The 55761-nt window shown below is 71.5% G+C and carries 52 protein-coding genes, 1 tRNA gene and 1 riboswitch (2 of these 54 running past the window's edge); of the genes, 33 read left to right on the top strand and 20 right to left on the bottom strand.

The genetic code is table 11. The features are described 5' to 3' along the window. From ACGFW6_RS25020 to ACGFW6_RS24970, 11 genes are all read left to right on the top strand, one after another. Positions 1-572: the 3' portion of a hypothetical protein gene (locus tag ACGFW6_RS25020; RefSeq protein WP_393513893.1), read on the top strand. 67 nt of this gene lie to the left of the window's left edge; only the last 572 of its 639 coding nucleotides appear in the window; the start codon falls outside the window, past its left edge; its stop codon occupies positions 570-572. A gap of 38 nt (positions 573-610) precedes the next feature. Continuing rightward, positions 611-2104 carry a protein kinase gene (locus ACGFW6_RS25015; RefSeq protein WP_393514199.1) on the top strand — a complete coding sequence of 498 codons (1494 nt, stop codon included), beginning with the start codon at positions 611-613 and terminating at the stop codon, positions 2102-2104. A 172-nt stretch (positions 2105-2276) separates the two neighbouring features. After that, positions 2277-2921, top strand: coding sequence for a SurA N-terminal domain-containing protein (locus ACGFW6_RS25010; protein WP_393513890.1), 645 nt, complete (start codon positions 2277-2279; stop codon positions 2919-2921). 535 nt (positions 2922-3456) lie between these two features. Continuing rightward, positions 3457-4437 carry a nucleoside triphosphate pyrophosphohydrolase gene (locus ACGFW6_RS25005; protein WP_393513888.1) on the top strand — a complete coding sequence of 327 codons (981 nt, stop codon included), beginning with the start codon at positions 3457-3459 and terminating at the stop codon, positions 4435-4437. 100 nt (positions 4438-4537) lie between these two features. Then, positions 4538-5818 (top strand): cytochrome P450, encoded by a 1281-nt coding sequence (locus tag ACGFW6_RS25000; protein ID WP_393513885.1) that lies wholly within the window; start codon positions 4538-4540, stop codon positions 5816-5818. A 165-nt stretch (positions 5819-5983) separates the two neighbouring features. Further along, the gene (locus tag ACGFW6_RS24995; RefSeq protein WP_393513882.1) at positions 5984-7042 is read left to right on the top strand and encodes a transglycosylase family protein; all 1059 of its coding nucleotides are present in this window, start codon (positions 5984-5986) and stop codon (positions 7040-7042) included. Positions 7043-7250: 208 nt separating this feature from the next. Continuing rightward, positions 7251-7450: riboswitch (cyclic di-AMP (ydaO/yuaA leader) on the top strand. A 4-nt stretch (positions 7451-7454) separates the two neighbouring features. Further along, a complete protein-coding gene (locus ACGFW6_RS24990; protein WP_393513879.1) occupies positions 7455-8141 on the top strand; it encodes a transglycosylase family protein in 687 nt (228 codons plus the stop codon). A gap of 320 nt (positions 8142-8461) precedes the next feature. Continuing rightward, positions 8462-9748 carry a phosphopyruvate hydratase gene (eno, locus tag ACGFW6_RS24985; protein WP_147999705.1) on the top strand — a complete coding sequence of 429 codons (1287 nt, stop codon included), beginning with the start codon at positions 8462-8464 and terminating at the stop codon, positions 9746-9748. A 110-nt stretch (positions 9749-9858) separates the two neighbouring features. Beyond that, complete coding sequence (locus ACGFW6_RS24980; RefSeq protein ID WP_393513876.1) at positions 9859-10332, top strand: septum formation initiator family protein; 474 nt, start codon at positions 9859-9861, stop codon at positions 10330-10332. A gap of 25 nt (positions 10333-10357) precedes the next feature. Continuing rightward, a complete protein-coding gene (locus ACGFW6_RS24975) occupies positions 10358-10876 on the top strand; it encodes a DUF501 domain-containing protein (protein ID WP_393513873.1) in 519 nt (172 codons plus the stop codon). A 135-nt stretch (positions 10877-11011) separates the two neighbouring features. After that, positions 11012-11977, top strand: coding sequence for an exopolyphosphatase (locus tag ACGFW6_RS24970; protein ID WP_393513870.1), 966 nt, complete (start codon positions 11012-11014; stop codon positions 11975-11977). Between the two features lie 83 nt (positions 11978-12060). On the opposite strand, the gene ACGFW6_RS24965 is transcribed toward ACGFW6_RS24970, so the two are convergent. Next, positions 12061-12279 (bottom strand): hypothetical protein, encoded by a 219-nt coding sequence (locus ACGFW6_RS24965; RefSeq protein WP_393513867.1) that lies wholly within the window; start codon positions 12277-12279, stop codon positions 12061-12063. A 547-nt stretch (positions 12280-12826) separates the two neighbouring features. Between ACGFW6_RS24965 and ACGFW6_RS24960 the strand changes: the two genes are divergently transcribed. Further along, positions 12827-14215 carry an NAD(P)/FAD-dependent oxidoreductase gene (locus ACGFW6_RS24960; protein WP_126902011.1) on the top strand — a complete coding sequence of 463 codons (1389 nt, stop codon included), beginning with the start codon at positions 12827-12829 and terminating at the stop codon, positions 14213-14215. Between the two features lie 231 nt (positions 14216-14446). Then, entirely contained in the window at positions 14447-15751 is a 1305-nt protein-coding gene (locus ACGFW6_RS24955) for a class I SAM-dependent methyltransferase (protein ID WP_393513864.1), read from the top strand. A 69-nt stretch (positions 15752-15820) separates the two neighbouring features. Here ACGFW6_RS24955 and ACGFW6_RS24950 read toward each other — a convergent pair whose 3' ends face one another. Then, positions 15821-18352 (bottom strand): ABC transporter permease, encoded by a 2532-nt coding sequence (locus ACGFW6_RS24950; RefSeq protein WP_393513861.1) that lies wholly within the window; start codon positions 18350-18352, stop codon positions 15821-15823. Further along, positions 18352-19122, bottom strand: a complete 771-nt coding sequence (locus ACGFW6_RS24945; RefSeq protein WP_030950468.1) for an ABC transporter ATP-binding protein — start codon at positions 19120-19122, stop codon at positions 18352-18354. The genes ACGFW6_RS24950 and ACGFW6_RS24945 overlap by 1 nt, the downstream gene beginning before the upstream one ends. A gap of 393 nt (positions 19123-19515) precedes the next feature. Between ACGFW6_RS24945 and ACGFW6_RS24940 the strand changes: the two genes are divergently transcribed. From ACGFW6_RS24940 to ACGFW6_RS24930, 3 genes are all read left to right on the top strand, one after another. Beyond that, a tRNA-Leu gene (locus tag ACGFW6_RS24940) sits at positions 19516-19599 on the top strand. A gap of 155 nt (positions 19600-19754) precedes the next feature. Further along, on the top strand, positions 19755-20930 hold the full coding sequence (locus tag ACGFW6_RS24935) for a 4-hydroxybenzoate 3-monooxygenase (protein ID WP_393513857.1): 1176 nt from the start codon (positions 19755-19757) through the stop codon (positions 20928-20930). Positions 20931-21144: 214 nt separating this feature from the next. Further along, entirely contained in the window at positions 21145-22041 is an 897-nt protein-coding gene (locus tag ACGFW6_RS24930; protein ID WP_393513854.1) for a Bax inhibitor-1/YccA family protein, read from the top strand. Between the two features lie 72 nt (positions 22042-22113). Here ACGFW6_RS24930 and ACGFW6_RS24925 read toward each other — a convergent pair whose 3' ends face one another. Next, on the bottom strand, positions 22114-22344 hold the full coding sequence (locus tag ACGFW6_RS24925; RefSeq protein ID WP_380858968.1) for a DUF4287 domain-containing protein: 231 nt from the start codon (positions 22342-22344) through the stop codon (positions 22114-22116). 92 nt (positions 22345-22436) lie between these two features. Between ACGFW6_RS24925 and ACGFW6_RS24920 the strand changes: the two genes are divergently transcribed. Then, entirely contained in the window at positions 22437-22748 is a 312-nt protein-coding gene (locus tag ACGFW6_RS24920) for a hypothetical protein (protein ID WP_393513851.1), read from the top strand. 4 nt (positions 22749-22752) lie between these two features. On the opposite strand, the gene ACGFW6_RS24915 is transcribed toward ACGFW6_RS24920, so the two are convergent. From ACGFW6_RS24915 to ACGFW6_RS24905, 3 genes are all read right to left on the bottom strand, one after another. Beyond that, the gene (locus ACGFW6_RS24915) at positions 22753-23535 is read right to left on the bottom strand and encodes a hypothetical protein (protein WP_393513848.1); all 783 of its coding nucleotides are present in this window, start codon (positions 23533-23535) and stop codon (positions 22753-22755) included. Between the two features lie 295 nt (positions 23536-23830). Further along, positions 23831-25051 carry an acetyl-CoA C-acetyltransferase gene (locus ACGFW6_RS24910; protein ID WP_393513845.1) on the bottom strand — a complete coding sequence of 407 codons (1221 nt, stop codon included), beginning with the start codon at positions 25049-25051 and terminating at the stop codon, positions 23831-23833. Between the two features lie 512 nt (positions 25052-25563). Beyond that, positions 25564-26589, bottom strand: a complete 1026-nt coding sequence (locus tag ACGFW6_RS24905) for an SGNH/GDSL hydrolase family protein (protein ID WP_393513842.1) — start codon at positions 26587-26589, stop codon at positions 25564-25566. 166 nt (positions 26590-26755) lie between these two features. Between ACGFW6_RS24905 and ACGFW6_RS24900 the strand changes: the two genes are divergently transcribed. Continuing rightward, positions 26756-28144 (top strand): cystathionine beta-synthase, encoded by a 1389-nt coding sequence (locus ACGFW6_RS24900; RefSeq protein WP_393513839.1) that lies wholly within the window; start codon positions 26756-26758, stop codon positions 28142-28144. Positions 28145-28492: 348 nt separating this feature from the next. Here the strand turns inward: ACGFW6_RS24900 and ACGFW6_RS24895 are convergent, their stop codons facing one another. Then, positions 28493-29320, bottom strand: a complete 828-nt coding sequence (locus ACGFW6_RS24895; RefSeq protein WP_393513836.1) for a helix-turn-helix transcriptional regulator — start codon at positions 29318-29320, stop codon at positions 28493-28495. 157 nt (positions 29321-29477) lie between these two features. Here ACGFW6_RS24895 and ACGFW6_RS24890 point away from each other — a divergent pair, with 157 nt between their 5' ends. Continuing rightward, the gene (locus ACGFW6_RS24890) at positions 29478-30239 is read left to right on the top strand and encodes an SDR family oxidoreductase (protein WP_393513833.1); all 762 of its coding nucleotides are present in this window, start codon (positions 29478-29480) and stop codon (positions 30237-30239) included. A 22-nt stretch (positions 30240-30261) separates the two neighbouring features. Here ACGFW6_RS24890 and ACGFW6_RS24885 read toward each other — a convergent pair whose 3' ends face one another. From ACGFW6_RS24885 to ACGFW6_RS24865, 5 genes are all read right to left on the bottom strand, one after another. Then, on the bottom strand, positions 30262-30702 hold the full coding sequence (locus ACGFW6_RS24885; RefSeq protein ID WP_393513830.1) for a hypothetical protein: 441 nt from the start codon (positions 30700-30702) through the stop codon (positions 30262-30264). Between the two features lie 81 nt (positions 30703-30783). After that, entirely contained in the window at positions 30784-31716 is a 933-nt protein-coding gene (locus ACGFW6_RS24880; RefSeq protein WP_393513827.1) for an ABC transporter substrate-binding protein, read from the bottom strand. A gap of 22 nt (positions 31717-31738) precedes the next feature. After that, on the bottom strand, positions 31739-32401 hold the full coding sequence (locus tag ACGFW6_RS24875; RefSeq protein ID WP_393513824.1) for an ABC transporter permease: 663 nt from the start codon (positions 32399-32401) through the stop codon (positions 31739-31741). 1 nt (position 32402) lies between these two features. Further along, on the bottom strand, positions 32403-33044 hold the full coding sequence (locus ACGFW6_RS24870; protein ID WP_393513821.1) for an ABC transporter permease: 642 nt from the start codon (positions 33042-33044) through the stop codon (positions 32403-32405). Continuing rightward, a complete protein-coding gene (locus tag ACGFW6_RS24865) occupies positions 33041-34075 on the bottom strand; it encodes an ABC transporter ATP-binding protein (RefSeq protein WP_393513818.1) in 1035 nt (344 codons plus the stop codon). The genes ACGFW6_RS24870 and ACGFW6_RS24865 overlap by 4 nt, the downstream gene beginning before the upstream one ends. Positions 34076-34216: 141 nt before the next feature. Between ACGFW6_RS24865 and ACGFW6_RS24860 the strand changes: the two genes are divergently transcribed. The 3 genes from ACGFW6_RS24860 to ACGFW6_RS24850 all read left to right on the top strand — a co-directional run bounded on the left by ACGFW6_RS24860 (position 34217) and on the right by ACGFW6_RS24850 (position 37267). Beyond that, positions 34217-35734, top strand: a complete 1518-nt coding sequence (locus ACGFW6_RS24860; protein ID WP_393513815.1) for an aromatic amino acid ammonia-lyase — start codon at positions 34217-34219, stop codon at positions 35732-35734. Further along, entirely contained in the window at positions 35731-36591 is an 861-nt protein-coding gene (locus tag ACGFW6_RS24855; protein ID WP_393513812.1) for a MurR/RpiR family transcriptional regulator, read from the top strand. The genes ACGFW6_RS24860 and ACGFW6_RS24855 overlap by 4 nt, the downstream gene beginning before the upstream one ends. Positions 36592-36679: 88 nt before the next feature. Continuing rightward, positions 36680-37267, top strand: a complete 588-nt coding sequence (locus ACGFW6_RS24850; protein ID WP_393513809.1) for a hypothetical protein — start codon at positions 36680-36682, stop codon at positions 37265-37267. 1 nt (position 37268) lies between these two features. Here the strand turns inward: ACGFW6_RS24850 and ACGFW6_RS24845 are convergent, their stop codons facing one another. The 5 genes from ACGFW6_RS24845 to ACGFW6_RS24825 form a co-directional block, all read right to left on the bottom strand. Further along, a complete protein-coding gene (locus ACGFW6_RS24845) occupies positions 37269-37643 on the bottom strand; it encodes a hypothetical protein (RefSeq protein ID WP_393513806.1) in 375 nt (124 codons plus the stop codon). 14 nt (positions 37644-37657) lie between these two features. Beyond that, positions 37658-38155 carry a roadblock/LC7 domain-containing protein gene (locus ACGFW6_RS24840; protein ID WP_393513803.1) on the bottom strand — a complete coding sequence of 166 codons (498 nt, stop codon included), beginning with the start codon at positions 38153-38155 and terminating at the stop codon, positions 37658-37660. A 79-nt stretch (positions 38156-38234) separates the two neighbouring features. Next, positions 38235-39029, bottom strand: a complete 795-nt coding sequence (locus tag ACGFW6_RS24835; protein ID WP_393513800.1) for a transcriptional regulator — start codon at positions 39027-39029, stop codon at positions 38235-38237. Further along, on the bottom strand, positions 39026-39418 hold the full coding sequence (locus ACGFW6_RS24830) for a hypothetical protein (protein WP_393513797.1): 393 nt from the start codon (positions 39416-39418) through the stop codon (positions 39026-39028). The genes ACGFW6_RS24835 and ACGFW6_RS24830 overlap by 4 nt, the downstream gene beginning before the upstream one ends. A 182-nt stretch (positions 39419-39600) precedes the next feature. Further along, positions 39601-40995 (bottom strand): diaminopimelate decarboxylase, encoded by a 1395-nt coding sequence (locus tag ACGFW6_RS24825; RefSeq protein ID WP_393514196.1) that lies wholly within the window; start codon positions 40993-40995, stop codon positions 39601-39603. A gap of 146 nt (positions 40996-41141) precedes the next feature. Here ACGFW6_RS24825 and hutU point away from each other — a divergent pair, with 146 nt between their 5' ends. From hutU to hutI, 4 genes are all read left to right on the top strand, one after another. Beyond that, entirely contained in the window at positions 41142-42806 is a 1665-nt protein-coding gene (hutU, locus tag ACGFW6_RS24820; RefSeq protein ID WP_393513794.1) for a urocanate hydratase, read from the top strand. A gap of 74 nt (positions 42807-42880) precedes the next feature. Further along, a complete protein-coding gene (locus ACGFW6_RS24815; protein WP_393514193.1) occupies positions 42881-44083 on the top strand; it encodes an allantoate amidohydrolase in 1203 nt (400 codons plus the stop codon). Then, the gene (locus tag ACGFW6_RS24810) at positions 44080-45441 is read left to right on the top strand and encodes a formimidoylglutamate deiminase (protein ID WP_393513791.1); all 1362 of its coding nucleotides are present in this window, start codon (positions 44080-44082) and stop codon (positions 45439-45441) included. The genes ACGFW6_RS24815 and ACGFW6_RS24810 overlap by 4 nt, the downstream gene beginning before the upstream one ends. Beyond that, on the top strand, positions 45438-46730 hold the full coding sequence (gene hutI / locus ACGFW6_RS24805; RefSeq protein WP_393514190.1) for an imidazolonepropionase: 1293 nt from the start codon (positions 45438-45440) through the stop codon (positions 46728-46730). The genes ACGFW6_RS24810 and hutI overlap by 4 nt, the downstream gene beginning before the upstream one ends. A 27-nt stretch (positions 46731-46757) precedes the next feature. On the opposite strand, the gene ACGFW6_RS24800 is transcribed toward hutI, so the two are convergent. Both ACGFW6_RS24800 and ACGFW6_RS24795 read right to left on the bottom strand, forming a co-directional pair. After that, positions 46758-48356, bottom strand: a complete 1599-nt coding sequence (locus ACGFW6_RS24800) for a ricin-type beta-trefoil lectin domain protein (RefSeq protein ID WP_393513788.1) — start codon at positions 48354-48356, stop codon at positions 46758-46760. Positions 48357-48599: 243 nt separating this feature from the next. Continuing rightward, positions 48600-49550, bottom strand: coding sequence for an RNA polymerase sigma factor SigF (locus ACGFW6_RS24795; protein WP_393513785.1), 951 nt, complete (start codon positions 49548-49550; stop codon positions 48600-48602). A 238-nt stretch (positions 49551-49788) separates the two neighbouring features. On the opposite strand from ACGFW6_RS24795, the gene ACGFW6_RS24790 reads away from it, so the two are divergent. The 7 genes from ACGFW6_RS24790 to ACGFW6_RS24760 form a co-directional block, all read left to right on the top strand. Further along, positions 49789-50175, top strand: coding sequence for an STAS domain-containing protein (locus ACGFW6_RS24790; protein ID WP_393513782.1), 387 nt, complete (start codon positions 49789-49791; stop codon positions 50173-50175). 236 nt (positions 50176-50411) lie between these two features. After that, on the top strand, positions 50412-51014 hold the full coding sequence (locus ACGFW6_RS24785; RefSeq protein WP_393513779.1) for an ATP-binding protein: 603 nt from the start codon (positions 50412-50414) through the stop codon (positions 51012-51014). A 174-nt stretch (positions 51015-51188) separates the two neighbouring features. Then, a complete protein-coding gene (serS, locus tag ACGFW6_RS24780; protein ID WP_393513776.1) occupies positions 51189-52613 on the top strand; it encodes a serine--tRNA ligase in 1425 nt (474 codons plus the stop codon). A gap of 134 nt (positions 52614-52747) precedes the next feature. Continuing rightward, on the top strand, positions 52748-53434 hold the full coding sequence (locus tag ACGFW6_RS24775; protein WP_393513773.1) for an LPXTG cell wall anchor domain-containing protein: 687 nt from the start codon (positions 52748-52750) through the stop codon (positions 53432-53434). 31 nt (positions 53435-53465) lie between these two features. Next, on the top strand, positions 53466-54323 hold the full coding sequence (locus tag ACGFW6_RS24770) for a hypothetical protein (RefSeq protein WP_393513770.1): 858 nt from the start codon (positions 53466-53468) through the stop codon (positions 54321-54323). Continuing rightward, positions 54320-55405 (top strand): hypothetical protein, encoded by a 1086-nt coding sequence (locus ACGFW6_RS24765; RefSeq protein WP_393513767.1) that lies wholly within the window; start codon positions 54320-54322, stop codon positions 55403-55405. Before ACGFW6_RS24770 ends, ACGFW6_RS24765 begins: the two co-directional genes overlap by 4 nt. A gap of 62 nt (positions 55406-55467) precedes the next feature. Continuing rightward, on the top strand, positions 55468-55761 hold the 5' portion of the coding sequence (locus tag ACGFW6_RS24760) for a hypothetical protein (protein ID WP_393514187.1). Its footprint extends 1011 nt past the window's final position; only the first 294 of its 1305 coding nucleotides appear in the window; the start codon lies at positions 55468-55470; its stop codon lies beyond the right edge, outside the window.

Raw genomic sequence — 55761 nt, 5'->3', positions numbered from 1 at the left:
GCGTGGTGTTCGTCGTGATGTCGGTGCTGAGCTTCGGCCTGCTGATGTGGGTGATGATGCTGCGCCTGGCCATCGTGACCCGCCGCGCGCTCGACTGGTGCCTGTTCACGGCGTCGATCGTGGTGGAGTTCCTCGGCCTGTACCTGATGGGCTCCGAGCCGGGCGACGAGATCCACAGCGTCGGCGGCTGGACCGGCCTCGTCCTCGTCCTGGGCGGCATGGTGGCCGCGATCGCGTACTACCTCGCCGCGGACATACGTCACTTCCACCAGCTCCGCTTCAGCGGCTACAGCGGACAGCGGCCGACGTCCCCGGCCTACGGCTACCCGCAGGCCCAGTCGCCGTACACCGCCACGACGGTGCCGCAGTCGCCGCCGATACCCCAGACGCCCGTGCCCCGCACGCCGATGCCCAACACGCCGATGTCCAACACGCCCGCGCCGCCTCCCACGCCCCCGCAGCGCCCCGCGCCCGCGCGCATCGACCAGGTGCGAGCCGAGCTCGACGAGCTCAGTGACTACCTGCGCAAGCACGACACCCGCCAGGACGGCGACCACGAGAGCGGAAGGTGACCGTGACGACAGGACGTGTCGTCGCCGGCCGCTACGCCCTGTCGGCGCTCATCGGACAGGGCGGCATGGGCCAGGTCTGGACGGCGTACGACCAACGGCTCGACCGGCGCGTGGCGGTGAAGCTCCTGCGCCCCGACAAGGTGGCCGGGCAGGAGGCGGACGAACTGCGCCGCCGGTTCGTGCGTGAGTGCCGGGTGACCGCACAGGTCGACCACCCCGGGCTGGTCACGGTGCACGACGCGGGCAGCGAGGGCGAGGAGCTGTTCCTCGTCATGCAGTACGTCGACGGCGTCGACCTCTCCGCACATCTCGCCGCGCGCGACCCGTACCCCTGGCAGTGGGCTGTGGCGGTCGCCGCGCAGCTGTGCGCCGTGCTGAGCGCCGTGCACGCGGTGCCGATCGTCCACCGCGACCTCAAGCCCCGCAACCTGATGGTGAAGCAGGACGGCACCGTCACCGTCCTCGACCTCGGTGTCGCCTCCGTCATGGACGCCGACACCACCCGCCTCACCCACACCGGCACGCCCATCGGCTCGCCCGCCTACATGGCCCCCGAGCAGGCGATGGGCGGCGCGGTCGGCCCGTACACCGACCTGTACGCGCTGGGTGTGCTGATGCACGAACTCCTCAGCGGAGACGTGCCGTTCTCCGGCTCGACCGCGCTCGGCGTGCTGCACCGGCATCTGTACGAGCCGCCGGTGCCCGTGCGCCGCGTCCGCCCCGAGGTCCCCGAGGCGCTCGAAGCGCTGGTCCTGCGCCTGCTCGCGAAGGACCCGCAGCACCGGCCCGCCTCCGCCCAGCAGGTGTACGAGGACCTGGAGTCGCTGCTGCCCGCGCGCGGCACCCATCTGGGAGCGCCGCTGGACCCCACCCGCCCCTTCCTGCGCCCGCACGCCCCCTGGCCCGACCGGGCGCGCACCCCCGCGCCCCAGCCGGCGCCCGCCACCCCGGTCACGCCCGCCGACGAGAAGGCCGATGTCGCGCGGGCCGTCGACGAGGTCAAGCGGCTGCTCGGCGAGGGCCGTATCACCCAGGCCGTCGACATCCTCGGCGCGATCCTGCCCACGGCGGCAGAACAGCACGGCGAGCACTCCCCGGTGGTGCGCTCCCTGCGCAAGCAGTACGCGGCCACGCTCATGGACGACGGCCAGTACCGGCGCGCGCTGCCCGAACTGCGCCGCCTCGCCGACGAACGCGCCTCCGAGGCCGGCCAGGCCGACCCGCAGGCCCTGCGCTTCCGCTACGACGTCGCCCAGTGCCTGGAACAGCTCGGCCAGCCGGCCGCCGCGCTCACCGAGTACCGGGCACTGCTGCCGTACTACGAGAACCAGTACGTCTCCGGCGACCCCGAGCTCGCCCACGACGTCCGCCGCCGCATCGGACACCTCCTGCTCGCCGTGGGCGACCGCCCCGCGGCCCATGACACCCTGGCCCGCCTGCTGATGGACGTCGAGCGCCTGCACGGCCCCGGCCACCCGGTCGCGACGGAGGTCCGGCGCACCCTGCAGTGGCTGGGGCAGGTGCGCGGCTAGGCCGACGGACCGGTGCCCCTCATGGGCCGGCCCCCGCTCGGCGCGGTGCGGCGGTGCCTGAAGTCCTGGTGAATCGTTGGTCCAATGGGTTGGCCAGAGCTTGCCCACTGCCTACCATCGATCACCGCAAGACTTTGTGCACCGTCGCACAAGCTCTCCTCGGGAGGTCTCCTTGCACCGCCGCCGTCGCACCGCGCTTCTCCTCTCCGCCGCGATCGTCGCGGCACCTCTGCTCACCGCCTGCGGAAACGACGCGCACCCCGGCGCGGCGGCCGTCGTCGGCGACGAGCGGATCACCGTGTCGCAGCTGGAGAACAGGGTGAGCGAGGTCCGCACGGCCCAGCGCGACGCCGTACCGGACGAGGCCGCGTACGCGCAGGTCATCGCGAAGTCGGGCACGCTCCCGCGCGACGTCCTGCACAACATGGTCCTGGACGAGGTGCTGCACAAGGCCGCCAAGGACGCCGGGGTGAGCGTCACCCGCAAGGAGATCCAGCAGATGCGCGCCGACCTGGAGGGCCAGGTCGGCGGCGCCAAGGCCCTGGAGACCGCCTGGCTCCAGCAGTACGGCATCCCGCCGCAGCGACTCGACGAGAACCTCCGCCTCCAGCTGGAGGCCCAGAAGCTCGCCACCGTCCTCGGCACCGACACCGGCAAGCCGGCCTTCTGGAACGCCCTGGCCGCCGCCTCCAAGCAGCTCGACATCGACGTCAACCCGCGCTACGGCACCTGGGACGTCCAGAAGAGCAGCCGCGCCGACGCGAAGACGCCGTGGGTGCGCGAGGTGACGGCGGCGGGGGCACAGCCCGCGATGTGACGGCAGCCCCGGGCGGGCGGGCGCGTGCTGTGCGGCAGCCCCATGGCGGGCGCGCGACGTGCGGCAGCCCCGTGGCGGGCGCGCGATGTGACGGCAGCCGTCCCGGGCGCACCGTGTGACGGCAGCCGTCCCGAGCGCACCGTGTGACGGCAGCCGTCCCGAGCGCACCGTGTGACGGCAGCCCGCGGAGGCCCGTCTGTGACGGCAGCCGCGGGGCCCTGTCTGTGACGGCAGCCCGCGGAGGCCCTGCCTGTGACGGCACCCCGCGGAGGCCCTGCGTGTGACGGCAGCCGCAGAGGCCCTGCGTGTGACGGCAGCCGCAGGGCCCCTGCCTGTGACGGCAGCTGCGTAAGCCGTGTCATGTGAAGGCAGCCGAGGTGGCCACCCGACCGACCGACCGACCGGCCGGGCGGCGCGGCCCCGCCCGCCGCGGGAAGGGGCAGCCCGGCTCCACGGTCTGTGGACAACGCCGCAGCGGCCGCCCGGCCTGTGGATAACTCGGGGACTTGTGGGTCGCTTGGGTTACGTTCGGATCGTGAACGCAACCAGTCCCGAAGCCACTGCCCCCGGCCGCATCGTCCTGCTCACCACCAGCCACCGCGTCGCCCCCGGCCTGCTGTCCTGGCCCGCGTGGCAGGCGCTGCGCTCCGCCGACCGCGTGCTGTGCGCGGACGGCGCCCACCCGCAGCTGCCGTATCTGCGCGAGGCCGGGATACCGGTCGACGAGGCCGCTCCGACCGCCGAGGAACTGATCGACGCGTGCGCCGGCGGCCGCACGGCCGTGGTCGTGGCGACCGGCGAGGGCGAGCCCGCGCTCACCGACGGCCTCGCCCGCCTGGCCGGCACGGGCCGCGTCGCGATGCCGGAACTGGAACTGCTCCCCGCCTCCTACGACCTCCCCGGCGCCCGCCTCCTCGACCTCGTCCAGGTCATGGACCGCATCCGCGTCGAGTGCCCGTGGTCCTCCCAGCAGACCCACAAGGGCCTGGCGAAGTACGGCATCGAGGAGGCCTACGAGCTCGTCGAGGCGATCGAGGACGGCGACCGCGACGAACTGCGCGAGGAACTGGGCGACGTCCTGCTCCAGGTGGTCTTCCACTCCCGCATCGCCGAGGAGGACCCGGAGTCCCCCTTCTCCATCGACGACGTGGCCGGCGGCATCGTCACCAAGCTCATCCACCGCCACCCCCATGTCTTCGGCGACGAGACGGCGACGACCCCGGAAGAGGTCAAGGAGCACTGGCTGCGCACGAAGGCGCAGGAGAAGCGCCGGGAGTCGGTGACGGAGGGCATCCCCCTGGGCCAGCCGGGCCTGGCCCTCGCGGCGAAGCTGGCGTCCCGGGTCCGCACGGCGGACCTGGACGTTCCGCTGCCGACCGGTGAGGGCATCGGGTACGAGTTGCTCGCGATGGCGGTCCGCGCGGAGGCGGCCGGGGTGGACCCGGAGGCGGCTCTGCGGGTCGCGGCCAGGGCGTACCGGGACGCGGTACGGGTGGCGGAAGGGGTGTCCTCGTAGCGCCGGCAGCCACATGAAGGCAGCCACATGAAGGCCGGAGCCGTGCCTCCATCCGGAGACCGTCTCCGCACCCCTCTCCCCCTCCGGATACCGTCAAGGAGTGACCAACCAGCCCCACCCCCCGACCCCCCTCACCGAGGCCCCGGAACTCTTCACCTGGGAGTTCGCGACGGATCCCTACCCCGCCTACGCCTGGCTCCGTGAACACGCCCCCGTTCACCGGACCCGGCTGCCCAGCGGGGTGGAGGCCTGGCTGGTCACCCGGTACGCCGACGCCAAGCAGACGCTCGCCGACAACCGGCTCTCCAAGAACCCCGCTCACCACGACGAGCCCGCGCACGCCAAGGGCAAGACGGGTATCCCGGGGGAGCGCAAGGCCGAGTTGATGACGCATCTGCTCAACATCGACCCGCCGGACCACACGAGGCTTCGCCGGCTCGTCTCCAAGGCCTTCACGCCCCGCAGGGTCGCCGAGTTCACGCCACGGGTGCAGGAGCTCACCGATCAGCTCATCGACCGTTTCGCGGCGGAGGGGAGCGCCGACCTCATCCATGAGTTCGCCTTCCCCCTGCCCATCTACGCGATCTGCGACCTGCTCGGCGTTCCGCGCGAGGACCAGGACGACTTCCGGGACTGGGCGGGCATGATGATCCGGCACCAGGGCGGCCCCAGAGGCGGCGTCGCACGGTCCGTGAAGAAGATGCGCGGTTATCTGGCCGACCTCATCCACCGCAAGCGAGAGGCACTTCCGGCCACCCCCGACCCGGGCGAGGACCTCATCTCCGGTCTCATCCGCGCCTCCGACCACGGTGAGCACCTCACCGAGAACGAGGCCGCGGCCATGGCCTTCATCCTGCTGTTCGCCGGCTTCGAGACGACCGTGAACCTCATCGGCAACGGCACCCTCGCCCTGCTCACCCACCCCGAACAGCGCGCCCGCCTCCAGACCTCCCTGGCCGCCCACGACACCGCTCTCCTGGAGACCGGCGTCGAGGAACTCCTGCGCTACGACGGCCCGGTCGAACTCGCCACCTGGCGTTTCGCCACCGAGCCGCTCACCGTCGGCGGGCAGGACATCGCGGCCGGCGACCCCGTCCTGGTCGTCCTGGCCGCCGCCGACCGTGACCCGGAGCGGTTCGCCGACCCCGACGTCCTCGACCTCGGCCGTCGCGACAACCAGCACCTCGGCTACGGCCACGGCATCCACTACTGCCTCGGCGCCCCGCTCGCCCGTCTGGAGGGCCAGACCGCCCTCGCCACCCTTCTCACCCGCCTCCCGGATCTCCGACTCGCTGTGGAGCCGCAGGAGTTGAGGTGGCGCGGCGGGCTCATCATGCGCGGACTGCGCACGCTTCCGGTGGAGTTCACCCCTGTTGGGTGAGTACGTCCGCCTCCGTAAACGTGACACGCGCTCATGTCTGTGATCTTCACGTGATCTACGCGGCATTAACTTGTGACAAGTGATCGTCTGCCTATACGTTCACGGATCAACAAGGCGCAGAGGTTTACGCGCCGTGTTCAGTGCTGCCTCGCGAAAGGTCCCCGCATGCTCTCCGGGAACGGTCGTCACCGTCGCCCCCGTCAGGCTCCGGCTCTCCTCGTCGCGGCCGGAGTCACCGGGTCCGCGATCGCCATCCCGCTCCTCGGCGCCACCGGCGCGAGCGCCGCCGACGGCACCGTGTGGGACAAGGTCGCCGAATGCGAGAGCGGAGGCTCGTGGAGCGCCGACAACGGCGACGGGCACTACGGCGGCCTCCAGTTGACCCAGGACGACTGGGAGCGGTACGGCGGTCTCGACTACGCCTCCAGCCCCGACCTGGCCAGCCGCTCGCAGCAGATAGCCGTGGCCCAGGAGATCCTCGCGGACCAGGGGACCAGGCCCTGGGGTACCTGCGCGGTGCTCAACGGCCTCACCAAGAAGTCCGGATCGGTCGACCTCGACACCGGGGTGGAGGACGACTCGCCCTCCGCAGTGTCCGGATCCTCCGGATTGCTCGATTCGTCCAACTCGTCGAATTCATCGGATTCGTCGTCGGAGTCCGACTCTTCCGACTCCAGTGGCGCCTCCGAGTCGTCGACGCCCTCCGGTGATCCTTCGGAGTCGGCGAGCGGCACCCCGGATGCTTCGTCCGAATCGCCCGGGAAGTCCTCTTCCTCGCCCTCTTCGTCCGGTAAGTCCGAGAAGCCCTCGACGTCCGATGCGTCCCCCGAAGCGAGCGCCTCGCAGTCACCGGAGAGCTCGCCGACCGAGGCGGCCAATGCGGACAATGAGGACAACTGGTCCCAGGATGCGGGCTTCTGGAGCCTCGTCGACACCGGTTCGGTCGACGGCGCGGCCGAGGGTGCGGTCGAGGAGGCGACGGCCGGCACCGGCCGGCACCGCGGCCCCAGCGCCGAGGAGAGTGACAGCGCCGAGGTGACCACCAAGTCCACCGGGCGCCACGCCTCGTACAAGGTCCGCGAGGGCGACACGCTCGCCTCCATCGCCGACTCCCTTGACCTCGACGGCGGATGGCGCGCGCTGTACCAGGCGAACAAGAAGGCCATCGGCACCGACGCGGACCACATCTCCCCCGGTCAGACCCTGGACGTCCCCGTCGCATAGTGGTCGAACAGGGCGAAAAACTGGGCCAGTTCGCGTCACGTTTCGCGGCTAATGTCCGATTGATCAGCAGTGAGAGATAGATCTCAGAAGCCCTGATCGTCTTTGTAAATCCGCGAATCGCGTGTCTACGGTCGTGACCGCTCGCCTCCAGTGCGAGCCCCGACAGCCGTCACGCCGAATCCTGCCGGCGGCCGTACGGGAACAGTCGTCGCGTCAAGCGCCGTAGGCAGGAGCGGGGGACCCAAGGTTTGCGCCGGGTCCGGCAGTTGAGGCCTTTCGAGGCCGCACCGCCGGAGCCGGCTCGGGGTGAAGCCGCGCAGCGGGAGCCGAGAGGCGAACGTGCGCGGCCGGGCAACTCAACCGGCCCGAACCCGACAGCTCACCTCGTAGGCGTCGGTGAGGGGATCCAACCATGCTGTTTTCCAGCAAGGGCAAGCACCGTCGTCCGTCCAAGGCCGCCCGTGCCATCGCCGTCGTCGGCGTCACCGGTGCCGCCGCCGTCGCCGCCCCGCTGATGGCCGCCGGCAACGCCTCGGCCGCCACCGCCTCCGAGTGGGACGCTGTCGCCCAGTGCGAGGCCGGCGGCAACTGGTCGATCAACACCGGCAACGGCTACTACGGCGGTCTGCAGTTCTCCGCCTCCACCTGGGCCGCGTACGGCGGCACGGCGTACGCCTCCACCGCCGACCAGGCCACCAAGGCCCAGCAGATCGAGATAGGCGAGAAGGTCCTCGCGGGCCAGGGCAAGGGTGCCTGGCCGAACTGCGGCACCGGCCTGTCGAGCGCCGCGTACAACGGCTCCTCCGCCGGCTCCTCGCAGAGCACCGAGTCCACCACCCGCTCCTCCGAGCAGCAGTCGGCCTCCCGCTCCGCCGACCGCCCGGCCGCCAAGAAGAGCACCAAGACCGTCACCACCCCGACCGGCAAGAAGGTCAAGAAGGGCGACGGCGAGTACAAGGTCGCCAAGGGTGACACCCTCAGCTCGATCGCGGCCGAGCACGACGTCAAGGGCGGCTGGGAGAAGCTCTTCAAGCTGAACAAGGACATCGTCGAGGACGCCAACCTGATCTACCCGGGTCAGCAGCTGCACCTCAAGTAAGAGGGCGCGGCCACGGCGAACACGCGGCCGACAGCTGAACCACAGCGCCCTCACATCCGTGGACCTCATAGTGAGGGCGTCGTGCGGACCACCCCCGTCCCCACGAACACCCCGCCTCGGTGCGTTTTCCCCCGTACGCACCGGGGCGGGGCTCTTTCTTGTGTGCGGTTGTGTGCGGACGTTTTTGTTCCGTTCGGAAACAATTTACTCTCGGTTCTGTCCACGGGGCGGTCGACCGCTGGTCTGACGCCCGGAGCCGGTTAGGCTCGTCTCGCAGTCCCACCGCGGACCGCGTACCCGCGTCACATCCCAAGAAGGAGATGCTCGTGCCGTCCATCGACGTCGTCGTAGCCCGGGAAATCCTGGACTCCCGAGGCAATCCCACGGTCGAGGTCGAGGTCGGCCTCGACGACGGCAGCACGGGTCGTGCCGCCGTCCCGTCCGGCGCCTCCACGGGCGCCTTCGAGGCCATCGAGCTCCGCGACGGTGACCCGAACCGCTACCAGGGCAAGGGTGTCGAGAAGGCCGTCCTCGCCGTCATCGAGCAGATCGGCCCGGAGCTCGTCGGCTACGACGCCACCGAGCAGCGCCTGATCGACCAGGCCATGTTCGACCTGGACGCCACCGACAACAAGGGCTCCCTCGGCGCCAACGCCATCCTCGGCGTCTCCCTCGCCGTCGCGCACGCCGCCTCCGAGGCGTCGGACCTGCCGCTGTTCCGCTACCTCGGTGGCCCGAACGCGCACCTGCTGCCCGTCCCGATGATGAACATCCTCAACGGCGGATCCCACGCGGACTCCAACGTCGACATCCAGGAGTTCATGATCGCCCCGATCGGCGCGGAGTCCTTCTCCGAGGCGCTGCGCTGGGGCACCGAGGTCTACCACACCCTCAAGAAGGTGCTGAAGGGCCGCGGCCTGTCCACCGGCCTCGGCGACGAGGGCGGCTTCGCCCCGAACCTCGGCTCCAACCGTGAGGCCCTCGACCTCATCCTCGAAGCGATCAAGGAAGCCGGCTACGCGCCCGGCGAGCAGATCGCCCTCGCGCTCGACGTCGCCGCCTCCGAGTTCTACAAGGACGGCAAGTACCTCTTCGAGGGCAAGGAGCGCTCCGCCGCCGAGATGACGGAGTACTACGAGGAGCTCGTGGCGGCCTACCCGCTCGTCTCCATCGAGGACCCGCTGTTCGAGGACGACTGGGCCGGCTGGAAGGTCCTCACCGACAAGCTGGGCGACAAGGTCCAGATCGTCGGCGACGACCTCTTCGTCACCAACCCCGAGCGCCTGGCCCGCGGCATCGACGACGGCGCCGCCAACGCGCTCCTCGTCAAGGTCAACCAGATCGGCTCGCTCACCGAGACCCTCGACGCCGTCGAGCTCGCCCAGCGCAGCGGCTTCAAGTGCATGATGTCCCACCGCTCCGGCGAGACCGAGGACGTCACCATCGCCGACCTGGCCGTCGCCACCAACTGCGGCCAGATCAAGACCGGCGCCCCGGCCCGCTCCGAGCGCGTCGCCAAGTACAACCAGCTGCTGCGCATCGAGGAGATCCTCGACGACGCCGCGGTGTACGCCGGCCGCAGCGCCTTCCCGCGCTTCAAGGGCTGACCTCACCTGACCCCACCTGGGTAAGGCTTAGCCAGTCGTACGTACGTCCCCGTACTCGGTCCCGTACCGTGTGCGGGGACGTATGCACGTGAAAGGGGAGGCGAGAGCCGATGGCCGTCAAGGACCGGGACCGTTTCTCCACCGCGACCAGGATCCGGTTGCTCGGCGAGCAGACGGCGGCCCGCGTCTACCGCTCCCAGACCAAGCGGCAGGCCCGGCGCTCCCGGCTCACCGGACGCGCCGCGCTGCTCGCCCTGGTGGTCTGCTCCCTCGTCGTGGCGCTGGCCTACCCCATAAGGCAGTACGTCTCCCAGCGCGCCGAGATCGCCGACCTCCAGCGGGAGAAGGAGGAGGCCGCCCAGCGCGTCGAGGACCTGCGTGACATCAAGGCACGCTGGCAGGACGACGCGTACGCCGAGCAGCAGATCCGGCAGCGGCTGCACTATGTGATGCCGGGGGAGACCGGCTACATCGTGGTCGACCCGGACGCGGCGAAGAAGTCGCGGACCGACCGGAGCGCGGCCGACCGCCCCTGGTACGCGAACATCTGGGACGGGGTCGACAAGGCCGACGCCGCCCAGTGAGAACCGAACCGATAGAAAGACAGGCATGGAAACGCCCCCGCCGCCCACCCCGCGCACCGAGCCCACCGACGCGGATGTCGAGGCCTTCAAGCAGCAGCTCGGCCGTCCGCCGCGCGGGCTGCGCGCGATCGCGCACCGGTGCCCCTGCGGGCAGCCGGACGTGGTCGAGACGGCCCCTCGCCTGCCCGACGGCACGCCCTTCCCGACGCTGTACTACCTGACGTGCCCGAGGGCCTCCTCGGCGATCGGCACGCTGGAGGCGAACGGCGTGATGAAGGAGATGTCGGCGCGGCTGGAGAGTGATCCGGAGCTGGCCGCGGCGTATCGCTCCGCGCATGAGGACTACATCCGGCGGCGGGACGAGATCGAGGAGCTGACCGGGTTTCCGAGCGCGGGCGGGATGCCGGACCGGGTGAAGTGTCTGCACGTCCTGGTCGCGCACTCGTTGGCGGCCGGGCCGGGGGTGAATCCGCTGGGGGACGAGGCGATCGCGATGCTGCCGGAGTGGTGGATGAAGGGGCCGTGCGTGGTCGCGGCGGAGTGATCCCGCCCCGCCCCCGCCGCCCCTGCCCGTCCCGTCCCGGGGGCCGCGCCCCCGGATCCCCGCATCGGCCTGAACGGCCTCGTCCTCAAACGCCGGACAGGCCGAAAGAGCCTCCGTACCTCTGAAAGGTCCCCTATGACCCGCGTCGCCGCCATCGACTGCGGTACGAACTCCATCCGGCTTCTCGTCGCCGATGTCGACCCGGACACCGGTGAACTCGTCGACCTGGACCGTCGGATGACCATCGTGCGCCTCGGCCAGGGGGTCGACCGCACGGGGCGGCTGGCGCCGGAGGCGCTGGAGCGTACCTTCGCCGCGTGCCGTGACTACGCGGCCATCATCAAGGAGCACGGCGCCGAGCGGCTGCGCTTCGTCGCCACGTCCGCCTCGCGGGACGCCGAGAACCGCGACGAGTTCGTGCGCGGTGTCGTGGACATCCTGGGCGTCGAGCCCGAGGTCGTCACCGGGGACCAGGAGGCGGAGTTCTCCTTCACGGGCGCGACCAAGGAGCTGACGGGGCGTGCGGATCTGCACCGGCCCTACCTCGTCGTGGACATCGGCGGCGGCTCGACCGAGTTCGTCGTCGGCGAGGAGCACGTCCGCGCGGCGCGCTCCGTGGACGTCGGCTGTGTGCGGATGACCGAGCGCCACCTCGTGCGCGACGGCGCGGTCTCGGACCCGCCCTCCGCCGAGCAGATCGCGGCGATACGGGCCGACATCGAGGCGGCCCTCGACCTCGCCGAGGAGACGGTGCCGCTGCGCGAGGCGAAGACGCTGGTGGGGCTGGCCGGTTCGGTCACCACGGTGTCGGCGATCGCGCAGGACCTGCCCGAGTACGACTCCGTGCGCATCCACCACTCCCGGGTCACCCTCGACCGGGTCCGCGAGATCACCGACTGGCTGGTGCACTCCACCCACGCCGAGCGCGCGGCCGTGCCCTCCATGCACCCGGGCCGGGTCGACGTGATCGCCGCCGGGGCGCTGGTGCTGCTGGCGATCATGGAGCGGACCGGCGCCGAGGAGGTCGTCGTCAGCGAGCACGACATCCTCGACGGCATCGCCTTCAAGGTCGCGGAAGACGCTGCCCGCGACGACCGTTGATCCGCGTCGCGACACCGAACGGCCCCGGTGCCCTCCCTCGGGAGGGCACCGGGGCCGTTGTGCGAGCCCGAGCGGGCCGGCCGTCAGTTGCAGAGGAGAACGATGAGGCCGCTGCACCCGTCGTCATCGCCGCCGTAGCTCGGACTCGCCTGGGAGACCGTGGCCTTGGAGAGGTGAACGGGTGTCATGGCCGAGGCGGACGCCGCCGTGAACGCGCCCGTCGCCAGGGCGATGCCGAGGGCAACGCCGACCGAGACTATTCGCTTGCCGGCCCGCTTGGGGGCCTTCCGTGAAGTGATCATGGCTGCACGCTATGTGCCCGTCTGATCATTTTCGCGCGGAGAGTGGCTGACTGGGTGACGGTGACTCAGATCGCTGGTGCGGGGTGGTTCCTGTCTCGTTTTCCTACCAGCCGGTAGCCATCGAGTGAGCGGTCGGGCTAGCGTGTGAGCGCTTTCGCGGGGCCTTCCGGGCCCCTCGGCGCCCCCTCGGAGCGACCCGCTCAAGAATGTTCGTGAAGTTCTTCACAAGGAAATCGGCCCTGTCGGAGCACGGATAGGTGCCGGTTGACCCTTCCGAGGGGTGAACAGGCCCTTGAACATGTTCAGATGGCTCGTGTAAGGGAGCTTCCGGGGCCTTCGGCGGGGGGCTCTCCAGTGCCGCTCACAGAGGGTCTGTCACGGCAGAGAGGCAGCTCACGCGGCATTGACAACGGGTCGTACCGCCCACCGGTTCCAGGACGTGACCATGACCTGTGTCACGCGGGCCGGGGATGGTAGCACAGGGTATGGAAGAGCTTGTGAAGGGGCGCACGAGCGACCCCCCTGAGGCGGGTGGATACTCGATGGCATGAGCACCACGGAGCGTCCCAGGATCCTCGTAGTAGGCGGTGGGTACGTAGGCCTGTACGCAGCTCGGCGCATTCTCAAGAAGATGCGCTACGGAGAGGCGACCGTCACGGTCGTCGACCCCCGGTCGTACATGACCTACCAGCCCTTCCTCCCCGAAACCGCCGCCGGCAGCATCTCCCCGCGCCACGTCGTCGTCCCGCTGCGACGCGTGCTGCCCAAGGCGGAGGTCCTCACCGGCCGGGTCACCACCATCGATCAGGACCGCAAGGTCGCGACGATCGCCCCGCTGGTCGGCGAGGCGTACGAGCTGCCCTTCGACTACCTGGTCATCGCGATGGGCGCGGTCTCCCGCACCTTCCCGATCCCCGGCCTCGCCGAGCAGGGCATCGGCATGAAGGGCATCGAGGAGGCCATCGGCCTGCGCAACCACGTCCTCGAGCAGCTGGACAAGGCCGACTCCACCACCGACGAGGAGATCCGCCGCAAGGCGCTCACCTTCGTCTTCATCGGCGGCGGCTTCGCCGGTGCCGAGACCATCGGTGAGGTCGAGGACATGGCCCGCGACGCGGCCAAGTACTACACCAGCGTCTCCCGCGAGGACATGCGGTTCGTCCTCGTCGACGCCGCCGACAAGATCCTTCCCGAGGTCGGCCCCAAGCTCGGCCAGTACGGCAAGGAGCACCTGGAGGCCCGTGGCGTCGAGGTCTACCTCTCGACCTCCATGGACTCCTGCGTCGACGGCCACGTCGTGCTGAAGAACGGCCTCGAGGTCGACTCCAACACGATCGTGTGGACGGCCGGCGTCAAGCCGAACCCGGCGCTCTCCCGCTTCGGTCTGCCCCTCGGCCCGCGCGGTCACGTCGACTGCGAGCCGACCCTCCAGGTCGCGGGCACCGACTACATCTGGGCCGCCGGCGACAACGCCCAGGTCCCGGACCTCGTCGGCCGCAAGGCCGGCAACCCCAACGCCTGGTGCCCGCCGAACGCCCAGCACGCGCTGCGTCAGGCCAAGGTCCTCGGCGACAACGTGATCTCCGGTATGCGGGGCTTCCCGCAGAAGGACTACTCGCACGCCAACAAGGGCGCGGTGGCCGGCCTCGGCCTCCACAAGGGCGTGGCGATGATCGTCATGGGCAAGATGAAGATCAAGCTCAAGGGCCGTCTCGCCTGGTACATGCACCGTGGCTACCACGGCATGGCGATGCCGACCTTCAACCGCAAGATCCGCGTCTTCGCCGACTGGACCCTCGGCATGTTCCTCAAGCGCGAGGTCGTCGCCCTCGGCGCCCTGGAGACTCCCCGCGAGGAGTTCTACGAGGCCGCCAAGCCGGCGCCGGTTCCCGCCGCGAGCGCTGCCGACAAGGGCGAGAAGGCCAAGGCCTCCTGACCCCTTCCGGCTGACCTCCCGAGGTAGCTGAACCGACCGAAGGACCTCCCGCCATCCGTGGTGCGGGAGGTCCTTCGGCGTTCCCGGACACGGCCGCCGCGCGGGCCGACCGGGTGGCTCCTGCACCTGTTTTGCCCAGCCGTAACGCGCGTGGGGGACTGCCAACGGGGCCCGCAGGTGTTTACGTGGTGTCGGATATTTCCGGGATCCGTTATCACGGAGGTGTGTGCCATGGCAGACGCCGCGGTGCGGCTTGAGGGGTTTCTCGAACAGTTGCTGGGGGTTCCGCTCCCGGTGCGCATCCGCGCCTGGGACGGTTCGCAGGCGGGTCCGCCGGGCGCGCCGACCCTCGTCGTACGCAACCGCCGTGCTGTGCGGCGGCTGTTGTTCAAGCCCGGTGAGCTGGGCCTGGCCCGGGCCTGGGTCGCCGGGGACCTGGACATCGAGGGGGATCTCTACTCCGCCCTCGATCGGCTCGCGGGACTCGTGTGGGAGCGGGGCGAGGACGCCCGGAGCCTGGCTCAGGTGCTTCGGGACCCCGAGGCGCGGGCCGCCGTCCGCGGGCTCGTCAAGCTGGGCGGGCTGCCGCTGCCGCCCGCGCCGCCGCCGGAGGAGGTGCGCCGACCGGGCCACCTGCACACCAAGCGCACCGACCGGCGTGCCATCAGCCACCACTACGACGTCGGCAACGACTTCTACGAGATCGTCCTCGGCCCGTCCATGGTGTACTCCTGCGCCTACTGGCCCGCCCCGGACAGCACCCTGGAGACCGCCCAGAGCGACAAGCTCGACCTGATCTGCCGCAAGCTCGGACTGCGGCCCGGCCTGCGGTTGCTCGACGTCGGCTGCGGCTGGGGCTCGATGGCCGTGCACGCCGCCCGCGAGTACGGCGTGACCGTCGTCGGCATCACCCTCTCCCAGGAGCAGGCCGCCTACGCCCGCAAGCGCGTCGCCGACGAGGGGCTCACCGACAAGGTGGAGATCCGCGTCCAGGACTACCGGGACGTCGGCGACGGACCGTACGACGCCATCTCCTCGATCGGCATGGCCGAGCACGTCGGCGCCGACCGGTACCTGGAGTACGCCGATGTGCTGCACCGGCTGCTGAAGCCCGGCGGACGGCTGCTGAACCACCAGATCGCCCGGCGGCCGCAACGCGACGAATCGTCCTACGAGGTCGACGAGTTCATCGACGCCTACGTGTTCCCCGACGGTGAGCTCCAGCCCGTCGGCAGCACCGTCGCCCAGCTCGAACGCGCCGGTTTCGAGGTGCGCGACGTCGAGTCGATCCGGGAGCACTACGCCCTGACGCTGCGCCGCTGGGTCGCCAATCTGGAGGCCGACTGGGCGCGGGCGGTCACGCTCACCAGCATCGGGCGGGCCCGCGTGTGGCGGCTGTACATGGCCGCCTCCGCGCTGGCCTTCGAGCGCAACCGCATCGGCGTCAATCAGGTACTGGCGGTGCGTACCCCCGAACCCGGTGACTCCGGGATGCCGCTGCGCGCCCGCGAGTGGAGTGAGTCGCACAGCCGTTGAGCCGACGCGAGCCGAAGGGCCGGGCCCCCGTGGTGGGGGAACCCGGCCCTTCGGTGCGTCGAGGCGTGGTCACTCGGCCTTGATCGCGTTCAGCATGTTCAGCTTCGCGGCGTTGCGCGCCGGCCACATCGCGGCCAGGACGCCCACCAGACCGGCCAGCACCAGGAAGATCCCGATCCGGTCCCAGGGCAGGACCAGCTGGTAGCCCGGGATCTGGTCCGCGAAGGTCTCACCGATCGCCCAGCCGAGGAACGAGCCGAGGCCGATGCCGACCACCGCGCCGAACACCGAGATGACGACGGCCTCCAGCCGGACCATCCGCTTCACCCGGCGCCGGTCGAGACCGATCGCCCGCAGCATGCCGATCTCCTGCTGCCGCTCGAAGACCGACATCGCCAGGGTGTTGACGACGCCCAGCACCGCGATGATCAGGGCCATCGCCAGCAGGCCGTACATGATGTTCAGCAGGGTGTTGATGGCGCCGCCGAACTCGTTGCGGATGTCCTGCCGGTCCATGACCGTGATCGCGGGGTTGTCGCCCAGCGCGTCGATGAGGACCTTCTCGTTCCCCGCGGACTGGCCGCCGTCGACCTTCACGAAGATCTGCCGGATGTAGGGCTTCGCCTCGTGCTCGTCGACGACCTTCCGGTCGACGAGGACGGGGGAGAGGAACTCGCTGTCCTTGTAGACGGCGCCGACGGTCAGCGTCTCCTTCTTCTCGTCCGCGAAGGTGAACGGGACGCTGTCGCCGGGCTTCCAGCCCTTGCTCTTCGCCGTCTTCTCGGCGACCGCGATCTGGCCCTTCGCCAGTGAGTCGACGTTGCCGCTGACGACGTCGACGTTCAGCACCCGCTGGATGTCGCCCGGGGTGACCGCGGAGGCGGACACGTAGTCGTCGCCGGCCTGGAGGTAGGCGTCCTGCTGCGGGGAGACCGCGGAGACGCCCTTGGCCTTCTCCAGCGCGGTCAGCGCGGACTGGTCGAGGTCGCCGCCGTTGGCCATCGAGACCATGTAGTCGGCCTTGATGTTGTCCGTGGTCATCTTGTCGATGGCGGTGCCGACGGTGATGCCGAGCACCGACAGGCCGGTCACCAGCGTCAGTCCGATCGCCAGCGCCGAGGCGGTGGCGCCGGTACGGCGCGGGTTGCGGACCGCGTTCTGGCCGGCCAGCTTGCCGGCCACGCCGAAGGGGCCGACGAGCAGCGGGCGGACGAGCGCGATCACGGGCCGGGACAGCAGCGGGATCAGGATGATCACGCCGATCAGCGCGAGGAAGGCGCCCGCCCCGATGTACATCCGGCCGTCGTCGCCGCCGGTCGAGGCGCCCAGCACGATGCCGGCCGCGCCGAGGCCGGTGACGGCCGTACCGATGGAGTTGCGCAGCACCAGCGACTTGGTGGTGGCCACCGCGTGCAGGCTGTTCATGGCCGCCACCGGCGGGATCTTCGCGGCCCGGCGGCCGGGCAGCCAGGCGGCGAACATCGTGATCAGCACACCGACCGCGACCGCGGCGATCACCGGCGTGGCGGACAGGACCAGCGGGCCGTCCGGGATCTTCATCTCGAACGCGGCCATGCCGGACCGCAGACCGACCGCGAGGCCGATGCCGAGGACGAAGCCGATCACCGAGGCGACCAGGCCCACCACCGCGGCCTCGGCGAGCACCGAGCGGGTGATCTGCTTGCGCGACGCCCCGACGGCGCGCATCAGGGCGATCTCCTTCGTGCGCTGGGCGACCAGCATCGTGAAGGTGTTGGAGATCAGGAAGATGCCGACGAACAGCGCGATGCCCGCGAAGCCGAGCAGGACCTGCTTGAGGTTGCCCAGGCCCTGTTCGATCTGCTCGGCCTGCTCGTCCGCGAGCGCCTTGCCGGTCTGGGCGTCGGCGGTGTCCGGCAGCAGCGGCTTGACCGCGGCCAGGATCTTCGCGTCGTCGGCGCCGGGGGCGGCGGTGACGGTGACGCTCTCGAAGTAGCCCGGCTTGAGGTACTGCTTCTGGGCGACGGCGGTGTCGAAGAGGACCAGGCTGCCGCCGGCGTTCACGGCGCCGTCCTCGGTGGTGAACACCCCGCTGAGGGTGTACTCCTTCACCGGGCCGTTGGTCGCGACGCGCACCCGGTCGCCGACCTGGTACTCGCCCTTGGTCGCGGACTCCTTGTCCAGGGCGATCTGATCGTCCTTCACCGGGCCGGAGCCGTCGGTGAACGTGTAGGCGCTGTCCTTGCCGTCCTTGCCGGGGGCGAAGTTGGAGCCCTTGTTGGACCAGCCGACGCCGATGAGCTTGCCGTCGGGGTCGGCGACCCCGGCGAAGCCCTCGACGCGGCCGTACACGCCGGCGACGCCGTCCACGGCGGTGATCTTGTCGAGGGTCTGCCGGGAGAGGCCGGGCTCTTCCTTGGGGTTGTCCGGGTCGGCGTGCGAGGTGACGGAGACGGCGACGTCGTCGTAGCTCTTCGCGGACTGGTTGCGGAAGGCGTTGGAGAGGGTGTCGGCGAAGACCAGGGTGCCGGAGACGAACGCGACGCCGAGCATGACGGCGAGCACGGTCATCAGCAGCCGGGCCTTGTGCGCGAGAACGTTGCGCAGGGCGGTGCGGAACATCAGCTGGTGCGGCCCTTCGCGTCGAACTGCTTCATGAAGTCGAGCACGTTGTCCGCGGTCGGCCGGTACATCTCGTCGACGATCCGGCCGTCGGCCAGGAAGACCACGCGGTCCGCGTAGGCCGCGGCCACCGGGTCGTGGGTCACCATCACGACCGTCTGACCCAACTCCCGTACAGAGTTGCGAAGGAAGCCCAGCACCTCGGCGCCGGAGCGCGAGTCGAGGTTTCCGGTCGGCTCGTCGCCGAAGATGATCTCGGGCCGGGAGGCGAGCGCGCGGGCCACGGCGACGCGCTGCTGCTGGCCGCCGGAGAGCTGGGCCGGGCGGTGCTTGAGCCGGTCGGAGAGACCGATCATCCGGATCACCGAGTCCACCCACTGCTGGTCGGGCTTGCGGCCCGCGATGTCCATCGGGAGGGTGATGTTCTCCAGCGCGGTCAGGGTCGGCAGCAGGTTGAACGCCTGGAAGATGAAGCCGATCTTGTCCCGGCGCAACTTCGTGAGCTGCTTGTCCTTCAACGTGCCGAGCTCGGTGTCGCCGATGCGCACGGAACCGGAGGAGAAGGTGTCCAGGCCGGCCACACAGTGCATCAGCGTGGACTTGCCGGAGCCGGAGGGGCCCATGATCGCGGTGAACTCGGCCTGCCGGAAGTCGACGGAGACCCGGTCCAGGGCGACCACCTGGGTCTCGCCCTGTCCGTAGATCTTCGACAGATCCGTGGCCCGCGCGGCCACGGTCGTGGCCCGGTCGGCGATGGGTGCGGTGGTCACGAGAAGAACGCTCCTGAGGGGACGGCGGTGTGTTCGAAGGACGTGTCCATCGTCCCGGCCGTGCGGCGCCGTGTAGTCCGTCCCTGTTCCGGTTCCGAAGGCAGACTGCGGATGGACCGGAGGCGGCTGCGTCATACCTGAGGATGACGGCGACCCCTGACACCTGTTCGCATCGGGAACAGGTGGAGCGTCCTTGTTCGGGCGGTGAAATTCCGTCATTCCGTATGCGCCGCCGGCGGCCGCACGGAAGGCTATTGGCAAGTGCGGATGGCGTGTTCCGTGGGCTGATGCACCCTCAGACGTCAATAAAATAAGACAACATCGGTCCGCCCGTCCGCTGTTCGGGGGATGTATCCCGATAGGCTCGGGACCTCGATGCGGAGCCCATGGCCTGCCCAGATGGTGGAATGCAGACACGGCGAGCTTAAACCTCGCTGCCCCTTCGCGGGCGTGCCGGTTCAAGTCCGGCTCTGGGCACTTCCGACGTTTCTCCCTTCCTTCAAGAGTTGACCCCGGTTCAGGAGTTCCCGCACAACCGTTGACAGCGGGCGGGCGCGGCCGGAGACTCGCGTCAGGGGAAGGTGAATAAAACTTCACCACGCGAACGCAAGCTATGGGAAGGGAAGCGACCGATGCGCACCACCGTCGGCATCATCGGAGCGGGCCCCGCCGGCCTCCTCCTCGCGCGGCTGCTCCACAACGCCGGCATCGACTCGGTCGTCCTGGAGAGCCACGACCGGGCCTACGTCGAGCACCGCCAGCGCGCCGGGATCCTGGAACAGGGCACGGTGGACGTGCTGCGCGCGGCCGGCGCCGGGGAGCGGATGGACCGCGAGGGGCTGCCGCACGACGGGATCGAGCTGCGGTACGACCGCAGACGCCACCGCGTCGACTTCCCCGCCCTCACCGGCGGCCGGGCGGTCATGGTCTACGCCCAGACCGAGGTCTGCAAGGACCTCATCGCCCTCCAGCTCAAGGAGGGCGGTCCGCTGCTGTTCGAGGCGGAGGCGCTGGCCGTTGAGGGCGCGGACACCGGCAGCCCGCGCGTGCGCTTCCGGCAGGGCGGCGCCGAGGACGTCCTCGAATGCGACTACGTCGTCGGCTGCGACGGCTTCTGGGGCGTGGCACGCAGGGCGATCCCCGAGGAACTGGTGCAGGTCTTCGAGCGGACGTACCCCTTCGGCTGGCTCGGCATCCTCGCCGACGTCGCCCCCTCCCACGACGAGCTGGTCTACGCCCGCCACGACCGGGGCTTCGCCCTGCTGTCCATGCGCTCCCCGTCCGTCTCCCGCCTCTACCTCCAGGTGCCCGAGGGCACGGACCCCGAGGAGTGGACCGACGGCGAGATCTGGGCGGAGCTGGAGCGCCGCTTCGAGACCGCCGACGACTGGCGCCTGGAGCGCGGCCCGATCACCCAGAAGTCGGTCACGCCCATGCGCTCCTACGTCCACGAACCCATGCGGCACGGCCGTCTCTTCCTGGCCGGTGACGCGGCCCACATCGTGCCGCCCACCGGGGCGAAGGGACTGAATCTCGCCATCGGTGACGTCGTCACCTTCGCGCGGGCGCTGACGCACGAGCGGCGCACCGGCTCGGCCGAGCTCCTCGACGCCTACTCCGAGACCTGCCTGCGCCGTGTCTGGCAGGCCGAGCGGTTCTCCTACGACATGACGACCCTGCTGCACCGGGCGCCCGAGGCCACGCCGTTCGAGGACCGGCTCCAGCTGGCCCGGCTGGAGCGGATCGCGGCGTCGAGGGCGGCCGAGACGGATCTCGCCGAGGCGTACACCGGGTTTCCGTTCGGGTGACGGCGGGCCGAGGCCGGGGGAGTGATCTCCGACTGGTTCCGGCCATGTCGCAGGTTGGTCATGAATGGGCCCCTTCGTGGCTGGGAATCACCCGGCCGCGTAGCGTGTTGGCCAGCACGACAAGGGAAAGATCCTCCCCAAGCACTAGGGTCAATCCTTTGCCTACCTATTACTCTTGAGCCAAGGCCGCGCACGGCGGCCATGGAGGAGTGAAATGAGGAGCAGCAACCCGGTCTTCTCGCGACGGGGGTTCAGCCGCGACAACGGCTACGCGGGCTTCAACACCGCGCCGCAGGCCGGGGGCGCCGCTGTCGGCACGCAGGGCAACCCTTACGCCCAGCCGCAGGCCGGCAACCCGTACGCGCAGAACCCTTACGCCCAGCAGGACCTGCAGTACGGCGCGCCGCCGCAGGCTCCGGCCACCACCGGCCGCATGACGTTGGACGACGTCCTCATGCGCACCGGCACCACGCTCGGCGTCCTGATCGTCACGGCCGCGCTCGCCTGGGCGCTGCTGCCGGTCGACGACGCCAACATCAGCCGGTCCTACGGCATCGCGATCGGCGCCGGTCTGATCGGCATGGTCCTGGCACTCGTCCAGTCCTTCAAGCGCAAGGCGTCTCCGGCGCTGATCCTGTCGTACGCCGCCCTCGAGGGCGTGTTCCTCGGCGTGGTCTCCAGCGTCGTCGACAACCGCATCGCCAGCGGCGCGGCCATGCAGGCCGTGCTCGGCACGCTCGCCGTGTTCGGCGCGGTGCTGGTGGCGTACAAGGCCGGCTGGATCCGCGTCAACCGCCGCTTCGTCGGCTTCGTGATGGCGGCCGCGCTCGGCTTCATCGTCCTGATGGCGATCAACCTGCTGTTCGCGGTCTTCGGCGGCGGTGACGGCCTCGGCTTCCGCAGCGGCCCGCTCGGCATCCTCTTCGGTGTCATCGGCATCCTGCTCGGCGCCTGCTTCCTCGCCCTGGACTTCAAGCAGGTCGAGGACGGCATCGCCTACGGCGCGCCGCGCGAGGAGGCCTGGCTGGCGGCCTTCGGCCTCACCCTGACGCTGGTGTGGATCTACATGGAGTTCCTGAGGCTCATCTCGATCCTCAACAGCAGCGACTGATCCACCGCACCGTCGTACGCGAAGGGCCCCGGGCTGCGACCCGGGGCCCTTCGGCGTTGTCCCGGTGCGCGCCTAGAGCAGTTTGCGCGCGGCCCTCCTCAGGTCGTACTCGTGAATGATCGCCTTCGCGTGGCCGTACGCGAGGTTGTGTTCGTGCCGGAGCCAGCTGACCTTCTCCTCGAAGTTGAAGAGAGCCGGGCCTTCTTCGACAGCGCGCAACCAGTCGGAGACTTCACGACCGGTGCAATGGGGGATGCGGGCGAGCAGATTGCGATGGGTCTCCTGGGAGAAGACTTGGGACATCGGCGCCTCCGGACGCATGGGATGTAAGCCGGTCCTTCAGGTCACCGTGCCTGAGCGTTCGCCCGTTGGCAACAGTCGCGTACGCTCACGGCGTGGTTGATACGACGCGTCTGACCCGAGCCGTAGATCACTTCGCCGACCGGTTGCGGGCGGCGCCGCAGAGCCGGTTGCAGAGAAGCGCCGCAGCGGAGGCGCTGGCGCTGGCCAGGGAGTTCGCCCGCCGGGCGCAGGTACTGGAGGATCCGCAGGCACCGCCCCGGGAGATGCCCGACGCCGGGATGTTCGCGGCCGCCGACCAAGTCACCGTCGCCGTCCATGACTTGGCCCTCGTACTCACGAACGAGGGGGAGGTCGAGGAAGCGGTGAGGCTGGTGGAGGAAGCGCAGAAGCGGGCCGGCGTGTGAGCCCCTACAGGGACGCTATGACCCGGTCGGCCAGGATGTAGACGTTCTCCTCGCCGCACGCGAACGTCAGCGTGTACGCGCCGGAGATGCCCGAACCGCCCAGCAGCACCGGCGTCTCGCCCGAGCGCAGCGCCACCGCCAGGCGCTCCGCCGTCTCGCGGTGGCCCGGGGTCATGCACAGGGTGGTGCCGTCGGCGAAGACGTAGACGTCGAGGGTGCCCAGGGGGCCGGGGCGGACGTCGGTCAGTTCGGTGGCGGAGGCGGCCAGGTCCTCGAGGGTGGCCACCGTGCGCTCATGGTCGTTCACCACCGGCGACGAGGCCGGGACGAAGTCCGGGTGGGACGGGTGACGGCGGCGGGCCGCGGCCAGCTCGGGGGACTCCCCGGCGAACTCGTCGGGCTCGGCGGTCGGCTCGGTCACCGGCTCCAGGTGCTCCAGGCCCGCGAAGTCGGCCTGGCGCGGCAGGAAGAGCTCACTGTCCGACAGGCCCAGCAGCGTGGGCGCGTCGGAGGCGTCACGGGCCTCCTGGGCGGCCCAGAAGGCACGCGCCTCGGCCAGTTCCCGCTCGCGCTCCTCGGCGAGCGCCTCGGCCACCGCCGCGCGTATCTCATCGGTGTCGGCGGAGACACGCGCCTGCGGGACGAGGCCGTGGGCCGTGGTGGCGTTGCTCTGTGCCAGCTCGGTGTGCAGGGCCGCGACCTGTCGGCGCAGTCCCATGAGGGTGCGCAGGACGGCGACGCCCACGGCGCCGGTGGCGGCCGTGGTGAGCAGCAAAGCGATCGGCATGGCGCTCACTGACGTACTCCCGGTTCAAAGTCGACCCCCGACTTCCTACATCAGCTTGAAGGGCGGACTATCCAGCTGTCAGTGCGTAAGGTCACGAAACGGACAGGGATTTGGGTCTGGGGTTTGGTGCTGAAACTGTTCTGACCTGCGTAAATCCCTCCGCGAAGGGAGATAGGTCACATCCTGGGGGAGATTGGATCACAAAACGGCCCAGAACCTTGGAGTTTCCCGGGTTCTGGGCCGAAGGCTCACGCTGGGTCGTGCGGTGACTACCCAGCGGTGGTGCCTCGTTGGTTCAGCTGAGGCGCTCGATGACCATCGCCATGCCCTGGCCGCCGCCGACGCACATCGTCTCCAGACCGAACTGCTTGTCGTGGAACTGCAGGGAGTTGATGAGCGTGCCGGTGATGCGGGCGCCGGTCATGCCGAAGGGGTGGCCGACGGCGATGGCGCCGCCGTTGACGTTCAGCCTGTCGATGTCGATGCCCAGGTCGCGGTAAGAGGGGATCACCTGGGCGGCGAAGGCCTCGTTGATCTCGACCAGGTCGATGTCGCCGATGGTGAGGCCGGCGCGCTGCAGGGCCTGCTTGCTGGCCTCCACCGGGCCGAGGCCCATGATCTCGGGGGACAGGCCGGAGACGCCGGTGGACACGATGCGGGCGAGCGGGGTGAGGCCGAGCTCGCGGGCCTTGGTGTCGGACATGATCACGACCGCGGCGGCGCCGTCGTTGAGCGGGCAGCAGTTGCCGGCGGTGACGAGGCCGTCGGGGCGGAAGACGGGCTTGAGGCCGCCGACGCCCTCCAGGGTGACGCCGGCGCGGGGGCCGTCGTCCTTGCTCACGACGGTGCCGTCGGGGAGCGTCACCGGGGTGATCTCGCGCTCCCAGAAGCCGTTCTTGATGGCTTCCTCGGCGAGGTTCTGGGAGCGGACGCCGAACTCGTCCATGTCCTGGCGGGTGACGCCCTTGGAGCGGGCGAGGTTCTCGGCGGTCTGGCCCATGGCGATGTAGGCGTCCGGCACGAGGCCGTCCTCGCGCGGGTCGTGCCAGGTCGTGCCCTCCTGCTGGGCGACCTCGGCGGTGCGGGCCTCGGCCTCGGCGAAGAACGGGTTGTGCGTGTCCGGGAGGCTGTCGGAGTTGCCCTTGGTGAAGCGGGAGACCATCTCGACGCCGGCCGAGATGAAGACGTCGCCCTCGCCGGCCTTGATGGCGTGCAGGGCCATGCGGGAGGTCTGGAGGGAGGAGCTGCAGTACCGGGTGACGGTGCAGCCCGGGAGGTGGTCCATGCCCATCTGTACGGCGACGATGCGGCCGAGGTTGTTGCCCTGCTCGCCGCCGGGGAGGCCGCAGCCGAGCATCAGGTCGTCGATGTCGCGCGGGTCCAGCTCGGGGACCTTGGCGAGGGCGGCCTGGATGATCGTGGCGGTGATGTCGTCCGGGCGCAGGTCCTTGAGGGAACCCTTGAAGGCGCGGCCGATGGGAGAGCGGGCGGTCGAGACGATCACGGCTTCGGGCATCACGGCTCCATGGCATACCGGGGGGTCGGGCAGGGCTGTGAGGGAAGTTACCCGCACGTATGGGCGAGGTCACGGGCGTGGGTGTGTGACCCTCGCCGCAGTTTTCTAAGCGCTTGCTTTTCTCGCCCCCTCCGCCCCTACCCGTCCCATCCCCGGGGGCTGCCGCCCCCGAACCCCCGCATCGGCCTGAACGGCCTCGTCCTCAAACGCCGGACGGGCTGAATTTGGGTGCCGACCGGCCGTCGTCGTCAGCCCCGTCCACAAGCGCCGGACGGGCCGAATTTGGGTGCCGACCGGCCGTCGTCGTCAGCCTCGTCCACAAGCTCCGCACGGGCCGAAAGGGGTGCGGACCGGTCGTTGTCGTCGGCCTCGTCCTCGAAACGCCGGGTGGGCCGAAAGAGTGCGGACCGGTCGTCGTCGGCCTCGTCCTCGAACGCTGGGTGGGCTGGAAGGCGTGCGGATCGGGCCGACGTGCCGAAGGGTGCACGCGGTGTTCTGAGCGCGTTCTGTTGTTACGGCGACGGTGCGGCCGGGGCGTGGTCCGGTTCTGGGACGCGGCGTCGGCGGCGGCGCTTGAGGAGGGCCCAGGGGCCCTTGGGGCCCGTCGGCATGGCGGCGGTGACCTCCGTGCCGGCCTCCGAGGCCGCCTCGGCCGCTGCCCGGGCCACCGGCAGGAAGCCCTCGCGGCGGGTGACGTCGGGGCGCTCCTCGTCCGCCGGCCACAGGCCGAGGGTGGCGCAGACGGTCGGCAGGACCGCCATCGCCGCGGTGGCGTAGCCCTCCGCCGAGGGGTGGTAGTTGTCGGGGCCGAAGAGCTCACGCGGGTTCGCCTCGAACTCCGGGCCCAGCAGGTCGCCCAGCGACACCGTCCGCCCGCCCTGTTCGACGGCGCCGATGGTCTGGGCCGCCGCCAGCTGGCGGGAGGCGCGCCGGGCCAGCCAGCGCAGGGGCTGCTGCACCGGCTCGATCGTGCCCAGGTCCGGGCAGGTGCCGACCACCACCTCCGCGCCGGCCGTGCGCAGCCGCCGTACGGCCGAGGAGAGGTGGCGCACCGAGCGGGTCGCGGGCATCCGGTTGGTGACGTCGTTCGCGCCGATCATGATCACGCAGACGTCCGGCGTCAGGGCCGGGTCGGCGAGGATCAGGGCCACCTGGCGGTCCAGGTCGTCCGAGCGCGCGCCCGGCAGGGCCACGTTGCGCAGGACCACCGGCCGCTCCGCCACCGCCGCCAGCCCCGACGCCAGCAGCGCGCCCGGCGTCTGGCCCGCCCGGTGCACACCCTGGCCGGCGGCCGTCGAGTCGCCCAGCATCGTCAGCCGCAGCGGCTGCTCGCCGGGCGTCGCGTAGAGGTGGCCGTACCGGCCGTCGGCGTTGGGTACGTGGTTGGTCGTGCCGTTGCCGACGTGACGCCTGGCCATCCGTACCTCGGCGAGCAGCAGACCCACGGCCGCCGCGCCCGCCAGACCGATGCCGCCTCCGCCGTACGCGGCGCCCGCCGCGATCCGCCGGGCCACCCTCGCTCGGGACATGCTCGTCATGCGTCGCCGCCACCTCCTCATAGCCGTACATCAACTGCTTGCCCCGCACGGACCGTCGCCCAATCCCAACGGCGAGTGAACGACCTTCACCCGACCCGCGCCGTCCGCAGGGCCTAGGCTGGCGTAACAACTACGACCACCCTTTTTGCAGCATCCGGAGACAACGGTGCATTTCCACGACTCGATGATCAGTCTCGTCGGCAACACCCCGCTGGTGAGGCTCAACAACGTGACCAAGGGCATCCAGGCCACCGTCCTGGCCAAGGTCGAGTACTTCAACCCGGGCGGCTCCGTGAAGGACCGCATCGCCCTGCGGATGATCGAGGCCGCGGAGGAGAGCGGCGCCCTCAAGCCCGGCGGCACCATCGTCGAGCCGACCAGCGGCAACACCGGCGTCGGCCTCGCGATCGTCGCCCAGCAGAAGGGGTACAAGTGCATCTTCGTGTGCCCCGACAAGGTCAGCACCGACAAGATCAATGTGCTGCGGGCCTACGGGGCCGAGGTGGTCGTGTGCCCGACCGCCGTGGATCCCGAGCACCCGGACTCCTACTACAACGTCTCCGACCGGCTCGTGCGGGAGACGCCGGGTGCCTGGAAGCCGGACCAGTACTCCAACCCCAACAACCCGCTCTCCCACTACCACTCCACCGGCCCCGAGCTGTGGGAGCAGACGGAGGGGAAGATCACCCATTTCGTGGCGGGCGTGGGCACCGGCGGCACCATCTCCGGCACCGGCCGCTATCTGAAGGACGTCAGCGACGGCAAGGTCAAGGTCATCGGCGCCGACCCCGAGGGGTCCGTGTACTCGGGCGGCTCCGGGCGGCCGTACCTCGTCGAGGGCGTCGGTGAGGACTTCTGGCCGACCGCCTACGACCGGACCGTCGCCGACGAGATCGTGCCCGTGTCAGACAAGGACTCTTTCCAGATGACCCGTCGGCTGGCCAAGGAGGAGGGCCTGCTGGTGGGCGGGTCGTGCGGCATGGCCGTCGTCGGCGCGCTGCGGGTCGCCGAGCGGCTCGGGCCCGACGACGTCGTGGTCGTGCTGCTGCCCGACAGCGGCCGCGGCTACCTCTCCAAGATCTTCAACGACGAGTGGATGGCCGACTACGGCTTCCTGGAGGACGAGGGCCCCAGCGCGCGCGTCGCCGACGTCCTCAACGACAAGGAGCACGGCGCCATCCCCTCCCTCGTCCACATGCACCCGGACGAGACGGTCGGTCAGGCCATCGAGGTGCTGCGCGAGTACGGCGTCTCGCAGATGCCGATCGTGAAGCCGGGCGCCGGTCACCCGGACGTCATGGCCGCCGAGGTCGTCGGGTCGGTCGTCGAACGGGAGCTGCTGGACGCCCTGTTCACCCAGCGGGCCTCCCTCGACGACCCGCTGGAGAAGCACATGTCGGCCCCGCTGCCGCAGGTCGGCTCCGGCGAGCCGGTCGGCGACCTGATGTCGGTGCTGGGCGCGGCCGACGCGGCGATCGTGCTGGTCGAGGGCAAGCCGACCGGTGTGATCAGCCGGCAGGACCTGCTGGCCTTCCTGGCCAAGGGCGGGAAGTAGCGGCCAACCTGCGGTGAACGGGGCGTGGCCGCGGCGAACTTGCGGTGACCGGGGCCGCTCGGAGCGTCGCGGAACTGGTACGAGCGCGTCACGTCCACGCAGCACCCGCTTAACACGGGTCCGGCACATTAGTGGGTGTCGGCAGGGCGGGAGCGGCTCCCCGCCCGAGCCGGCGCCGAACGTCCAAGGACCTCCGGAGCGGCTCCCGGACCTCCATGGACGCCACGGACGCGCAAGCCCGGCCCTGACCCGGCTCGCGTCCTTCGCGGGGACCGCCGTCGTCCCGCCCCCCGGAAACGGGGGTGCGGCGGTCCCCGCGCACCTCTTCTTTCGGCAGCCTCGGTCGCCTCAGCGCGCTGTCGCGGCCCAACTCCCCAGCATGGCCAAGCGTTCCGCCGTCTCCGAGCCCCGCTCCGGTGTGTACACCACCACCGTCTGCTCCGGGTCCGTCGGGACGGTCAGGGTTTCGAAGGGGAGGGACAGCGGGCCCGCCACCGGGTGGTCGATGCGTTTGGTGCCGGCCATGCAGGCCTGGACGTCGTGGACCGTCCACAGCCGGCGGAAGTCCGCGCTCCGGCCGCACAGTTCGCCGACGAGGGCGTCCAGTTCGGGGTCGTCGGGGCGGTGGCCGGCGTTCAGCCGCAGATGGGCGACCGCCTGGGCGGCGATGCCGGGCCAGTCCGGGTAGAGGTCACGGGCGGCCGGGTCCAGGAAGACGTGCCGGGGGATGTTGCGCTCCTCGGGGGCGGTGTCGCCGTAGCCGTTCAGCGCGTCGGCCAGGGAGTTCCAGGCGAGGACGTCCATGCGCGGGCCGATGACGAAGGCCGGCGTGCGGTCCATGCCGTCCAGCAGCGTCTGGACGCCGGGGCGCACCCGCGTGGCCTCCGGGCGGCGTGGGCCGCGGCGGCCGGGCCGGGCCACCGTGCGCAGATAGGCGTGCTCCGTCGCGTCCAGCCGCAGGACCCGCGCGACGGCGTCCAGGACGGCGTCCGAGACGCTGCGCCCCCGGCCCTGTTCGAGACGGACGTAGTAGTCGGCGCTCACCCCGGCCAGCTGCGCCACCTCCTCGCGGCGCAGACCCGGAACGCGGCGCCGCCCGTACGAGGGCAGCCCCACCTCCTCCGGCTGGATCCGGCCGCGGCGCGAGCGCAGGAAGTCTCCCAGGTCCCCGTCCATGCCTTCGAGCGTAGCCGCGCGCCGGGCCGTGAGCCTGGTACTGCCAGACACAGGAACAACGCATCCCTGGGTAGGGCGGGCGCGGCGGCCGAGGGTGAGGGGTGTTCGCCGGCCGCCGGGGAGACACCCCGGCGGCCCCCTCACCAGGAGGAGTCCCATGTCGTACGAGAACCTGACCGGCCGTACCGCCGTCGTGACCGGAGCGGCGAGCGGGATCGGCGAGGCCGTCGCCGTACTGCTCGCCGAGCGGGGCGCGCGTGTCGCGCTGCTGGCCCGGCGCGAGCAGCGGCTGGAGGAGGTCGCCGCGAAGATCACCGCGGGCGGCGGCAGCGCGCTGGCCGTCGTCGCGGACGTCACCGACGACGCGTCCGTGGCCGCCGCCGTGGAACGGATCCACGAGGCGTACGGGGCCGTCGACCTCGTCGTCAACAACGCCGGCGTCATGCTGGGCAACCCCGTGGAGGCGGGGCGGCTCGACGAGTGGCAGCGGATGATCGACACCAATGTGACCGGGGTGCTGCGGGTCGTGCGGGCGTTCACCGGCGATCTGGTGGCGGCGGCCGGCGAGGGCCGCACGGCCGACCTGGTGAACATCTCGTCCGTCGGCGCCCATCTCGCCTTCCCCAACTACGCGGTCTACGGGGCGACGAAGGCCGCGGTCACGCACCTCTCGCAGTGCCTGCGCACCGAGTTCGGGCCGCGTGACGTGCGGGTGACCAACGTGGAGCCGGGGTTCGTGGAGAGCGAGCTGCGGCTGCACACCGACAACGCGGAGGTGTCTGGGCAGGTCGACGGCATGCTTCAGGCCGTGGGAACGCTGGCGGCCGAGGAACTCGCCGATGTGGTGGCGTACGCGGTGAGCCGGCCCCGGCATGTGAACCTGCGGCAGATCATGGCGATGCCCACCCGGCAGGCGTGAGGCCGCCGGCCCGCCGGGAGGCTCAGTCCTCCCAGCGGTCCTCGTCCTTGGACGACCTGTGGCGCCAGCCCCGGAAGAATCCGGGGTTGGTGCGCACCGCCTGGACGACGTTCACGCCGACGATGCCCACCCAGGTGACCAGCAGACCGGAGAGCCCGGCCACACCGCCGCCGATCCCGGACAGCGGGATCGCCACGACCAGCGTGACGATGCCGAAGCCGAAACGCTCGCCGAAGGAGTCCGTCGGCTTCGGCGACCGCGCGCCCCGGGCCGCGACCATCTGCTGCTCGGCCAGCTGCCGCCGCAGCCGGCGCTCGACAGCCCCGTCGATGCGCTGGTCGACCTTCTCCATGAACGAGTCGACCAGCGCGGACTCGTAGTCGTCGCCCAGCTCCCTGCGTGCCTGCAGGGTGGCGTTCAGTTCCTTCTTGAGCTCGGTGTCCCGCGCGTCCATTCCGGTCATCCCCCCAAGGTAGGCAGCGGGGGATACGACCGCACTGGGGTTAGCCCCCCTGTTCGGCTGGGGGTCTGCGGCACCGCGGGCTCACTTCACCAGCCCGTGTTCCTCGGCGTAGGCGTTCGCCACGTCCTCCGGGTCCTTCTTGTCCTTGTCGACCAGCCGGTTCAGCTCGGTGAGCTGCTCGGTGGTCAGGGTGTTGCCGAGCTCGGCGAGGGCCTTGCGGACCGTGGAGTCGGCCTTGCGGTCGGCGATCAGGGGGACGATGTGCTGGCCGGGGATGAGGTTCTTGGGGTCGGTCAGCACCACCCAGTCGTTGGCCTGGATGTCGGTGTCGGTGGTGAACAGGTTCGCCACGTCCACGTCGCCCTTCTTCAGGGCGCCCTTGACCAGCGGGCCGGAGGAGTCCAGCGACTTGAACTCCTTGAACTCCACCCCGTAGACGTCCTTCAGGCCGACCGCGCCGACCTCCCGCTTCTTCACCTCGGGCGCCGCGCCGATGACCAGCTTGCCGTTCTGCTTCCTCAGGTCGGCCAGCGAGGTCAGGCCGTACTTCTCGGCCGTCTCACGGGTGACGACGAAGGCGTCGGAGTCCTCGGCCATGCCGTACGGCAGCACCTGGAGGCCGCTGGGGAGGGCCATGGTGAGGGCGTTCTGCATCTCGCCCTCCTCGGTCGCGGTCGCTTTGGGCGCGACGTAGTGCAGCAGGGCGCCCTGGTACTCGGGGAGCAGGTCGATGTCGCCGCCCTTGAGGGCGGGTATGAGGATCTCGCGGGTGCCGAGGTTGGGGCGGACGCTCACCTTGACGCCGGCCGCCTCCAGGACGGCGGCGTACAGGTATCCGAGCACCTGGTTCTCGGTGAAGTTGGCGGTGCCGATGGTGATGCCGCCCTTGCTGGAGCCGCCGCCGGAGCCGGCGGAGCCCTGGCCGTCGAGGGAGGTGATGCCGCTGGAGCAGGCGGCGAGGGCGGGGACGGAGGCGGCTGCGAAGAGGCCGCCGAGGAGCGTGCGTCGGTTCATCGGGAGGTTCATCGAGAGGTCCCTAGGCGGTGCGGTGGCGGAAGAGGAAGCGCTGGAGGCCGGAGAGGGCGAGGTCCAGGACGACGGCGATCACGGCGACCAGCACCGCGCCGCCGAGCACCTGGACGAGGTCGCGCTGGGCGAGGCCGTCGAAGACGTAGCGGCCGAGGCCCCCGAAGGAGACGTACGCGGCGATGGTGGCCGTGGCCACGACCTGGATCAGTGCCAGGCGCAGGCCCGTCATGATCAGGGGGAGGGCCAGCGGGAGTTCCACCTGGAAGAGGACCTGGTGGGCGCGCATGCCCTGGCCGCGTGCCGCGTCCTTCACGTCCGGGTCGACGGCCGTCATGCCCGCGTAGGTGTTGGTGACGATCGCCGGGACCGCGAGGGCGACCAGTGCGACGTAGACCGGGAGCATGGACAGCCCGCCGGCCAGGAAGACCAGCACGACCAGGCCGACGGTCGGCAGGGCGCGCCCGAAGGACGCGAGGTTGATCGCGAGGAAGGCGCCCTTGCCGGTGTGGCCGATCAGCAGGCCGAGGGGGAGGCCGATCGCCGCCGCGATGAGCGTGGCGAGCAGGGAGTACTGGAGGTGTTCGGCCAGGCGGTGCGCGATGCCGTCGGAGCCGGACCACTGCTCGCCGTCGACCAGCCAGGCGCCGAGGTTCTTGAAGAGTTCGTACATGTCAGGCTCGCCGCCTCCGCCACGGGGTCAGGACGTACTGAAGGCCCACCAGCAGCGCGTCGGCGACCACCGCGAGGAGCAGGGTGAGGACCACTCCGACGATCACCGGGGTGGGGAAGTTGCGCTGGAAGCCGTCGGTGAAGAGCTGGCCGAGGCCGCCGTCGCCGATGTAGGTCGCGACCGAGACCAGTGAGATGGACATGACGGTCGCGATCCGGACGCCCGCCATGATCACGGGCAGCGCGAGCGGGAACTCGACGGTGAGGAGGGTGCGCAGGGGGCGCGTGCCCATCGCCCTTGCGGCCTCCTTCACCTTCACCGGGACGGAGTCCAGGCCCTCGACGGTGTTCCGCAGCAGGACGACCAGGGTGTAGACCGTCAGGCCGATCACGGTCGTGGTGCGGGTCAGGCCGGACACCGGAAGCAGCAGGACGAAGATCGCGATCGACGGGATCGTGAACAGGACGTTCGACAGGCCCAGCAGGAAGCCGCGCAGGGGGCGGATCCGGTGGGCGATCACCGCGAGCGGCAGCGAGATCAGGACGCCGAGGAAGACGGCGCCGAGCGCGGCCTGCAGGTGGGAGATGGTCAGGGTGGTGAGGTCGTCGGTGTGGTCGCCTATCCACGACCAGTCGATGGTCATGCCGTCACCCTGGCTTCCGTGTGCGCCCGGCCCGCGTGCTCGTGGATGTCGTCGCGGGAGGAGACGCCGGTCAGGACGCCGTCCGCGTCGACGCGGGCTATGAGACCGGTGGGCGAGGCGATGGACTCGTCGAGGGCCGCAAGGAGCGAGTCGCCGTCCCGCAGCGGCCGCACGGGGATCTCGGTGTCCTGCGACGCCCAGTGCAGGGGCTTGTCCGCCGCGTCGAGCACCAGGCGCCAGGTGCCGCCCTCCGGCGCCGGGCCCTGCGGGACGTCCGCGAGGGTGCGCAGCGACAGCAGCTTCAGACCGCGCTCGGCGCCGAGGAAGTCGGCCACGAAGTCGTCGGCGGGGCGGGCGAGCAGCTCGGCGGGGGAGGCGCACTGGACCAGGTGGCCGCCGGTGCGGAAGATCGCGATCTGGTCGCCGAGCCGGACGGCCTCGTCCACGTCGTGCGTGACGAAGACGATGGTCTTGCTCAACTCCTTCTGGAGCCGCAGCAGTTCGTCCTGGAGCTGGGTGCGTACGACGGGGTCGACCGCGCCGAACGGCTCGTCCATCAGCAGCACGGGCGGGTCGGCGGCGAGCGCGCGGGCCACGCCGACGCGCTGCTGCTGGCCGCCGGAGAGCTGGTGCGGGTAACGCTTGCCGGCGTCGGCCGCGAGACCGACGGTCTCCAGGAGTTCCGCCGCCCGGGCGCGGGCCCTGCCGCGGCTCCAGCCGAGCAGCAGCGGCACGGTGGCGATGTTGTCGAGCACCGTGCGGTGCGGGAACAGGCCCGCCTGCTGGATGACGTACCCGATGGAGCGGCGCAGCTCGGCGGCGTCCTGCCGGGTGACGTCCTTGCCGCCGACCTGGATGGTGCCGGAGGTCGGCTCCACCATCCGGTTGATCATCCGCAGCGTGGTCGTCTTGCCGCAACCGGAAGATCCGACCAGGACGGTCACGCCGCCCTCCGGCATCTCCAGGGAGAGATCGTGGACTGCTGTCGTGCCGTTGGGGAAGCGCTTGTGGACCGCGTCGAACTGGATCATGAGATGTCCCTTGCCCGGCTGTATAACGTCATGCAGAGTTCTTGGTAGCTGAATAGGTTGTCAACGGGTTGGTGTAAATCCGGAGTAACGGATGACCGAAGAGCAAGACGGGATGTCCGGATTGAGGGGAGATTGGGCTTGATGTCGTCTCGGATCGTGGACACGTCGGATGTGGTGTCTCCTGGGCACACCGGCCTCGTCGTCCTCGACGGGATCGGGCTCGGCGTCGAGGACGTCGCACGCCTCGCCGACGGGGCCGCCCGGCCGGTCCCCGCGACCGACGCGATGAAGCGGGCCGAGGAGTCCTGGGACGCCGCCCGCCTCATCGCCGCGACCGGCCGCGTCTACGGCCGCTCCACCGGCGTGGGCGCGAACCGGAACGAGGACGTGCCCACCGAGGCCGCCGCCGAACACGGCCTGCGCCTGCTGCGCAGCCACGCCGGCGCCATCGGCGAGGAACTGCCGGCCCGGCAGGTGCGGGCCATGCTCGCCGTACGCGCCAATCAGCTGCTGGCCGGCGGTGCCGGTCTGCGCCCCACCGTCATCACGGCGATGTGCGAGGCGCTGGAGAGCGGTGCCCACCCGGTCGTGAACGAGTTCGGCTCGGTCGGCACCGGCGACCTCGCGGCACTGGCCCAGACCGGCCTCGCGCTGGCCGGAGAGCACCCGTGGCGCGGCTCCGGAGCGCCCGAGCCGCAGCCGCTCGACAACAACGACGCGCTCGCGTTCATCAGCAGCAACGCCCTCACCCTCGGCCAGGCCGCCCTCGCCCTGCACGAGCTGCGCGGCCTCGTCGCCGCCACCCAGGTCGTCGCCGCCCTGTCACTGCTCGCCGTCGACGGCTCCCACGAGGCGTACGCCGCCCCCGTGCACACCGCCCGGCCGCACCGGGGCAGCACCGAGGTGGCCCGCCGGATGCGCGAGCTGATCGGTGCCGAGGACCGTCCCACCCCGCCGCTCGGCCGCATCCAGGACCCCTACGGCTTCCGCTGCCTGCCCCAGATACACGGCCCCGCGCACGACGCCGCCGACGCCCTGGAGCAGGTGCTCGCGGTGGAGATCAACGCCGCCGCCGAGAACCCCCTCATCTCCCCCGAGGACATGGCCGCCTACCACCACGGCGGCTTCTACCAGGCCCAACTCGCCCTCGCCCTGGACCACTTCCGGCTGGCGCTGACCCAGGTGGCGCGCCTGTCGACGTCCCGTCTGTCCACCCTGAACGAGCCCGCGTACACCCGCCTCAAGCCCTTCCTCGCCGACCAGGAACCCGCCTCGTCCGGTGTGATGATCCTGGAGTACGCCGCCGCTGCCGCCCTCGGTGACCTGCGCGCCTTCTCCGCCCCCGCCTCACTCGGCCACGCTGTACTCTCCCGGGGCGTGGAGGAGCAGGCCAGCTTCGCCTCGCTCGCCGCGCGGCAGACACTGCGCGCGTGCGGCGCGTACCGTCTCGTCGTCGGCTGCGAACTCGTCGCCGCGGTACGGGCGTTGCGCCAGCGCGGCCTCAGGCCCGAACCTGAGCTTCCGATCGGCCGGGCGATGGAGCTGGCCGAGTCGGTGCTCGACGACGACCTGGCCGACCGTCCGCTCACCGACGACGTGACGGCGGCGGCCGCACTGCTGGACCGGTTCACGGAGATCTGGAGGGGGAGCGCGGCATGAGCGCGGACAGGAACACGGGCGGGACGGACAGCCCCGCCGCGCGACTGCAGGCGCTCTTCGAGGGGCACCGGCTCACCCCGACCCAGCGGCGCATCGCGCACAGCATGGTGCGGCAGGCCGCCGACGTGCCGTTCCTGTCCAGCGTGGAACTGGCCGAGCTCGCCGGGGTCAGCCAGCCGTCCGTGACCCGGTTCGCCGTCGCCCTCGGCTTCGACGGCTACCCGGCGCTGCGCCGGCACCTGCGCGAGGTCGCGCCCGTGGAGCAGACCCCGGACGCGGGCTCGTACAACGAGTACCAGCAGGCCGTGGAGGCCGAGATCGAGAACCTGCGGCATCTGGCGGAGGTGCTGGCCGACCCGCGCCCGGTGCAGAGGGCCGGACGCCTGCTCGCGGCCTCGCGTCCGCTGCCGGTGCTCGGTCTGCGCGCGGCGGCCTCCCAGGCGTACGGCTTCTCGTACTTCGCCGCCAAGGTCCATCCGGACGTACGGCTGCTGGAGGAGGGCGGCACGATGATCCACGACCGGATCGACGCCGCCGTACGGGCCGGTGCCACGGCCCTGCTCTGCTTCGCGCTGCCCCGGCATCCGCGTGAGGTCGTGGACACCCTCGCCTACGCCAAGGAGGCGGGGCTGACCGTGGTGACGGTCGCGGACTCCGCGTTCGCGCCGGTCGCCAAGGTGTCCGACCTGCTGCTGCCCGCCGCTGTCGGCACCGGCCTCGCCTTCGACACCGCCTGCGCGCCGATGCTGCTGGGCCGGGTCCTGCTGGAGGCCATGTGCGACGACCTGCCGGACGCCCAGGCGCGGCTGGAGGAGTTCGACGCGCGGGCGGCGGCCCGGGGACTGTTCGTCGAGTGAGTTCCTGACCGGTTCTTAAGGCTCGTCTCACGTTGACTGGCTAGCGTGCGCGCACGGCTGGTGGACAGCGATGGACGGGAGGCGGAACGTGGCACGCGGTGGAGGACAGGGGCTGGCTCGGGTGGCCGTCGTCGTACGGGCCGGGGCGGCACCGCTGTGGTGGCTCGGGGTGTTCGCGGCGGCGATCGGGGTGCTGATGCTGGGCGTCACGGGTCGCAGGATCGGCGTCCTGGCCGGCGCCGCGCTGTTCATCGTCGCGGCCCTCGTGGTGGCGTCCGTGCGCCGCGGGCGCTACACCGCGCTGATCGGCTCGGCCACCCGCGCCGGCAAGCACGATGTGCTCCAGGACCGGGCCGTCGCCGTGCGCAACTGGCGCCGGGGGCACCGCTGGTGGCTGGTCCTGGCGTTCCTCGCCGCGCTGGGCACCGCGTTCGCGGTGCCGGCGGCCGGCGGGATGCTGCTCGCGGGATGCGGGGCGGGGCTGCGGCTGAAGGCGGCGTGGCTCGGGCGGCGGGAGCGTGCCGACGGCGCGCTGCTGTGGGTGCGGGTCGACTGGCTCGACGGCCGGGGCGGCCGCCCCACGCACAAGACCGTGAAGGGCTACCGCACCACAGGCGTCGCCGCGGGCGACGCGGCCCCCGGCGGGGCCCGCCGCCGCACCGCCGCGCTCGTGTAGGTCAGACCTCCAGGTCCTCCTCGATCTTCTTCAACTGGTGCCGGGCCATCGCCAGATTGGCCCGTTTGCCGTCGAGGACCAGGTACAGGAAGAGCCCGTTGCCCCCGCGTCCGGCGATCAGCCGGATCAGGTGGTACTGGTCGGAGAGGGTGATCAGGATGTCCTCGATGCCGCCCTTGAGGCCGAGGTGCTCCATCGTGCGCATCTTGGCGCGGACGACGTCGGTGTTGCCGGCGGCGGCGACATTGAGGTCGAAGCTCTTGCTGCCGCCGAGCGTGCCGAGCGCCATCCCGCTGGTGTAGTCGACGAGCGCGACCCCGGTTGCGCCCTCGATCGTGGCGAGACATTCCTTCAGCGTGGTCTCGGTGTTGGCCATGACGTGTCTTCCTCTCAGCTTTCGGTAGTGGTGCGCGCGTTGGCGGTGGTGCGTGCGGAACGCGCGGTCTTCGTGCGAGTGGGCATGGGTTTGGCGGGCTCCTTGGCGGAGCTCTTGGCAGGGCTCCGGCGCGGAGGCACTGCCTCCGCGTCCACGAGCTCCCCGATACGGGCACCGGCTCGGCGGCCCTCCAGATGCAGTCGGCCGACGTTCACGCGGTCCGTGGCGAGCAGGGTCAGTACGGCGGTGCGGCCCGCCGCGTACGTCGCGACATAGCCGTCGGCGCCACGGATGAGCAGCTCGCGCAGGTCGCCCCGGCCCGTCTCGTCCGCCATCCGCACCGCGACGCCGAGTGCGGCGGCGGTGAGCGCGGCGAGACCGTCCGGTTCCACGCCGGGCGTGTCGTGGGCGAGGACGAGGCCGTCCACGCCGGCCGCGAGCGCACCGGTCAACTGGGGCACACGGGCTCTGAGTCGGCGGAACTCGTCGAGTATCGGGGCCTCGGCCGCCATCAGGTTTCTCCTCTCGGCTCGGGACCGCTGCGGTGGGCGAGGCGCCCCACCTGGCTCGCGGTCCTCGAAGGGTTTGCGGTCAAAGGGCCTCCAGCGCATCCCTGACCCTCTTCAGCAGCGCGACGTAGGGATCGGCGGCGGCGGCGTCGGGCGGGGGATCCGGAGCGGGCGGCGGCTGCGGGCACACGAGCCCCGCGGCGGCCAGCCGCCTTATGTGCACCAGCGTGTGGAACGCCGGCCTGCCCAGCTCCCGGGCGATGTCCGCGGCCCTGCGCACGCCGTCCACCCGCCGCAGGACGGCCGCCTGCCGGGACGGCACCGTGGGCGCCGCGACCGGGTCGGCGCGGATCAGGGGCGCTCCGTCGGTCGCCGGGTCGGGCCAGATGCGGCGCAGCAGGGCGCGGCGGCGCAGCGTCTCGTGCTCCAGCTCGGCCACCGGCACCGGATGCACGGAGGCGAGCCAGTGCGCGGCGCCGTAGCGGAAGCGGCCGGGCGTGCTGCTCGGGCCGAGCGCGAAGTACGCGGCGTCGTACAGCGCGCTGACCTGCGCCAGCTCCAGCGCGCCCGGTGTGACGCCGTGGCTCAGCAGCCGTCCCTGCTCGGCGCTGTCCTCGACGTCCTGCCAGGTCGCGGCGTCGAGGGCGCCGTGGGCCGTCAGGAGCATGCCGAGGCTGGGCGCGAGCGGGCTCTCGGCGTGCACGACCCGGCCCTCGGCCAGGTGGAGCGTGCCGTGCTCGCGCTCCAGGACGCCGGTGGCCCGCTCCTCGGCGAGCCGGGTCAGCATCGGTGAGACGCCGCCCCCGGCCTGCTTGAGGGCCACCTGCCGGTCGCGGACCGGCAGCCGCGGCGGCGGGGTGCTCGCGACCACGGTCATCCCAGCACCAGCCGTTCGGCCATCTCGCCCAGCCGGATGCGGGCCAGTGCGAGATTGCCGTCCGCGCGGGCCAGCCACAGGTACAGGAACACGCTGCTGTCGAACGACGTCGGCACGAACCGCAGCACGTGATAGCTGTCCCGGTTGCTGAGGATCAGGTCCTCGACCGGCGGATCCACCGTCTCGCTGCCGTCCTCGGGCCCGAAGGCCCCCTGCTCGGCGGCCAGCCGCGCCAGCTCGGCCGCCTCGGCCGCCGCCGTCTCGTGATCTCCTCCTGGTGGATCGCCCACGGTGCCCAGGGCCAGCCCGCTGGTCCAGTCGACCAGCGCGGCGCCTCGCGCACCGGGCAGCCGCATCGTCTCCAGCAAGCACTCGTCGATTCCGGGCACCGTCGCTCCCCTCCCGCCTCGGGGTTCGGCTGAGTGACCGCCAAACTACGCAACGTGTGTGCGGCGAGTGAGCGTTCGGGCATTTTCCAGTGGAACATGCGCCGGGAGACTAAGGTGGGTCAACTGGCCCTGTTTTCGGTTCAGTTGATCACGTATGGCCTACTGCTCCGCATCGGTGCGCGTCAACGGCGCTTCGGCGCGCGCAGGGTGGTGAGCGACGAAGCGTGCGCCCCTCCCGATTCGGCCACGATCTCGTCGAGCGACTGCGCCTCGCGCACCGTCGCGAAGGCGATGCCGCCGCCGGCGTCCGGCGCGAAGCCGTGAATGCCGGGCCGGGCGAGGGAGTTGTAGGCGTAGTGGTGGGCGAAGTAGTACGCCCCGGTGTCCAGCGCCGCCGCGAAGTCGCCCTGCTCCAGCAGCGGCAGCGCACTGCCCTCGGCCAGCAGGTCGCCGGAGAAGCAGGCCGGCCCGGCGACGTCCTGCACCACGTCCGGGCCGTGCTTCGGGCGCCCCTTGCCGTCGTAGGCGGCGATCCGCAGCGGCCAGCTCCCCGGCGCGTACACCGTCCGCGTGGCCACCTGCACGCCCGCGTGCGTGACCGCCACCGGCCGCCCGCCCGCGCTCTTGGCGTACTCGACGCGCGCCACGATCGTCCCGTGCTTGGCGAGCAGCGACCGTCCGAACTCCGTGACCAGGCCGTAGCGCCCGTCGAACAGCCCCGGCACCGCCTCGCTCAGCAGCCGCGCGTACTGCGCGTACGTCGGCGTGGTCGCGTCCGAGGCGAAGTTCACCGGCAGTCCGCCGCCGATGTCGAGCGTGTCGATCTGCCGCCGCCCGATCCGTCCGTTGATCTCCTCGGCCAGCGCGTACGCCTGCGCGACCCCCTGGACCATCAGCGACAGCGGGATGCCCTGCGAGCCGGTGTGCGCGTGCAGCCGGGTCAGCCACGGGCGGTCCCGGTACGCCCGTACGACCCACTCTCGCGCCCCCTCGTCACGCAGCGCCACCCCGAACTTCGAGGTCGCCGTGGCCGTCGACGTCGCCTCGATCGAACCCCCGCCGACCTGCGGATTCACCCGGATTCCGAGCGGTGAGCGGCTGGCGGCGGAGCCCATCAGGGCGTCGATGCGCGCCAGCTCCTGCGGGTTGTCCGCGTTGACGGCGATACCCAGCGCCAGTGCCTCGCGCAGCTCGGCCGGCGTCTTGGCGGGCGAGTCCAGGACCGTCACCTCCGGGCCCAGCCCCGCCGCCCGCGCCAGCGCCAGCTCGCCCGGGCTGGCCACCTCCGCGCCGATGCCCTCCTCGCGCAGCAGCCGCAGCACCGGCACCAGCGGGGTCGCCTTCACCGCGAAGGCGTGCAGCACGGGCGTGCCCGGCGCCACCACCGCGTCGAACGCCGCGCGCAGCGCCGCCGCCGACTCCCGGATGCCCGTCACGTCGAGCAGTCCGACGATCGGCGTGCCGGGCCCGAGAAGCCCCTGCTCCACGGCCGCCCGCACCGCCTCGTCGCGCCGGGCCACCCGCTCCGCGTCCCCGGCCGGGATCTCGAATCCGTCGCCCACAACATCCCCCGTCATGCCGTTGTACGAGCCCATGCATCCAGCCAAACACCGCGGCGGCCGCAGCGCTGGCGCACCGATCTATTGACTAGTTCTATTCAGGAAGCCAGGATGTGAATATCCACCTCAACAGTCCGCAGTCACAGTCCGCTGGGAGGCAGACCATGTCAGGACCCCGCCCCGTCCGAGCGCCGCGCGGTACGGAACTGAGTGCCCTGGGATGGCAGCAGGAAGCCGCCCTGCGGATGCTCCAGAACAACCTCGACCCCGAGGTCGCCGAGCACCCCGACAAGCTCGTCGTCTACGGCGGCACCGGCAAGGCCGCCCGCGACTGGCGCTCCTTCGACGCGATGGTGCGCACGCTCCGGACCCTCAAGCAGGACGAGACCATGCTGGTCCAGTCCGGCCGCCCGGTCGGCGTCATGCAGACCCACGAGTGGGCCCCGCGCGTCCTCATCGCCAACTCCAACCTCGTCGGCGACTGGGCCAACTGGGAGGAGTTCCGCCGCCTGGAGGCCCTCGGCCTGACCATGTACGGCCAGATGACGGCCGGCTCCTGGATCTACATCGGCACCCAGGGCATCCTGCAGGGCACCTACGAGACCTTCGCCGCCGTCGCAGCGAAGAAGTTCGGCGGCACCCTCGCCGGGACGATCACCCTCACCGCCGGCCTCGGCGGCATGGGCGGCGCCCAGCCGCTCGCCGTCACCATGAACGACGGCGTCGCGATCTGCATCGACGTCGACCCGCGCGCCATCGAGCGCCGCATCGAGCACCGCTACCTCGACGTCAAGGCCGACAACCTGGCGCACGCGCTCCAGCTCGCCACCGAGGCCCGCGACGCCCGCCGCCCGCTCTCCATCGGCCTGCTGGGCAACGCCGCCGAGCTGCTCCCGCAGATGCTCGCCGAGGGCGCCCCGATCGACATCGTCACCGACCAGACCTCCGCCCACGACCCGCTGGCCTACCTCCCCGTCGGCCTCGCCTTCGAGGACATGGCCGACGCCGCCGCGAAGGACCCGGCCGGGTTCACCACCCGCGCCCGCGAGTCCATGGCCAAGCACGTCGAGGCCATGGTCGGCTTCATGGACGCAGGCGCCGAGGTCTTCGACTACGGCAACTCCATCCGCGGCGAGGCCCAGCTCGCCGGGTACGACCGGGCGTTCGCCTTCCCCGGCTTCGTCCCCGCCTACATCCGCCCCCTGTTCTGCGAGGGCAAGGGCCCCTTCCGCTGGGCGGCGCTGTCCGGCGACCCGGCCGACATCGCCAAGACCGACAAGGCGATCCTGGAGCTCTTCCCGGAGAACGAGTCCCTGCACCGCTGGATCAAGATGGCCGGCGAGCGGGTCCACTTCCAGGGCCTGCCCGCCCGCATCTGCTGGCTCGGCTACGGCGAGCGCGACAAGGCCGGCGAGCGCTTCAACGACATGGTCGCCTCCGGCGAGCTGGCCGCGCCGCTGGCGATCGGCCGCGACCATCTGGACTGCGGTTCGGTGGCCTCCCCGTACCGCGAGACCGAGGCCATGCTCGACGGCTCGGACGCGATCGCCGACTGGCCGCTGCTGAACGCCATGGTCAACGTGGCCTCCGGCGCCTCCTGGGTCTCCCTGCACCACGGCGGCGGCGTCGGCATGGGCCGCTCCATCCACGCCGGCCAGGTGACGGTGGCCGACGGCACGAAGCTCGGCGGCGAGAAGATCCGCCGGGTACTGACCAACGACCCCGGCATGGGCGTCATCCGGCACGTGGACGCCGGATACGACATCGCGGAGTCGGTCGCCGGCGAGCGGGGCGTGCGCGTCCCGATGCGTGAAGGTGACGACGCGTGACCCAGCCCCATGGCGAGCCCGGCGGTCCACGGCCCGTGCCGACCGCCGGCCCCACCGGCAGTTCCTTCCACACCATGTGGCGCGACCTGCTGCCCATCGGCCGGCACCCCGAGTCCCACGGCTACCGCCGCTTCGCCTGGAGCGGGGCCGACCTCGACTGCCGGGCCTGGTTCAAGGAGCAGGCCGAGGCACGCGGGCTCACCTACGAGGTCGACCGCAACGGCAACCAGTGGGCCTGGCTCGGTGACCCTGCCGCCGGCGACGCCGTCGTCACCGGCTCGCACCTGGACTCCGTGCCGGACGGCGGAGCCTTCGACGGACCCCTCGGCGTGGTCTCCTCCTTCGCCGCGCTCGACGAACTGCGCGGCCGGGGAGCGGACCTCGCGAAGCCCCTCGCCATCGTCAACTTCGGCGACGAGGAGGGTGCCCGCTTCGGGCTCGCCTGCGTCGGGTCCCGGCTCACCGCCGGACAGCTCACCGTCGACGGCGCCCACCAGCTGACCGACGGCGACGGAGTGAGCCTGCCCCGCGCCATGGAGGCCGCCGGCTACGACCCCGACACCATCGGGGCCGACCCGGAGCGCCTGGACCGCATCGGCGCCTTCGTCGAACTGCACGTCGAGCAGGGCCGGGCGCTGGACCTGTCCGGCGACCGGGTCGGCATCGCCAGCGCGATCTGGCCGCACGGCCGGTGGCGGTTCGACTTCCGGGGCGAGGCCAACCACGCCGGCACCACCCGGCTCGTGGACCGGCGCGACCCCATGCTGACGTACGCCGAGACCGTGCTCGCCGCCCGCCGCGAGGCCGAACTCGCCGGTGCCGTCGCCACCTTCGGCAAGATCGCCGTCGAGCCGAACGGCGTCAACGCCATCCCGTCCCTGGTGCGCGGCTGGCTCGACTCCCGCGCCGAGGACCAGACGCGCCTCGACACCGTCGTCGGCGGCGTCGAGAAGGCCGCCCGGGGCTACGCGGAGGCGCACGGCATCGAGCTCGACGTCGTCCGGGAGTCCTTCACGCCCGTCGTCGAGTTCGACCACGCCCTGCGCGACGAGCTGGGCCGCATCCTCGGCAAGGACACCGACATCACCGTGCCCGTCCTGGGTACCGGGGCCGGACACGACGCCGGAATCCTCTCCGGGCGCATCCCGACCGCCATGCTGTTCGTACGCAACCCCACCGGCGTCTCGCACTCCCCGGCGGAGTTCGCCGCCGAGGACGACTGCGTGGCCGGGGTCCTCGCACTCGCCGACGTACTGGAAGGGCTGGCCCGCAGGTGACATCGAAGACCTACTGGCTGGAACACGCCTGGCTCGACACCCACGTCGAGCCGGGTGTGGCCCTCACCGTGTCCACAAGCGGCTCCGCGGCGGGCCAGGACGGTCGCATCACCGCCGTCCGCACGGACGTCCCCACCCCGCCCCCCGGAGCGGAGATCCTGCGCGGCCTGACCCTCCCCGGTCTGGCGAACGCGCACAGCCACGCCTTCCACCGCGCCCTGCGCGGCACCGTCCAGGTCGGCTCGGGCACCTTCTGGACCTGGCGCGAGGTCATGTACTCCGTCGCCGACCGGCTGAACCCGGAGACGTACCACGCGCTCGCCCGCGCGGTGTACGCCGAGATGGCGCTGGCGGGCATCACCGCGGTCGGTGAGTTCCACTACGTCCACCACGCGCCCGGCGGCACGCCCTACGCCGACCCCAACGCCATGGGCGAGGCCCTCATCGCGGCCGCCGCCGATGCCGGCATCCGCATCACCCTCCTCGACACCGCCTACCTCTCCTCCGGCTTCGGACAGCCGCCCACCACGCACCAGCTCCGCTTCTCCGACGGGGACGCCGAAGCCTGGGCCACACGCTCCGCGCTGCTCAAGGAACGGGATCACGCGCGGATCGGGGCCGCGATCCACTCCGTGCGGGCCGTGCCCGCCGACCAGCTCCAGACCGTGGCGCGGTGGGCCGAGGAACGGCGGGCGCCGCTCCATGTGCACCTGTCCGAGCAGACCGCCGAGAACGAGGCGTGCCTGGAGGTCCACGGCTGCACCCCGACCCAGCTGCTCGCCCTGCACGGCGTCCTGGGGCCGCGCACGACCGGCGTCCACAACACCCACCTCACCGCCGAGGACATCTCCCTCATCGGCGGCAGCGGCACCGGCACCTGCATGTGCCCGACCACCGAGCGGGACCTCGCGGACGGCATCGGTCCGGCCGTCGCCCTCCAGAACGAGGGCTCACCGCTGTCCCTCGGCTCCGACAGCCACGCCGTGATCGACCTCCTCGAAGAGGCACGCGCGATGGAGCTCAACGAGCGCCTGCGGACCCGCACCCGCGGTCACTGGACGGCCGCGGCCCTGCTGCGGGCGGCCTCGGCCGACGGCCACGCGGCCCTCGGCTGGGACGACACGGGCACCCTGGAGCCCGGTGCGCGCGCCGACTTCGCGACGATCGCGCTCGACTCGGTCAGGACGGCAGGGCCGCTTCCGCGGCTCGGGGCCGAGACGGCCGTATTCGCCGCGTCGGCAGCAGACGTGTCGCATACGGTCGTGGCAGGTCGGCACGTCGTACGGGACAGGGCGCACACCCTCGTACCGGATGTGCCGAAGGCCCTCGCGGACGCCGTCGAAGCCCTGCGCGGCTGATCCCGGGCCGACCGCCCGAGCGGCCCGCCTCCGCCCCCGAACCCGACACCGCCGACCAGGCAACCGAGGACGCCATGAGCAACGCGACGACCGTCAGCCCCGCCCACTCCGCGAGCACCGCCAGCACGCTCATCACCAACATCGCCGCCCTGGTCACCAACGACCCCTCCCTCGGTGACAATTCCCCCCTCGGACTGATCCAGGACGCCGCGATCGCCATCGAGGGCGACCGCGTCGTGTGGACCGGTGATCAAAGCAAAGCACCCGCCACTGACAAACGGATCGACGCCGGTGGCCGTGCGGTGATCCCCGGCTTCGTGGACTCCCACTCGCACCTGGTCTTCGCGGGCGACCGCACACGGGAGTTCAACGCCCGCATGTCGGGCCGGGCGTACAGCGCGGGCGGCATCCGCACCACGGTCGCGGCCACCCGGGCGGCGAGCGACGCGGAACTGGAAGCCAACCTCACCCGCTACCTCCACGAGGCCCTGCGCCAGGGCACCACGACCTTCGAGACCAAGTCCGGCTACGGCCTGACCGTCGAGGACGAGGCCCGCGCCCTGCGCATCGCCGCCGCCCACACCGACGAGGTCACCTACCTCGGCGCCCACATCGTCTCGCCGGACTACGCCGAGGACCCGGCGGCCTACGTCGCCCTCGTCACCGGCGAGATGCTCGACGCCTGTGCCCCGTACGCCCGTTGGATCGACGTCTTCTGCGAGAAGGGCGCCTTCGACGGCGACCAGGCCCGCGCGATCCTCACCGCGGGCAAGGCGAAGGGCCTGCACCCGCGCGTCCACGCCAACCAGCTCACCTATGGCCCCGGCGTGCAGCTGGCCGTAGAGCTCGACGCCGCCAGCGCCGACCACTGCACCCACCTCACGGACGCGGACGTCGACGCCCTCGCGAGCGGCCGTACCGTCGCCACCCTGCTGCCCGGCGCCGAGTTCTCCACCCGCGCCGAGTGGCCGGACGCCCGCCGCCTGCTGGACGCGGGCGTCACCGTCGCCCTGTCCACCGACTGCAACCCGGGCTCGTCGTTCACCTCGTCGGTGCCGTTCTGCGTCGCCCTCGCGGTCCGGGACATGGGGATGACCCCGGACGAGGCGGTGTGGTCCGCGACGGCCGGCGGGGCCGCCGCCCTGCGCCGGGACGACATCGGCCGTCTCACCCCGGGCGCCCGCGCCGACCTGGTCCTGCTCGACGCCCCGAGCCATGTCCACCTGGCCTACCGGCCGGGCGTGCCCCTGGTCAGCGAGGTGTGGCGCAGCGGCGTGCGCGAGGTGTGAGCCCGCGGGGGCGCCGGGCCGGCCCGGTCAGGACGCCCCCGCCCGCCACCGCTGGGCGGAGCTCCCGCCCGCCGGCTCCAGCGACAGCACGTCCCCGGAGCCGCCGTCCGGTGTCACGGCCGTACCGAAGGCGATGGCGGGGCGGATCAGCCCGGCGCCGTCCACCACGAACATCAGGTTCCGCCCGTTGCGGCCGTCCACCGAGTCGCACGACCAGATGCCGACGCCCCGGTCCGTCGAACCCCTGCTGTCCAGGCAGAAGTCGGGATCGGCGGCCGACTGGAGCACCCCGCGGTCCGCGTCGACCCGCCAGCGCTGAGTACGGGACGACGTGCAGGACGCGGTGATCACGTCGGTGCCGTCGAAGAACGCGCCGCCCACGTCCAGGCACAGCCCCGAGCCGACGTTCACGACCTGGGTGTACGCGCCGCCCGGCGGGCGCGTGGGGGACGGCGTGGGCTTCGGGCGCGCCGTCTTCGTCGGCGCCGGGTTCTTCGTCGGCGACGGGGACCTGGAGCTCCGCGACGGCGACGGCGAGGGCGAGGGCGAGGGCGACGACGTCGGCGTCGCCGAGACCGTCGCCGTGACGGTCACCGCCACCGGCGGCACCCGCACCGGGGTGCTCGCGGCACCCACCGGATCCTGCGGTGCCGACCCGCCCTGTGACACCAGGAACGCCATCAGCGGCAGCAGCGCCACCCCCACGGCCGTCGAGACGAGCACGACCCGACGCCGGTCCTGCGGGCCCTGCCCCGCCCCGCTCCGGCCCGCCCTGCCGCGCCGTGCGGCGAGACCCTCGGCCCGCGTCCCCGCCGACCCGCCCGCCACGTACCCGGTCCCGCCCCACGGCAGCAGCCCCTCCGCCAGCGTCGTGCCCGGGGAGTCCCGCAGCGCCGACAACTCCTCGTACGCCGTCGTGCAGTGCGGGCAACGCCCCATGTGGGCCTGCAGATCGGCGCTGTCGCGAGGACTGTCCGGCCGTACCGACTCCTCGATGAGCCGGCCGAAGTCGGGGCAGTCGGGGTCGTCGGAGGCGGCGAGGCGGGCGCGCAGACAGGAGCGGGCCAGCAGCTGGAGCGCCGGATCCGTGCCGTAGGTGACGTCCTCGCGGGTGAGTCCGAGCAGGGACGCGGTCCGCTCCGCCGGCTCCCGCTCCACGACGCCGTACCAGATCAGGCCCTGGGTGCGCGGCGGCAGGGACTGGAACGCCGTGAGCATGGGCGGGACCGGGCCCGCGGGGCCGGCCGCGTTGAGCACGAGCAGCAGTCCCGCGTCCAGGCCGGCCGCCCGCTCGTCCATCGCCCAGGTGCCGGCCACCCGGGCCGTCAGCAGCAGGAGTTGGTGCCGCCAGGGGACGCCGGGGTCGATGCCGCGGGCCGTCTGACGGGCCGCCAGGGTGAACGCCTGGGCCGCCAGCTGCCGTGCCATGGAGTCGTTCGGCGTGCACAGCCGGGCATAGGCGAGGACGGGTGCGTGATGGCGGGCGCGCAGCTCCTGCAGCGCCTGATACGCGGTGGCCGTGTCGGCGCGCAGGAGTTCGGTGAGCCGTGCGTCGGACGCACCCGCGTGGACCCCGTGGCCGGGCTCCTCACGCCCACGATCCCGGTCGTCGTCGGCCCGAGCCATTGCGCCGCCTCCTCGCAGCCTTGCGACCCGCTCGGAGTCCTGACCTACCGGCGGGTATGACGGCTCATAGTGGAGGAAGCCAAGCCGTGGGGAAAGGGTTTCTGTGGGTAACCCGTGCGCTGTCGGTGAAAGGTCCGTACGCACTGTGCCCGGTGTCCTGCCGACAGATTCGGCGGGGCACCGGGCACAGTGCAGGTCAGCGCGCGAAGGACGCCGCTCCTGGACCGATCGCGGGGGGACCGGTCATTCCTCGAGCGTCAGACCCTTTCTGAGCTTGATCAGGGTCCGCGACAGCAGGCGCGAGACATGCATCTGGGAGATGCCGAGTTCCTCGCCGATCTCCGACTGGGTCATGCCCGCGACGAACCGCAGGGACAGGATCTTCCGGTCCCGGGGCGGCAGTTCGGCGATGAGGGGCTTGAGGGACTCGACGTACTCGATGCCCTCGATGCCGTGGTCCTCGTAGCCGATCCGGTCGGCCAGCGCGCCCTCGGCGTCGTCCTCCTCGGGCTGGGCGTCCAGCGAGGAGGCGGTGTAGGCGTTCGACGCCGCCATGCCCTCGACGACCTCGTCCCGGGTCAGGCCCAGGCGCTCGGCCAGTTCCGCCACCGTCGGGGCGCGGTCGAGCTTCTGCGCCAGCTCGTCACCGGCCTTGGCCAGGTCGAGCCGGAGTTCCTGAAGGCGGCGCGGCACTCGCACCGACCACGACGTGTCGCGGAAGAAGCGCTTGATCTCGCCGATGATCGTCGGCATCGCGAAGGTGGGGAACTCCACGCCGCGGCTCAGCTCGAAGCGGTCGATCGCCTTGATCAGGCCGATGGTGCCGACCTGGATGATGTCCTCCATCGGCTCGCTGCGCGAGCGGAAGCGGGAGGCGGCGAACTTGACCAGCGCGAGGTTGAGTTCGACGAGCGTGTTGCGGACGTACGAGTACTCGTGGGTCCCTTCCTCCAGCGACTCCAGCCGCTCGAAGAGGGTCTTGGAGAGGGCCCGCGCGTCCACCGGCCCCACCTCGTCGTACGGGGGGATGTCCGGCAGCCCTGCGAGCGTGTCGTCCTGGTCGAAGTCGCCTTCGCGGACCACGGCGACGGATTCGCCGCCATGCTCGACGGGATCCGGATGCTCCGGTGGGGATGCCGACGTCGCGCTCTGGGTATGCGATGCGTCGAGCCGGGGTGACATGATGTCCTCCATCGTTCTCGGCATATGGCTGCCGAAGCCTGTCGTGCACTGCGGTGTGCGGCGCCTCCAAGCCGGCCGAGTCGGTTACGTGTCTCTACTAGCCCTACCCGCTTTCCTGAGCCCACCGCAAGTGCGCTCTGGTCCGAAATGTCCGATTCTGTGTGGATGTTCGGGTGTGTAGGAGCCGTAGTGAAGGCGTAGTGTTCGAGAGCGTCAGTCAGCAGCCACGACGTCGGGAGTGAGACACGGCATGGACCGCGGGACGGTCGGCAGCGCACAGTCTGGCCGACTTCTTGTCGAGGTGCGGGAAGAGGGCTCCAGCGCCGTCGTGACACCGGCGGGTGAGTTGGATCACCACACCGCCGATTTGTTGCGTGAGCCACTCGAGGACTGCCTCGGTAAAGGCTTCAGTCGACTGGTGGTCGACTGCTCGCGGCTCGAGTTCTGTGACTCCACGGGACTGAACGTGCTGCTGGGGGCGCGGCTGAAGGCGGAGGCCGCCGGTGGCGGGGTGCATCTCGCGGGCATGCTGCCCGTGGTCGCCCGCGTGTTCGAGATCACGGGGGCCGAGGCGGTCTTCACGGTCCACGACTCGCTGGAGGACGCCCTCGCCGACGGATCCGACGGCGCCGGCTGACCCCGAGCGTCCGGTACTGCATCAGACGTCACATCATTCGGCCCGAATCCAGGGGTGTTCCCTCGGCAGGGTCGGGCAGGAGACATCCTGAACCTGTCGGCTGTGATGTCGGCCACCGGGGGTGGGGGACTGTGACCGACGTATCAGGCAAGGACGTGTACCTACGTACTGACTCTGCGTACTGACTCGTGAATCGTGTGAACGTTGAACTGGTGAATCGGTGAGGTGAAGCGCTGATGAGCACCACCCGGCCTTTCTCGCCGGGCGACCGCGGCCCTGAGCCCAGCGGCGCTTCCGGAGCGTCCGAGGGGGGCGTGCCAGGGTCCGGGGCCGCCGAGCGGGGCGCGTCGGCGGCGGGAGCGTCCGACGGGGGCGTTGTGCCGTCCTTGAGGCCCGAGGAGTCCCAGGCGTCCGCCGCGGCGTCCGCGGGACGTCAGGTCCGCAGGCTGGACTTCGCGGACCAGAGCGGGGTCGTCCCGCTCGCCCGTGACTTCGCCCGGCAGGCGCTGTACGCCTGGGGCTGGCTGCCGGCCGCCACCGCCGACCAGCGGGCCGCCGCCGAGGACGTCCTCCTCGTCGTCTCCGAGCTGGTCACCAACGCCTGCCTGCACGCCGACGGGCCGGACGAGATGTGGATCGCCTGCGACAACAAGGTGATCCGTCTCGAGGTCTCCGACAAGGGCACCGGCCAGCCGGCCCCGCGCACCCCGCACCGCTCGGGGCGACCGGGCGGTCACGGCATGTTCATCGTGCAGCGGCTGTGCCTGGACTGGGGGGTCGTGCGGACCCCCGGCGTCGCGGGCAAGACGGTGTGGGCGGAGCTGGGCGCACCGGCGTAGCGCGCCTCGCCGCCCCGGCGGAAAACCGGTTCCGTCCTGCCCGGACGCTGCCCTACGCTCCCGGCAACGCGCTGACGGAGACCAGTAGCCGGGTCCGCGAGCCGAGAGAGCCGCCCCTCGCTGTGAAGGCGGCCTCGCGACCCCGGTGAATCCACTCCCGAGTGCGGGGAGGAAATGCCCCGCCGGCCGGCCCCCGTCACCGGGCCCGAACGAGACCGCCGTACGGCGGTGAAGGCGTGGTGGCACCGCGAGCACCCTCTCGCCCACGCCCCGAGGGACCACCCCGGGGCGGGCCCTGCCGCTCCGGTCGACCGGACGGAGCAGAGCGCCATGCTCGACGTCACCCTCATCCGACAGCACCCCGACCAGGTCCGCGCCGGCCTGCGCAAACGCGGCGTGGACGCCGACATCCCGGCCTTCCTCGTCCTGGACACCGAGTTCCGCGCCGCACGCGGCGCCGTGGAGCGGCTGCGCGGCGAGCGGCGCCGGATCTCGGCCGAGATCGCCGCACGACGCCGTACGGAGGCCCCCGCGGACGGACTGCGGGCCGAGGCCGGCGAACTGGTCGGCCGGCTCACCGAGGCGGAGGCCGGCCTCGCCGCGCTCGCCGCCCGCCGTCAGGAGTTCCTCGACGCCCTGCCCAACCTCCCGGACGAGGACGTGCCGGCCGGCGGCAAGGAGAACAACGAGGTCGTACGGGTCGTGGGGGACCCGCCCGCCTTCGGCTTCCCGGCCCGCGACCACGTCCGGCTCGCCGAGGACCTGGGCCTGATCGACTACCGGCGCGGCACGGCCCTGGCCGGGAACGGCCACTGGATCTACCGGGGCGAGGGCGCGGCCCTGGAGTGGGCGCTCCTCAACCACTTCCTGGACGCCCATCGCAGGGCGGGCTACGAGTTCGTCCTGCCGCCGCATCTGCTGACGTACGAGGCCGGGTACACGGCCGGGCAGTTCCCGAAGTTCGCCGACGAGGTCTACCGCGTGGACGACCGGTTCCTGCTGCCCACGGCCGAGACCGCCCTGGTCAACCTGCACCGCGGCGAGACGCTCGACGAGCGCGAGCTGCCGCGCCGGTACGTCGCCTACACGCCCTGTTACCGCAGGGAGAGCGGCAGCCACCGGACCGCGGAGCGCGGGACGCTGCGGGGGCACCAGTTCAACAAGGTGGAGCTGTTCCAGTTCGCGAGGCCGCAGGACTCGCACGACGCGCACGTGGAACTGCTCGCCCGCGCGCGGGAGCTCGTCGCCGGGCTGGGGCTGCACCACCGCGTCACCCGGCTCGCGGCCGGAGACACCAGCCCCGCGCAGGCCCGGACCTGCGACGTGGAGGTGTGGCTGCCCAGCCTGGGCGCCTATGCCGAGGTCAGCTCGGTGTCGAACGCGCGTGAGTACCAGGCCCGGCGCGGTGGCATCCGGTACCGCCCGGCCGGCGGCGGCAAGGCGGCGTACGTCCACACCCTGAACGCCTCGGGTCTCGCCACCAGCCGGCTGGTGCCCGCGATCCTGGAGCAGCACCAGCGGGAGGACGGCACGGTGACCGTGCCCGAGGTGCTGCGGCGGTGGGGGCTGCCCGAAGTGCTGGGCCCGGCCCGACCCTGAGTTACCCGGGGTCACTCCCTCCACCCGGTGCACGCCGGATCGCCACAACTCCGGTGTGCACCGTGTCTTCCTTCCTCATGTTCCCGGGCGTACCTTGACGGCCGATCTGATGTGCCGTCAGGAATGAGGGGACCGTGTCGAAGCAGAAGCGAACCGCCACGCTCGCGACCGCCGCGGCCCTGGCCGGCTCGGCGGTGTTGATGGCCGCCCCCGCGGCCAGGGCCGAGGTCGTCGACGTCAACTACGCCTGCAAGACGCCGATCGGCGACAAGAGCGCCGTCTCGCCCATCGACATCAAGGGCGTCAAGAGCGGCAGCGGCTACAAGATCACGATGTCGTGGCAGAAGGGTGTCTCGTCCAGCCCGGTCGAACTGGGCAAGGGCGCGATGAACCCGAGCGCCACCATCAAACTGGGCGGGGCCGACAGCGGCACGATGAACGTGACCGGGCCGGCCAACCAGGAGGCCATCCCCGCCAACACCCCCATCAAGATCAATGACTTGACGGGCACGTACACCCCGAAGAAGACCGGCAAGGTCACCTTCACCGCGGGCATCCTCACCATCAAGGCCCTCGGCACGACCACCACGTGCACCCCGAGCAACAGCCCCGGGCCGTCGCTCGGCCTCGACGTGACGGCGGCGGGCGGCGGGGGCGGTGACAGCGGGCCCCAGAGCGGTTCCGGCTCCGGCTCCGAACTTCCGCAGACCGGCCCCGAGGACTCGGCGATCGCTCTCGGCACCCTCGGCGGCACGGTCCTGCTCGCGGGCGCGGCGGGCGCGCTGTGGCTGACGCGCAGGGGGCAGACCGCACGCCGCTGAACGCCCCCGAACGACAGCACTGGAGCCGCCGATGTCGTCAGCCGCCCGTGTCCTGTGTCTGCCCCTGCTGATTCCGTTCCTGCTCGCGGTGGCCCCCGCGGCGACCGCCGCCGGGGCCTGGACCGTCGCGCCCTCCGGGGGCGGGCGCCCGTCCTTCTACACCGAGGGCGAGCCCGGGTCGGTCCAGCAGGACACGGTGTCCGTGACGAACCGCGGCGCCGGGCCGGTCACCGTACGGCTGACCGGCACCGGCGTGCCGGTCGCCTTCGCCGAGAGCCGGGTGCGGATCCCGGCCCGTACCCGTGCCGAGGTCCCGTTCACGGTGACCGTCCCGGCCGGCACCGCCCCCGGCGACCGCTCCGGCGAGATCGTCGCCCGGGACGCCGGCGGCCGGGCACAGAGGGTCGCCCTGCGTCTGCGCGTCACCGGCCCGGAGCTGTCCGCCCTGACCGTCGAGCAGGTCTCCGTGCGCGCTGACCGCATCACATATGTCCTGGTCAACAGGGGTACGACCGCGCTCGTCCCGAGCCTCGCGGTGCGCGCCGACGGTGTCCTCGGCCGCCTCCTCGACCGCGCCCCGCGCACCCTGCCCGTCGAGCTGCCCCCGGGCAGCCGCACCCGGCTCACCGAGCCCTGGCCCGACCGGCCCGCGCTCGACGCGGTCGACGTACGGCTGACGGTGACGGCGGCGGGCGGAGCGGGCGACACCGCGCAGGTGTCGGCGCGGTTCGTGCCGTGGGGCGCCGTCGCGGGGACCGCGGGGGCGCTCGCGGCGGCGGGCGCCCTGATCGCCGTACGACGCCGAAGGCGCCGCACACCGTACGGCGGCGAGCGGGCCGAGGCCGAACAGCGTGTGCGGCAGCCGGAGTTGACGGGAGCGGGGACGTGAGGGGCACGGTGCGGATCTGGGCGCTGGCGACGGTACTGGCGCTGCTGTTGCTGCCGACGGCGGCCGTGAGCGCCTCGGCGGCCGACGACCCGCCCGTCGTGAAGCTGTCCAAGGCGCAGGCGGGAACGGGTGGTTCGGTCACCGTGACCGGCAGCGGCTGGCGGCCGCGGGCCCTGCTGATGCTCCTGATCTGCGGACAGTCCGTGCCGTCGACCGGCGTGACCGGGGGCACCAACTCCTGCGCCAACGCGGACGGCCGGGCCGTGACCACGGACGGCGAAGGGCGCTTCAGCCGGAAGCTGCCGGTGGCGGAGCCGCCCGTGCCGTGCCCGTGCGTGGTGCATGTGGCGACGGCGACCGGGCCCAAGGCGGAGGCCGACGCGATCTTCCAGGTCGCCGGACACGCGGTCGAACCGCTGCCCGCGGAGCCGGCGGGCGGACGTCTGTCGGTCCTCACGGACACCCGGCTGGACGGCTCCGGCGGCCTGCTCACCTGGTTCGGCGCACCGCCCGCCCGCACGCTGGTGTTCACCGTCGGCAACGTCGGCACCTCCGCCGTCAGGAACCCCGTCTTCCAGGTCGGCACCTCCCACGGCGTGTACGCCCCGCAGTGGGAGGAACAGCAGTGGCGCGGCACGATCCAGCCCGGCCGCAAGGCACGGATCGAGCTGCCGGTGGAGCTCGCCGCCGCCGCGCACGGCGACTACACGGTCTCCCTGAAGTACGGCGGCAAGGTGATGGCCGAGCAGCCCTGGGGCGTGGGCCGCCCCTGGGGCGTCACGCTGTTCTGGATCCTGGTCTGTCTGGTCGTACCGGCCGCGCTGTTCCGCGTCGGCATGGCCGTGGTCGACCGGGTACGGCCGCGGCAGTCCGTCCGCCGCCGCGGTCTGCGCCTGCCCGAAGTCGCCCTTCGCCTGCCGGGGTTGAGGCCCCGGGAGGAGGCGAGGCACGCGGCTCCACCCTCTTCGGCTCTGCCGTGGTTCGCCCCGGACAGCGATCCGGGCACGGCCGGTCGGCTCTCCGCACCGCACGACGACACCCCGACGAGTCCGACGACTCCGACCAGGAAGGGACCCCCGTGAGCAAGCGAAGGAGAGTCACACCGGCCCGGCCCAGGAGAGCGAGTGCGGCCGGCGCCGCCCTGATGCTCGGCGGTGCGGGCGTCCTGCTCGGTGTGAGCGCCGGAACCGCCGAGGCGGCCGAGGTGGCCTACGCGACCGAGTGCATCCCGCCCGCCATCTCCGGGCTGCCGCCCGTCCAGGGCACGACGAAGGTGGAGATCACCGCGCCCGCCGAGGCGAAGGTCGGCGACGAGGTGGAGATCGTCTGGAAGTTTGTCCAGGCGGCGTCCAAGAACCCCGACATCCTCGACCTGGACGCGAACACGGTCCAGCCGACCGGCACGCTGAAGGCGGCCGGCGCGCAGACCGGGGACATC

Source organism: Streptomyces sp. Y7 (assembly GCF_043195415.1).
Classification (GTDB): domain Bacteria; phylum Actinomycetota; class Actinomycetes; order Streptomycetales; family Streptomycetaceae; genus Streptomyces.
This window is presented reverse-complemented; position numbering and strand designations above follow the sequence as displayed.

What these genes read in the sequence shown, in the direction of transcription:
- ACGFW6_RS24995 (WP_393513882.1), top strand. Translation starts at nt 5,984, where the DNA reads ATGCTCTCCGGGAACGGTCGTCACCGTCGCCCCCGTCAGGCTCCGGCT.
- ACGFW6_RS24990 (WP_393513879.1), top strand. Translation starts at nt 7,455, where the DNA reads ATGCTGTTTTCCAGCAAGGGCAAGCACCGTCGTCCGTCCAAGGCCGCC.
- eno (WP_147999705.1), top strand. Translation starts at nt 8,462, where the DNA reads ATGCTCGTGCCGTCCATCGACGTCGTCGTAGCCCGGGAAATCCTGGAC.
- ACGFW6_RS24980 (WP_393513876.1), top strand. Translation starts at nt 9,859, where the DNA reads ATGGCCGTCAAGGACCGGGACCGTTTCTCCACCGCGACCAGGATCCGG.
- ACGFW6_RS24975 (WP_393513873.1), top strand. Translation starts at nt 10,358, where the DNA reads ATGGAAACGCCCCCGCCGCCCACCCCGCGCACCGAGCCCACCGACGCG.
- ACGFW6_RS24970 (WP_393513870.1), top strand. Translation starts at nt 11,012, where the DNA reads ATGACCCGCGTCGCCGCCATCGACTGCGGTACGAACTCCATCCGGCTT.
- ACGFW6_RS24965 (WP_393513867.1), bottom strand. Translation starts at nt 12,279, where the DNA reads ATGATCACTTCACGGAAGGCCCCCAAGCGGGCCGGCAAGCGAATAGTC.
- ACGFW6_RS24960 (WP_126902011.1), top strand. Translation starts at nt 12,827, where the DNA reads ATGAGCACCACGGAGCGTCCCAGGATCCTCGTAGTAGGCGGTGGGTAC.
- ACGFW6_RS24955 (WP_393513864.1), top strand. Translation starts at nt 14,447, where the DNA reads ATGGCAGACGCCGCGGTGCGGCTTGAGGGGTTTCTCGAACAGTTGCTG.
- ACGFW6_RS24950 (WP_393513861.1), bottom strand. Translation starts at nt 18,352, where the DNA reads ATGTTCCGCACCGCCCTGCGCAACGTTCTCGCGCACAAGGCCCGGCTG.
- ACGFW6_RS24935 (WP_393513857.1), top strand. Translation starts at nt 19,755, where the DNA reads ATGCGCACCACCGTCGGCATCATCGGAGCGGGCCCCGCCGGCCTCCTC.
- ACGFW6_RS24930 (WP_393513854.1), top strand. Translation starts at nt 21,145, where the DNA reads ATGAGGAGCAGCAACCCGGTCTTCTCGCGACGGGGGTTCAGCCGCGAC.
- ACGFW6_RS24925 (WP_380858968.1), bottom strand. Translation starts at nt 22,344, where the DNA reads ATGTCCCAAGTCTTCTCCCAGGAGACCCATCGCAATCTGCTCGCCCGC.
- ACGFW6_RS24915 (WP_393513848.1), bottom strand. Translation starts at nt 23,535, where the DNA reads ATGCCGATCGCTTTGCTGCTCACCACGGCCGCCACCGGCGCCGTGGGC.
- ACGFW6_RS24910 (WP_393513845.1), bottom strand. Translation starts at nt 25,051, where the DNA reads ATGCCCGAAGCCGTGATCGTCTCGACCGCCCGCTCTCCCATCGGCCGC.
- ACGFW6_RS24905 (WP_393513842.1), bottom strand. Translation starts at nt 26,589, where the DNA reads ATGACGAGCATGTCCCGAGCGAGGGTGGCCCGGCGGATCGCGGCGGGC.
- ACGFW6_RS24895 (WP_393513836.1), bottom strand. Translation starts at nt 29,320, where the DNA reads ATGGACGGGGACCTGGGAGACTTCCTGCGCTCGCGCCGCGGCCGGATC.
- ACGFW6_RS24890 (WP_393513833.1), top strand. Translation starts at nt 29,478, where the DNA reads ATGTCGTACGAGAACCTGACCGGCCGTACCGCCGTCGTGACCGGAGCG.
- ACGFW6_RS24885 (WP_393513830.1), bottom strand. Translation starts at nt 30,702, where the DNA reads ATGACCGGAATGGACGCGCGGGACACCGAGCTCAAGAAGGAACTGAAC.
- ACGFW6_RS24880 (WP_393513827.1), bottom strand. Translation starts at nt 31,716, where the DNA reads ATGAACCGACGCACGCTCCTCGGCGGCCTCTTCGCAGCCGCCTCCGTC.
- ACGFW6_RS24875 (WP_393513824.1), bottom strand. Translation starts at nt 32,401, where the DNA reads ATGTACGAACTCTTCAAGAACCTCGGCGCCTGGCTGGTCGACGGCGAG.
- ACGFW6_RS24870 (WP_393513821.1), bottom strand. Translation starts at nt 33,044, where the DNA reads ATGACCATCGACTGGTCGTGGATAGGCGACCACACCGACGACCTCACC.
- ACGFW6_RS24865 (WP_393513818.1), bottom strand. Translation starts at nt 34,075, where the DNA reads ATGATCCAGTTCGACGCGGTCCACAAGCGCTTCCCCAACGGCACGACA.
- ACGFW6_RS24860 (WP_393513815.1), top strand. Translation starts at nt 34,217, where the DNA reads ATGTCGTCTCGGATCGTGGACACGTCGGATGTGGTGTCTCCTGGGCAC.
- ACGFW6_RS24855 (WP_393513812.1), top strand. Translation starts at nt 35,731, where the DNA reads ATGAGCGCGGACAGGAACACGGGCGGGACGGACAGCCCCGCCGCGCGA.
- ACGFW6_RS24845 (WP_393513806.1), bottom strand. Translation starts at nt 37,643, where the DNA reads ATGGCCAACACCGAGACCACGCTGAAGGAATGTCTCGCCACGATCGAG.
- ACGFW6_RS24840 (WP_393513803.1), bottom strand. Translation starts at nt 38,155, where the DNA reads ATGGCGGCCGAGGCCCCGATACTCGACGAGTTCCGCCGACTCAGAGCC.
- ACGFW6_RS24835 (WP_393513800.1), bottom strand. Translation starts at nt 39,029, where the DNA reads ATGACCGTGGTCGCGAGCACCCCGCCGCCGCGGCTGCCGGTCCGCGAC.
- ACGFW6_RS24825 (WP_393514196.1), bottom strand. Translation starts at nt 40,995, where the DNA reads ATGACGGGGGATGTTGTGGGCGACGGATTCGAGATCCCGGCCGGGGAC.
- hutU (WP_393513794.1), top strand. Translation starts at nt 41,142, where the DNA reads ATGTCAGGACCCCGCCCCGTCCGAGCGCCGCGCGGTACGGAACTGAGT.
- ACGFW6_RS24815 (WP_393514193.1), top strand. Translation starts at nt 42,881, where the DNA reads ATGTGGCGCGACCTGCTGCCCATCGGCCGGCACCCCGAGTCCCACGGC.
- ACGFW6_RS24800 (WP_393513788.1), bottom strand. Translation starts at nt 48,356, where the DNA reads ATGGCTCGGGCCGACGACGACCGGGATCGTGGGCGTGAGGAGCCCGGC.
- ACGFW6_RS24795 (WP_393513785.1), bottom strand. Translation starts at nt 49,550, where the DNA reads ATGGAGGACATCATGTCACCCCGGCTCGACGCATCGCATACCCAGAGC.
- ACGFW6_RS24790 (WP_393513782.1), top strand. Translation starts at nt 49,789, where the DNA reads ATGGACCGCGGGACGGTCGGCAGCGCACAGTCTGGCCGACTTCTTGTC.
- ACGFW6_RS24785 (WP_393513779.1), top strand. Translation starts at nt 50,412, where the DNA reads ATGAGCACCACCCGGCCTTTCTCGCCGGGCGACCGCGGCCCTGAGCCC.
- serS (WP_393513776.1), top strand. Translation starts at nt 51,189, where the DNA reads ATGCCCCGCCGGCCGGCCCCCGTCACCGGGCCCGAACGAGACCGCCGT.
- ACGFW6_RS24770 (WP_393513770.1), top strand. Translation starts at nt 53,466, where the DNA reads ATGTCGTCAGCCGCCCGTGTCCTGTGTCTGCCCCTGCTGATTCCGTTC.